Annotated in this window: 39 protein-coding genes (1 of these 39 running past the window's edge); 17 read left to right on the top strand and 22 right to left on the bottom strand. The window is 47.0% G+C overall.

What is annotated here, in order from left to right:
• From cydB to WBA89_RS03900, 8 genes are all read right to left on the bottom strand, one after another.
• Positions 1 to 726, bottom strand: partial view of a cytochrome d ubiquinol oxidase subunit II gene (gene cydB / locus WBA89_RS03935; RefSeq protein WP_424404227.1) — the 5' portion only. The gene continues 285 nt to the left of window position 1, outside the view; 726 of the gene's 1,011 nt are visible here — the first part of the coding sequence; the start codon lies at positions 724 to 726; its stop codon lies beyond the left edge, outside the window.
• 8 nt (positions 727 to 734) lie between these two features.
• Positions 735 to 2,177: a cytochrome ubiquinol oxidase subunit I gene (locus WBA89_RS03930; RefSeq protein WP_424404226.1), complete on the bottom strand. Its 1,443-nt coding sequence runs from the start codon at positions 2,175 to 2,177 to the stop codon at positions 735 to 737.
• A gap of 326 nt (positions 2,178 to 2,503) precedes the next feature.
• Positions 2,504 to 2,977: a hypothetical protein gene (locus WBA89_RS03925; protein ID WP_424404225.1), complete on the bottom strand. Its 474-nt coding sequence runs from the start codon at positions 2,975 to 2,977 to the stop codon at positions 2,504 to 2,506.
• On the bottom strand, positions 2,952 to 4,157 hold the full coding sequence (locus WBA89_RS03920; RefSeq protein ID WP_424404224.1) for a sulfite exporter TauE/SafE family protein: 1,206 nt from the start codon (positions 4,155 to 4,157) through the stop codon (positions 2,952 to 2,954). Before WBA89_RS03920 ends, WBA89_RS03925 begins: the two co-directional genes overlap by 26 nt.
• Positions 4,158 to 4,598: 441 nt before the next feature.
• Complete coding sequence (locus tag WBA89_RS03915) at positions 4,599 to 5,660, bottom strand: LOG family protein (RefSeq protein ID WP_424404223.1); 1,062 nt, start codon at positions 5,658 to 5,660, stop codon at positions 4,599 to 4,601.
• A gap of 166 nt (positions 5,661 to 5,826) precedes the next feature.
• Positions 5,827 to 6,030 (bottom strand): hypothetical protein, encoded by a 204-nt coding sequence (locus WBA89_RS03910; protein ID WP_424404222.1) that lies wholly within the window; start codon positions 6,028 to 6,030, stop codon positions 5,827 to 5,829.
• Positions 6,031 to 6,107: 77 nt separating this feature from the next.
• Entirely contained in the window at positions 6,108 to 6,431 is a 324-nt protein-coding gene (trxA, locus tag WBA89_RS03905; protein WP_193974908.1) for a thioredoxin, read from the bottom strand.
• A gap of 474 nt (positions 6,432 to 6,905) precedes the next feature.
• Positions 6,906 to 8,069 (bottom strand): GuaB3 family IMP dehydrogenase-related protein, encoded by a 1,164-nt coding sequence (locus WBA89_RS03900; protein ID WP_424404221.1) that lies wholly within the window; start codon positions 8,067 to 8,069, stop codon positions 6,906 to 6,908.
• Positions 8,070 to 8,177: 108 nt separating this feature from the next.
• Here WBA89_RS03900 and WBA89_RS03895 point away from each other — a divergent pair, with 108 nt between their 5' ends.
• The gene (locus WBA89_RS03895; protein ID WP_424404220.1) at positions 8,178 to 9,386 is read left to right on the top strand and encodes a lipid-A-disaccharide synthase-related protein; all 1,209 of its coding nucleotides are present in this window, start codon (positions 8,178 to 8,180) and stop codon (positions 9,384 to 9,386) included.
• Positions 9,387 to 9,822: 436 nt separating this feature from the next.
• Here WBA89_RS03895 and WBA89_RS03890 read toward each other — a convergent pair whose 3' ends face one another.
• Complete coding sequence (locus WBA89_RS03890; protein ID WP_424404219.1) at positions 9,823 to 10,524, bottom strand: polysaccharide deacetylase family protein; 702 nt, start codon at positions 10,522 to 10,524, stop codon at positions 9,823 to 9,825.
• Positions 10,525 to 11,106: 582 nt separating this feature from the next.
• On the opposite strand from WBA89_RS03890, the gene WBA89_RS03885 reads away from it, so the two are divergent.
• A complete protein-coding gene (locus WBA89_RS03885) occupies positions 11,107 to 17,679 on the top strand; it encodes an AAA family ATPase (protein WP_424404218.1) in 6,573 nt (2,190 codons plus the stop codon).
• A gap of 427 nt (positions 17,680 to 18,106) precedes the next feature.
• On the opposite strand, the gene WBA89_RS03880 is transcribed toward WBA89_RS03885, so the two are convergent.
• Positions 18,107 to 19,279: a response regulator gene (locus WBA89_RS03880; protein WP_424404217.1), complete on the bottom strand. Its 1,173-nt coding sequence runs from the start codon at positions 19,277 to 19,279 to the stop codon at positions 18,107 to 18,109.
• A gap of 46 nt (positions 19,280 to 19,325) precedes the next feature.
• Here WBA89_RS03880 and WBA89_RS03875 point away from each other — a divergent pair, with 46 nt between their 5' ends.
• The 8 genes from WBA89_RS03875 to rodA all read left to right on the top strand — a co-directional run bounded on the left by WBA89_RS03875 (position 19,326) and on the right by rodA (position 29,302).
• Positions 19,326 to 19,625: a hypothetical protein gene (locus WBA89_RS03875; protein WP_424404216.1), complete on the top strand. Its 300-nt coding sequence runs from the start codon at positions 19,326 to 19,328 to the stop codon at positions 19,623 to 19,625.
• Between the two features lie 280 nt (positions 19,626 to 19,905).
• Positions 19,906 to 20,817 (top strand): RNA polymerase sigma factor, encoded by a 912-nt coding sequence (locus tag WBA89_RS03870; RefSeq protein ID WP_424404215.1) that lies wholly within the window; start codon positions 19,906 to 19,908, stop codon positions 20,815 to 20,817.
• Positions 20,757 to 22,580 carry a tetratricopeptide repeat protein gene (locus tag WBA89_RS03865; protein WP_424404214.1) on the top strand — a complete coding sequence of 608 codons (1,824 nt, stop codon included), beginning with the start codon at positions 20,757 to 20,759 and terminating at the stop codon, positions 22,578 to 22,580. The genes WBA89_RS03870 and WBA89_RS03865 overlap by 61 nt, the downstream gene beginning before the upstream one ends.
• A 670-nt stretch (positions 22,581 to 23,250) precedes the next feature.
• Positions 23,251 to 24,918 carry an ABC transporter ATP-binding protein gene (locus WBA89_RS03860; RefSeq protein ID WP_424404213.1) on the top strand — a complete coding sequence of 556 codons (1,668 nt, stop codon included), beginning with the start codon at positions 23,251 to 23,253 and terminating at the stop codon, positions 24,916 to 24,918.
• Positions 24,919 to 25,107: 189 nt separating this feature from the next.
• Positions 25,108 to 25,968 (top strand): class I SAM-dependent methyltransferase, encoded by an 861-nt coding sequence (locus tag WBA89_RS03855; protein WP_424404212.1) that lies wholly within the window; start codon positions 25,108 to 25,110, stop codon positions 25,966 to 25,968.
• A gap of 711 nt (positions 25,969 to 26,679) precedes the next feature.
• On the top strand, positions 26,680 to 26,949 hold the full coding sequence (locus tag WBA89_RS03850; protein ID WP_424404211.1) for a hypothetical protein: 270 nt from the start codon (positions 26,680 to 26,682) through the stop codon (positions 26,947 to 26,949).
• A gap of 277 nt (positions 26,950 to 27,226) precedes the next feature.
• A complete protein-coding gene (locus tag WBA89_RS03845; RefSeq protein WP_424404210.1) occupies positions 27,227 to 27,580 on the top strand; it encodes a VOC family protein in 354 nt (117 codons plus the stop codon).
• Positions 27,581 to 28,042: 462 nt separating this feature from the next.
• On the top strand, positions 28,043 to 29,302 hold the full coding sequence (gene rodA / locus WBA89_RS03840) for a rod shape-determining protein RodA (RefSeq protein WP_424404209.1): 1,260 nt from the start codon (positions 28,043 to 28,045) through the stop codon (positions 29,300 to 29,302).
• 243 nt (positions 29,303 to 29,545) lie between these two features.
• Here rodA and WBA89_RS03835 read toward each other — a convergent pair whose 3' ends face one another.
• Positions 29,546 to 30,913 carry a proton extrusion protein PcxA gene (locus WBA89_RS03835; protein ID WP_424404208.1) on the bottom strand — a complete coding sequence of 456 codons (1,368 nt, stop codon included), beginning with the start codon at positions 30,911 to 30,913 and terminating at the stop codon, positions 29,546 to 29,548.
• A 53-nt stretch (positions 30,914 to 30,966) separates the two neighbouring features.
• Between WBA89_RS03835 and WBA89_RS03830 the strand changes: the two genes are divergently transcribed.
• The 3 genes from WBA89_RS03830 (at position 30,967) to WBA89_RS03820 (ending at position 39,998) form a co-directional block, all read left to right on the top strand.
• Positions 30,967 to 33,219, top strand: coding sequence for a recombinase family protein (locus WBA89_RS03830; RefSeq protein WP_424404207.1), 2,253 nt, complete (start codon positions 30,967 to 30,969; stop codon positions 33,217 to 33,219).
• Positions 33,220 to 33,693: 474 nt separating this feature from the next.
• On the top strand, positions 33,694 to 36,999 hold the full coding sequence (locus WBA89_RS03825) for an Ig-like domain-containing protein (RefSeq protein WP_424404206.1): 3,306 nt from the start codon (positions 33,694 to 33,696) through the stop codon (positions 36,997 to 36,999).
• A 38-nt stretch (positions 37,000 to 37,037) separates the two neighbouring features.
• A complete protein-coding gene (locus WBA89_RS03820; RefSeq protein WP_424404205.1) occupies positions 37,038 to 39,998 on the top strand; it encodes an Ig-like domain-containing protein in 2,961 nt (986 codons plus the stop codon).
• Positions 39,999 to 40,187: 189 nt separating this feature from the next.
• Here WBA89_RS03820 and WBA89_RS03815 read toward each other — a convergent pair whose 3' ends face one another.
• From WBA89_RS03815 to WBA89_RS03785, 7 genes are all read right to left on the bottom strand, one after another.
• The gene (locus WBA89_RS03815; protein ID WP_424404204.1) at positions 40,188 to 40,892 is read right to left on the bottom strand and encodes a rhomboid family intramembrane serine protease; all 705 of its coding nucleotides are present in this window, start codon (positions 40,890 to 40,892) and stop codon (positions 40,188 to 40,190) included.
• 137 nt (positions 40,893 to 41,029) lie between these two features.
• Positions 41,030 to 41,659, bottom strand: a complete 630-nt coding sequence (locus tag WBA89_RS03810; protein WP_424404203.1) for a hypothetical protein — start codon at positions 41,657 to 41,659, stop codon at positions 41,030 to 41,032.
• A gap of 28 nt (positions 41,660 to 41,687) precedes the next feature.
• Positions 41,688 to 43,706: a glycoside hydrolase family 10 protein gene (locus WBA89_RS03805; protein ID WP_424404202.1), complete on the bottom strand. Its 2,019-nt coding sequence runs from the start codon at positions 43,704 to 43,706 to the stop codon at positions 41,688 to 41,690.
• Positions 43,707 to 43,712: 6 nt separating this feature from the next.
• Positions 43,713 to 43,841, bottom strand: coding sequence for a hypothetical protein (locus tag WBA89_RS03800; RefSeq protein WP_424404201.1), 129 nt, complete (start codon positions 43,839 to 43,841; stop codon positions 43,713 to 43,715).
• Between the two features lie 88 nt (positions 43,842 to 43,929).
• The gene (locus WBA89_RS03795; protein WP_424404200.1) at positions 43,930 to 45,342 is read right to left on the bottom strand and encodes an N-acetylmuramoyl-L-alanine amidase; all 1,413 of its coding nucleotides are present in this window, start codon (positions 45,340 to 45,342) and stop codon (positions 43,930 to 43,932) included.
• A 169-nt stretch (positions 45,343 to 45,511) separates the two neighbouring features.
• Entirely contained in the window at positions 45,512 to 46,609 is a 1,098-nt protein-coding gene (locus WBA89_RS03790) for a DJ-1/PfpI/YhbO family deglycase/protease (RefSeq protein WP_424404199.1), read from the bottom strand.
• A 137-nt stretch (positions 46,610 to 46,746) separates the two neighbouring features.
• Complete coding sequence (locus WBA89_RS03785) at positions 46,747 to 47,505, bottom strand: SDR family NAD(P)-dependent oxidoreductase (protein ID WP_424404198.1); 759 nt, start codon at positions 47,503 to 47,505, stop codon at positions 46,747 to 46,749.
• Positions 47,506 to 47,646: 141 nt separating this feature from the next.
• On the opposite strand from WBA89_RS03785, the gene WBA89_RS03780 reads away from it, so the two are divergent.
• On the top strand, positions 47,647 to 48,606 hold the full coding sequence (locus WBA89_RS03780; RefSeq protein WP_424404197.1) for an NAD(P)-dependent alcohol dehydrogenase: 960 nt from the start codon (positions 47,647 to 47,649) through the stop codon (positions 48,604 to 48,606).
• A gap of 170 nt (positions 48,607 to 48,776) precedes the next feature.
• Positions 48,777 to 49,607 carry a twin-arginine translocase subunit TatC gene (gene tatC / locus WBA89_RS03775; protein ID WP_424404196.1) on the top strand — a complete coding sequence of 277 codons (831 nt, stop codon included), beginning with the start codon at positions 48,777 to 48,779 and terminating at the stop codon, positions 49,605 to 49,607.
• A 431-nt stretch (positions 49,608 to 50,038) separates the two neighbouring features.
• Here the strand turns inward: tatC and WBA89_RS03770 are convergent, their stop codons facing one another.
• Together WBA89_RS03770 and WBA89_RS03765 are read right to left on the bottom strand one after the other, a co-directional pair.
• Positions 50,039 to 51,370 carry a four-carbon acid sugar kinase family protein gene (locus WBA89_RS03770; RefSeq protein ID WP_424404195.1) on the bottom strand — a complete coding sequence of 444 codons (1,332 nt, stop codon included), beginning with the start codon at positions 51,368 to 51,370 and terminating at the stop codon, positions 50,039 to 50,041.
• A 647-nt stretch (positions 51,371 to 52,017) separates the two neighbouring features.
• Entirely contained in the window at positions 52,018 to 52,665 is a 648-nt protein-coding gene (locus WBA89_RS03765) for a hypothetical protein (RefSeq protein WP_424404194.1), read from the bottom strand.
• A 96-nt stretch (positions 52,666 to 52,761) separates the two neighbouring features.
• Here WBA89_RS03765 and WBA89_RS03760 point away from each other — a divergent pair, with 96 nt between their 5' ends.
• Positions 52,762 to 53,931, top strand: coding sequence for an IscS subfamily cysteine desulfurase (locus tag WBA89_RS03760; protein WP_424404193.1), 1,170 nt, complete (start codon positions 52,762 to 52,764; stop codon positions 53,929 to 53,931).
• 481 nt (positions 53,932 to 54,412) lie between these two features.
• Here the strand turns inward: WBA89_RS03760 and WBA89_RS03755 are convergent, their stop codons facing one another.
• Together WBA89_RS03755 and WBA89_RS03750 are read right to left on the bottom strand one after the other, a co-directional pair.
• Positions 54,413 to 55,417 carry a glycosyltransferase family 2 protein gene (locus WBA89_RS03755; RefSeq protein WP_424404192.1) on the bottom strand — a complete coding sequence of 335 codons (1,005 nt, stop codon included), beginning with the start codon at positions 55,415 to 55,417 and terminating at the stop codon, positions 54,413 to 54,415.
• Positions 55,418 to 55,614: 197 nt separating this feature from the next.
• Positions 55,615 to 56,511 carry an NlpC/P60 family protein gene (locus tag WBA89_RS03750; protein ID WP_424404191.1) on the bottom strand — a complete coding sequence of 299 codons (897 nt, stop codon included), beginning with the start codon at positions 56,509 to 56,511 and terminating at the stop codon, positions 55,615 to 55,617.
• A gap of 95 nt (positions 56,512 to 56,606) precedes the next feature.
• Here WBA89_RS03750 and WBA89_RS03745 point away from each other — a divergent pair, with 95 nt between their 5' ends.
• The gene (locus tag WBA89_RS03745; RefSeq protein WP_424404190.1) at positions 56,607 to 57,545 is read left to right on the top strand and encodes a serine hydrolase; all 939 of its coding nucleotides are present in this window, start codon (positions 56,607 to 56,609) and stop codon (positions 57,543 to 57,545) included.
• Positions 57,546 to 57,671 lie beyond the last annotated feature (126 nt).

Raw genomic sequence — 57,671 nt, 5'->3', positions numbered from 1 at the left:
TCCCAGCAAAGGAATCGCTACAAACACATAAACTAGCGGTTTTTCAAACAATTTCTCCCTGGTACTTTCGTAAAAAATCGGAGTGGCGATCGTAATTAAAACTGCTCCGATTAAAGTCGTCACTGCTGCAATTTTAGCAGTGCGATAGTGATTTGTTTGCAGTTCTCCGTCAGTCTTCATAATTAGATAGGTGGAACCGATCAAAACATAGCCTTGAACCAGCGTCAAAGCCACCAAGATCGATCGCCAATCCAGCCAATCCCAAGTTGTCCCCACAAAATGCCCGGCCTCATCCACCGCAATGCCTTCGAGCACCGCACCGAGGGCAAATCCTTGAGCTAAAGCAGCTAAGAAACTGCCGGCACCAAAAGCATAATTCCAGAATTTTTTCCGGTTAGAATGCTCGCGAAATTCAAAGGCGACAGCCCGAAATATCAAACCAAAAAGCATCATGCAAATCGGTATGTACAAAGCAGTCAAAATCGTGCCGTAAGCGAGGGGAAATGCCCCAAATAAAGCGCCTCCCATTAAAACCAGCCAAGTTTCGTTAGCATCCCAAACGTTGCCCAGACTGGTCATTAAAATGCCCCTGCGTTCCTCATCGTCAGCAGTCAAAGACAAAATTCCAACTCCCAAATCAAAACCGTCTAGCATGACGTAAAGGAGTAGAAATAGAGCCAAGACTATAAACCAAACTTGCGGGAGAAAATGCTCCAAAGCTTGCATAAAATCTCCTATTGTTGTGCTTCTGCTGGACGTTGATTGGGAATATGTTCTGCGGGTTGAGTTTCGATGGCGGGTTCATTCTCTAATCCCGGCACAGGTAGATTTAAATTCGGCCCTTTGCGGATAATTCTGCTGCCAAAATACAAGGCACAAACAAACAAAAAGCTGTAGATAACGGCAAAGCAGATGAGGGAAGTTAAAACATTGCTAGCGGGGATGTTCGATACACCATCAGCAGTGCGAATTTGCCCGTATAAAACCCAGGGCTGTCGGCCGACACAGCGCACTATCCAACCGGATTCTACAGCAATATATCCCAGCGGCGCAGCTAATACCCAAGCGCGCATCAGCCAAGCTTGATTGCTAATATTTTCGGGCGAAAGTTTGCCTCGCATCCACTGAATTATACTGAATAGCATCAATCCTAGAAAAAAGAATCCAATCCCGGACATGATGCGGAAAGAATAGTAGATTAAACCCACCATTCGGGGTCTATCTTCGGGCTTCCATTCTTTTAATCCGAGAACTGGTTCGGATAGTTTTTCTTTGAATTCCAGAACGTATCCTAAGCCATTGGGAATCTTAATTTCCCAGTCATTTTTTTGAGCTTTTTCGTTAGGTAAAGCCAGCAAAGTCCAATCGGCTGACTCTCCGGCTGGGGAGGTTTCCCACTTAGCTTCAATCGCAGCTAATTTGGTGGGTTGATAGCGATAAACTTGTTCGGCGCTCAAATGTCCGATGAATATCTGCAAAGGTGCAACGGCGATTGCTGTGGCTATGGCAATTTTTAATGATTTGGAAAAAAAGGCTTGGTTGCGCTTGTTAAGAATGTACCAAGCGCTAATCCCGCCAATTACAAACAGTGAAGTTTCTAACGTCGCAAAAAACATATGCAGAATGCTGTTTAATGCGAAGGGGTTGAGAATTGCTTGAAAGTAATCGCTGACAATGAACTTCCCGTTGACCATTTCTCCGCCCGCTGGAGTTTGCAGCCAAGAGTTGGCGACTAAAATCCAGACTGTGGAAAGGTTTGCGCCGAAGGCTACCATGATTGTAGCGAAATAATGGACGATCGGGTGAACGCGCTCCCAACCGAATAGCATAATTCCTAAAAAGCCTGCTTCTAGCATAAATGCCATTGAAGCTTCAAAGCCTAAAATGCTGCCAAAAAAGTCACCAACAGCTTCCGAAAATGGGGCCCAGTTTGTGCCGAATTGAAATTCCATCGGAATCCCGGAAGCTACTCCAATCCCGAAGTTGAGGACGTAGAGTTTCGACCAAAAACGAGCGTGGTGGTAGTATTCGGGATTGCGAGTTTTCAGCCACATTCCTTCAACAATTACCAGATAAATCCCCATTCCGGTAGTCAGAACTGGCCACAGCATATGGAATATTGCCGTTAGCGCAAATTGCATCCGCGACAGCGCGACGGTGTTTGATAAGATATCCATTGTTATATCCTTTAGTCAGTTCAAGAGAGGTTAGTTTGAACAATTTCCAGAATTGACACTGGTTATAATGTAATGTAAAAATTTGTGACATTTTGTAGGGTTGGCAATTTTTAAGGTTTTATACAGATTTGATCGGAATTATTTAACCGCAGAGAACGCAGAGAACGCAGAGAAAGAGAAGAGAGAGACGAATAATTCTGATGAAGATGGTATATGATATTACCGAAGGTTGGGTGGGGCGGGTTTATGAGATTTTGGGTTTTAGGCGTTTATTGGCAGGTTTACCCGCCCCTACAATATTTATGTTCGGTGATGGAAAGAGGATCTTAGCGAACTGTGACTGTATAACTCAGTTTGAAGGGTTTAAAATTAGCTGCGGTTTTTGCTGTTCCGCTCAATTGAAGTTCGTAAATGCCAGCTTTGGGAAATACGATATCGGCTCCCGGAATGCCTCTGTATTTCTCGGCAGATATGGCTTTAAGAGGCGGCTGCATCAGGGGCTTATCCCCCTGTTTGTGTTGTTTCGGATATACCGCTAATTTGCAGTTACACTGCTCTAGTGGGATTATTTGACCGCCCCTGCGAGTCAGGGCAAACCAAACTCTGGCGGTTTCTCCGGCGCGGGGGTTGTGGTTGGGTTCTAGGTGAAAGGTAGCGGCTACATCGCCGGAAACTTCGACTTCGTGGGCCAGAACAGAAGTTGAATTGAAGTGTGGTGCTGTGGGAATTGCTGCTTCAATGAGCAATCCTAAAAAAACTAATATTCCCAAAATTTTATTTTGGTTTGACAGGCGCAACATAAAAATTCTCCAGTGATAAAATTGACCAAAATAAGCGCGATCGCACGCACAAAACTAATACTGCAACTACGGCTAAAACGGCGGTCAGCAGTTGATGGTGCAACTTCGATTCAAAGCCGCCGAAATAGTGGGAACCGATGAGGGCTGCGTGTACAGCGGACAGCAAAAAAGCGGGGACGGTTAACAGGTGAAGCATTCGCCAGAGTTTGCCTAAATAATGTTGAAGGCGATCGACACTTGTTACCGCTGCAGGTACCATCAACAGCAGCGACAGCATCCCAGCTAGGATTCCCCACTGATGCTGCGGCAACATGAAAGACACGGCATCAAAATTCCACTTCAGCGTATGATCCAGCATATAAAACGTGTGGGCGACTGCTAGGATAAACGCGCCGACACCCACAGCGCGGCGGTAGCGCAGCAGTGCCGGCAAAAACTTGCTAACGGGACGCGCCAACAGTGCTAGCATCAAGCACAGCAGGGCTGCGTGGCCGGTCAAATCGACCATTTCGTCGGTTCGCAGCAGGGTAATAATCCCGATCGCCACCGTCACCCAGCCGCCCATCCGAAACAGTTGACTGCGCGTGTCAGCGCTCAACCTGCCGGCGAAAAAACCTACTCCCAGCATGGTTGGGAGTGTTCCCAATCCGAAAGCCAGCATGGTTGCCGCGCCCAAAACCGCATTTCCGGTTTCTGCTGCTTTAATTTGGGCGGCGTAGAGGAAACCGCAGGGAATTAAACCCCAAAGCAAGCCCAAAGCGACGGGCACCCACCATTTTTTTTGCGCCGAAAGCTTGTTCATTGCTTGTCCGACTCGATCGTGCGAAATTGGGTGCAACAGCGGCAATCTGGGCAGCAAATCTGGTTTAATTTGGACTGTGCCGAACCAAATCAGCATTGTACCTGTTAGAAGTGCGATCGCCCGCCGCCATCCGCTACCAGTCCCAGCCATTTGTCCGCCAGCAATTAATACCGAACCCAGTCCGCCAATTGCAGCACCAACTAAGGCGTAGGCCGCAATTCTTCCCGCATTTAATAGCAGGTGAAAGCGCAGGGAAGCAGCTTTTTGTTTGCCAGTCGCCGACAGGGAAAACGCCACTGTCAGCGGGCCGCACATTCCCGCGCAGTGTCCGAAACTGCCGAGAAATCCGACAGTGCTAATTAGCAGGAGGTCTAGCATTTTGAGTCAGTAGTTAGCTTTCACGTCATTAGTTTTTTAACTGCTGATTGATGGATGACTGCTGACAATAATAAATGCAGCCTCTCGATTTTGTCAAAAGACAGCCTGTCAAATTTATCTAAATTTTATCTCAATCAAAGGGGCGGGTTTATTTGTCGCCTGAGTTAGATTATTTTTCCAAAAATGTGCAACAGTATCAATGGCAGGTTGTTTAATATTTTGGCTGATATAGAAATCCTAAGTGATTTACTCGTTCTACTCGTTACCAGGCAGAGCCTGGTAATATCAATTCCTCTCTTCATCGTCCTGTATTCATTTCTCTCTGTGTTCTCTGTGTTCTCTGTGGTTAAATCATTCCGATGCAACCGAAAACGATATAACAAGTAGAAACTGAAGTCGCTGTAAGCCATACATTAATTACCAATGACTAATGACTACTGACTATTTTTTTTCTGGATGAGCCGCCGCTGGCGAAGTCGCCCCCATTTCATTGATAGCAGCAATTAGCTGATAAAGCCGCCCCGAATCCCGCTGGTTGAAATGCAAAACTAGGCGAGGTAAATCAAAGGTTTCATCTCCTATTTCTGGAGGCAGAGCTTGACTTTTTTCGATTTTTCCGGTGACGACAATATCGCTAAAATCAGTATTTAGCCGATCGACATTTTCCTCAGAAAGCTCAGTTTTCAAGCGAATTACCAGTTTTTCGCGCACGTAGCGGCAGGAGTGATAAACCAGATAAAAACTTGCGATCGCCTCGCAAGCCACGTTTACATCGTCAGTAATCGTATACAGGCTGCGATCGTTGGCTGAAATAAAACCCCGGTCTCGCAATTGTTTTTGCACAAAAGTATTCCAGTCAAGCCAATAATCTCCTCCCGGTCGATCGAGCAATACCAAAGGAGCAGGCCCGAACTTGCCTGTTTGAGTCAAAGTCAGACACTCAAAAGCCTCGTCCAGAGTGCCGAAACCGCCCGGAAACAAAGCCAAAGCATCGCTCTCCCGGAGAAAGAATAGCTTGCGAGTGAAAAAATATTTAAAATTGAGCAACTTGGAGTCGCCTGCAACAAAAGGATTGGAACCTTGCTCGAAAGGCAACTGAATATTTAGGCCAAAAGAACGTTCCGCAGTCGCCCCTTCGTTCCCCGCCTGCATGATCCCCCCGCCGCCGCCAGTAATCACCATAAATCCCTGCTGGGCGATCGCCCGCGCAAAATCTCTGGCCATCAAATATTCCGGCGATTCCGGGGACACCCTCGCCGAACCAAAAATCACTATTTTGCGAACGTGGCGGTAAGGATAAAACATGGAGAAAGCCTTTTCCATATCTCGCAGAGACGACGAGATAATTTTCCAGTCAAGGCGGTCGAAATCCTCTCCGGCCATTTGCACTATAGTAGAGAGCGATCGTTCGATCCACTCTGAGTGCTTCAACATTGGCAGGCGAGCGATGGATTCGATCACATCAGCTTGGAGGGATTCAAAACCTTGACCAGAAGGAACCATGAATTTTTCCGAAACGGTAACAATTTGTCACTATAAAAAATTAAGGGGCAAGCCAAATTTTAGAAGCACAGCCACCAGCAAATCGCCCTGCTGGCCGCTAATAACTTTTCCAGTAGCTTTGCCCCGTTCTGAAGCGAGCGCGGCTTTCGCTGCAAAAAAAACAGCGCTAAACGGCTCGCAGTTCGGTTAAACTTACATCCTGCACCATTGTCAAGAACAGGCAAGATGCCTGTTCCACAAAAGATGAATTTTCGTTGTGGGGTGGGCAGGAGAGCCCGCCCGTCAAAGGTTTATTGACAATGGTGCTTTTCTGTTGGGTTAAACTCATATCTTGCACCATTGTCAGCAACGGGCTAGAAGCCCGTTCCACAAAGAGTGAATTTCTTGTGGGATGGGCATCCTGCCCGTCCCTAAAAAGCTTATTGACAATGGTGCTTTTCTGTTGGGTTAAATGTACTTTTCCAGAGTGTTGGCCAGAGTAGTTTTGGGAACTGCCCCAACCACCATATCAACCCGCTGACCGCCCTTAAATATCATCAGCGTCGGAATGCTGCGGATACCGTATTGGCTGGCGACGTTAGGATTTTCGTCGGTATTAACTTTTACTACCTTCACCTGGCCTTCATATTGCTGGGCAATTTCCTCTACGACGGGTGCCACCATCCGACAGGGCCCGCACCAAGGAGCCCAAAAATCCACTAGAACTGGAACTTCGCTATCGAGCACTTCCTGCTTAAAGGAAGAGTCGGTTACTTGCGCGGCTGCTGACATCCCTAGCCATCCTTGTAAATACTATTTCTTGGTTAACAAGTTTAGCAAATAGTGTAACCACTTGCATCAAGGATTTTAATAGAACGAAGTTCGGCAACGACTGTTGTAACGGATTTAACCGATCGAAAGGATTGATGTTAAGGGCGCAAGACATTCGTGCTGGGGCGATCGGGTACGGCGCAGAATTAGAGATACTTTCACCTCAAAACTTAAAACCGCTCTCCCCAATCTCCCCGACCACCCGGAGCAAACAGCCTTAACCCCGTACCCCGCAAGCAAACAAGAGCGCCGGCACTACAAAAGGAACCGCCCGAACAGTAGTCCGGGCGGAGTGTGGTGTGAGGAGTGAACGGAAACATTTGTCTCCGCTTCCTCTATTGTGACATCTCCTTTTCGATAATTCCACAATATTCTGTAAATTTCGAGACTCTCGAACAAATTTTGTCAAGGTCTGCTGGGATTCGATCGGTAAATCTACTTACCCATGCCCAACTGCTGAGCTTTTTGATAGACTTTACCCTCAGTCAGCAGAGAAGGAGCAATCACCACTTCCACTTGCTGCATCTCCTTAATATCCTTCGCACCCAGAGTGCCCATGCTAGTTTTCAGAGCTCCGAGCAAGTTGTGCGTGCCGTCATCTAGCAGGGCCGGCCCCCGCAAAATTTGCTCCGCAGTACCCGTAGTCCCGACACGAATCCGAGTACCCCGCGGCAAAACCGGGCTCGGAGTCGCCATCCCCCAGTGGAAGCCCCGGCCTGGAGCTTCGGCGGCCCTAGCAAAGGGCGAACCAATCATCACTCCATCGGCACCGCAAGCAATGCACTTGCAGATATCGCCGCCGGTAATTAAACCGCCGTCAGCAATCACCGATACATATTTGCCAGTTTCGCGATAGTAGTCGTCCCGCGCCGCGGCGCAGTCTGCTACCGCTGTGGCTTGAGGAACGCCGACACCCAATACGCCCCTAGACGTGCAAGCAGCCCCCGGCCCGATGCCCACGAGAATGCCTGCAGCGCCGGTTTTCATTAAATTCAGGGCGACTTCGTAGGTCACGCAGTTGCCCAAAATTACTGGTATTGGCATCTCTTGACAGAACTGGGTCAAGTCTAAGGATTCGATCGACTCTGGAGAAAGAAAAGCTGTCGAGACTACAGTAGCCTGTACAAAAAATATATCTGCTCCCGATTTAGCAACCGCCAGGCCGTATTTGCTCGCGGCAGCCGGTGTACCGCTGACAGCAGCAATCCCTCCTCCAGCTTTAATTTCTTTAATTCTGAGCTCGATTAATTCGGGCTTAATGGGTTCTGCATAGAGTTGCTGCATCAGGGAAACAAATTCGTGGTTCCCGACACTCGCGATGCGCTCTAATATTGGTTGGGGGTCGGCATAGCGGGTTTGAATTCCTTCTAGGTTGAGCACGCCCATTGCTCCCAATTCCGACAGCAAAATCGCCATCCGCACATCGACAACTCCATCCATCGCGCTAGCAATAATTGGGATTTCTCGATCGATCCCGCCAATCTGCCACTTGGTATCAGCCAAACTCGGATCGAGGGTGCGCTGTCCGGGTACCAGCGCGATTTCATCTATGCCGTAAGCTCTGCGAGCGCTTTTGCCCCGCCCAATTTCAATATTCACGCTGTTTCACTTCCACAATGTATTTAAATTAGAGTAACAAAATCGTAGCCTGCCGGCAGGTCGCGAGCGCACAAATCAGTTGAAAAAACCTGATATTGATTGGACTCTATGAAATCGAAGCGGGTACTTTTCCTCAGCAACGGACACGGGGAAGACGCGATTAACTGTCAAATTATCGAAGCTTTGAGAGCATCTGCTGCCGGTGTTGATGTTTCGGCGATGCCGATTGTCGGTGACGGCGCTGCTTACGCGCGATCGGCCGCGCCCATTATTGGGCCCACCAGTCAAATGCCGTCTGGGGGAGTTTTTTACATGAATCCCCTGTTTTTCCTCAAAGATGTTGGGGCGGGGCTAATTGCCTTGACTTGGCAGCAATTGCAGGCTGTTTGGACGCATTCGCGCCGCTGCGATTTGGTGGTGGCCACTGGAGATATTGTCGCCGCGGCGATCGCCCATTCAACGTCGCGCCCCTATATAATTTTTCTGTCAGCTCATTCTAGTTATTACGAAGGGCGAGTCAACTTAGGTTTAATCTTGTGGCAGTTGCTTGCCTCAGAGAACTGTGTAGCTGTTTTTACTAGAGATGCTTTGACTGCGGCTGACTTAAACCGACAGGGTTTAAAGAAAGCTGAGTTTGTGGGGAATCCTGTGATGGACAACCTCAATTCTACAGGCCAAGATTTGCAATTAATACCTGGATTTCGGACGATCGCCCTTCTCCCCGGTTCTCGCCTCCCGGAAGCCACCCACAACCTCGTTTTGCTGCTGGAATTGGCGAAAGAAATTGCTACTAACTCTACTGTACCGGTGCAGTTTCGGGCGGCTTTGGTTCCGAGTTTGATGCTTGAATTAGATGATATCGCGGTGCGAGCTGGGTGGCAAGCGCGATCGACAAAACTCATTTTTTCAGGAATCAAACAGCAGAATAGCGAAGAAGCAGAAACCGTGGAAGTAATTTGTTATTCAGACGCTTTCGCCGACATTGTGCAGCAGTCGAATTTAGTAATCGGGATGACAGGAAGTGCGATCGAACAAGCAGTCGGCTTGGGAAAACCCGTAATTACCATCCCCGGCAACGGCCCATCATTTACCTATCGGTTTGCGGAAGCTCAAAATCGGCTGTTAGGTGATTCCCTACAGGTTATTGGCACGCAACCAGCAAATCCTGACATTCTTCACAAAGCTGCTTTGACAGTCGATCGTACATTGCAAGATCGTAAATATTTAGAAACTTCCGTAAAAAACGGTTTAGAAAGAATGGGCCCACCAGGAGGCAGCCTCAAAATTGCTAATTACATCGCAAAATATCTAAATTAGAGCAATATGGGTAGTCAGAAACCGGGTTTTTGCTCGTTACCAGGCTCTGCCTGGTAATGCAGATCCGGAGGCTCTGCCTCCTTTTTTCTTTAGTCGGAGTGCGCTACTGCTCGCTGCTCGTTACCAGGAAGAGCCTGGTAATGCAGATAGGCGAGGCTCTGCCTCCTTTGAGGAAAGCAACTTACAAGAGAAAGGAATGTAAGAAGTGTTTAAGTTATTAAGTTTTCGATCCTAAAATAAATCGCAACCACAATCCTGCACGCATAAAATCTCCACAACCGAATTTTTGTCATTTCTGCAAACTGTGACAAATGTTCTAGCCTAAGATGATTCGGCAGTTGAAACCGCGCCTGCACTTTGGTATCAGTTAGCATCAGCATCATTCAATTCTCTCTTTTCTTTCTCAGCTTCCTCTGCGGTTTAATCAAATCCTCTATTATTTCAACAGCTCAGAAACAGTCTTAAACGAGTAACCTTTCGACTGCAAAGTCTTGACAATTATCTCAGTTGCTGCTACCGTTTTCGAGCGATCGCCCCCGCCGTCGTGCATCACCACAATCGAACCCGATCGCACATTGTCAATCACCTGATTTGCGATATCATCTACCGTGTGAGTTTTCTCATAATCTTGAGAATCAACATCCCACATAATCAATTGTTTGTGCATTTGGGAAACCAAATAAGACAAACCTATAAATCTCCGTCCCCAAGGAGGCCGAAAACTAATACTGTCCTGCTTAACGCCCAATTCCAGCAAAAGTTTATCAGTTTTTTCAATTTCCGACAGCAGATACTCGCGGGGTTTAAACATCATATCCTTGTGAGAATAAGAATGATTTGCCAACTCATCTCCCCTGGCGGCGATCGCTTTCACAATTTCTGGATGTTTCTCAATATTGCGGCCGATTTCAAAAAAAGTCGCTTTAACTTGATAGCGGTCTAAAATATCTAAAAGCTGATTTGTATAAGGAGGATAGGGGCCGTCGTCGTAGGTGAGGGCAACAACTTTCTCTCCGGTATCGGCGCGGTTGATACCGAAATAATTGTGAAAATTAGTAACGTTAATTAACACAGTAGCTGCAAAAAAAAACGCTACAGTTAACAGCAGAAATTTTTGTATTTTTTTACCGATTCGCATAGCTGCACTCGATCGAGAATGAAAGTGGACTCTTCTCAGATTATCACAATTAAGGCCCTGAATCCTTAAGCTATTTTATCATTAATTATTGTGCGTTCCGAGATTTTTAAGTTCGGGCGATGCCCAGTAGCTAGAAGCTGCGCCAGCAAGCTAAGGAATGAAAATTTAATAACTTAGAATTTAATTACTCGTTACCAGGCTCTGCCTGGTAATGCAGATCCGGAGGCTCTGCCTCCTTTTATCTGGCAACTTACAGGAGAGAAGACTGTACGAGGTGTTTAAGTTATTAAGTTTTCGATCCCAATCCGCATTTAAACTATCTGGTAGAACAAACTTTCAATCTGGCGAAGCGGCCCCGCAACCCCGCCCTCAACACATAATTTAAATGCACCACAGCTTAAGATTGTACGCTACATACAGCGCAAGTAATTTCAGAGCCAAAAAGTAACAATAAAAGATCGGAAGTTGCAGTGCGCAACGCAATAATTTATATTCCGAGCCAATTTACAGCCCCCTCACCCCCTCATCCCCATGTTATATTTATTAATATACCAACCCTTTTAGACAGCAGTAATTCCCAACATGATTTCACTGCCCGACATCACAATTCTCAACCAAATCTACGAAAGCGCTAATTCCCTCGTATACCGGGGCATAATTAATCAAAATCGGCAACCAGTGATTTTGAAACTCCTCAAAGAAGATTACCCCACACCAGCCGAACTCTACCGCTACCAGCAGGAATACGAAATCACTTGCAATCTCAACCTAGAAGAAACAATTAAAGCTTACGAGTTGAGAAAACACCAAAATACTCAACTAATCTTATTAGAAGATTTTGGCGGAGAATCATTAAAAATAATTCTCAAACACCGTACATTTTCAGTATCGGAGTTTCTCCGCATCGCCATCCAAACTACCAAGGCGTTAGGTAAAATTCACAAAAAAAAAGTTATTCACCAAGATATCAATTCATCTAACCTTGTCTTGAATACTCAAACCGAACAATTAAAAATCATTGACTTTGGCTTATCTACCATCTTATCCCAAGAAAATCCAGGTCTCAAAAATCCTCATCTTATAGAAGGAACATTAGCTTATATTTCTCCCGAACAAACAGGAAGGATGAATCGCTTGCTCGACTACCGCACCGATTTCTATTCACTTGGCGTTACCTTCTACGAACTGCTAACCAATCAGTTGCCTTTTGAATCAGTCGATGCCCTGGAATTAGTCCATTGTCATATTGCCAAACAACCCATCCCGCCTCATGAAATCAATCCCAAAATACCCTTAAACCTTTCAGGAATTGTCATAAAATTAATGGCAAAAATGGCAGAAAATAGATATCAGAGTGCTTGGGGAATCGAGGCAGATTTAGCAACTTGCCTGGAACAATATCTAACTAATAAAATCAAAATTTTTCCCTTGGGATACCGAGATATTTCTCCTCAATTGCAACTCCCTCAAAAACTGTACGGCAGAGAATCGCAGATAGAGTCCTTATTGGCTGCATTTATGCGCGTAACTTCTCCTGAAAAGCAGCAAGTAGCGACAAGCAACGCAACCACAACTCAGTCACAAAATTGTCCCGTACACGGACAAACTGAACTCGTGCTTATTTCCGGATACTCTGGCATCGGTAAATCTGCTTTAGTTCAGGAATTGTATAAGATAATCACTCAAAAACGGGGTTATTTTATTGCAGGTAAATTTGACCAATTCCAGCGCGATATTCCCTATCAAGCATTAGTCGCTGCCTTCCAAGAATTGGTAGGGCAATTGCTCACCGAATCTCAACCCGAATTACAGCAGTGGCAAGATAAGATTCGACAGGCATTAGGCAGCAACGGACAAATTATTATTGATATTATTCCCGAAGTAGAACTGATTGTTGGCAAACAGCATCCCGTCCCAGAATTACCTCCAGCAGAAGCACAAAATCGGTTTAATTTAGTATTTAAACAATTTCTTCAAGTCTTTTGCAAAAAAGAGCATCCCCTCGTCCTATTTCTAGACGACTTGCAGTGGACAGACAGCGCTACGCTGCAATTACTTCAGTTGATAATCACCGATTTTACTACTCAACATCTGCTGGTAATCGGAGCTTATCGAGATAACGAAGTCAGTCCAACTCATCCTTTAATGCTGAATTTATCTGAACTCAAAAAGCAGGGAACAAGAATTAATTATATTTCCCTGGGACACTTAAATTTAAACCAGGTTAATGAATTCATTGCCGACACGCTGAAAACCGATCGCATCTCTACGCAAAAATTAGCCGAGTTGGCTTGGCAAAAAACGCAGGGAAATCCCTTTTTTATTAAAGAATTTTTCAAGTCACTTTATCAAGAAAAACTACTGAATTTTGATACTAATGCTTGGGCTTGGAATTGGAATTTAGAACAAATCATTACTAGAAATATTACTGATAATGTTGTTGAGTTTATGGCCGATAAAATTCAAACCTTATCAGAACCAGCACAAAAAATCTTACAATTAGCCGCTTGTCTTGGCAACCGATTTGATTTGCTAACCCTTTCAATTCTTAATGAAAGTTCTCCAAAAGCAGCGGCAAATGAATTGTGGGATGCCATGCAATCGGGATTGATATTACCTGTCGGCGATGATTACAAATTCCTGAAAACCGACTTAGAGACAAAGCAATTAAAAATTACTTATAAATTTGCTCACGATCGCATCCAGCAAGCAGCCTATTCCTTAATTCCCCCAGGCGAGAAGCAAGTCATTCACTGGCAAGTCGGGCAACTGTTATTGCAAAATACACCGCCACAGAATCTCAAACAAAATATTTTTGATATTGTCAATCAACTTAACTTAGGCATTGAAGCAGTTGACGTTCAGTTAGAAAAAGATAAACTTGCTCAATTAAATCTGATTGCTGCCCAAAAAGCGAAGGCATCAGCAGCTTGGAAACCTACCTGGAATTACTTACAATTTGGTATAAATTGCTTGAGTGCAGATAGTTGGCTTCGTAAGTATGACCTAACTTTGGCACTGTACGTGGAAACAGTAGAAGCTGCCATCTTGAGCAACCGCGTTGAGGAAATGGAAAAATTGGCTGACATTGTGCTTCAACAAGCTACTTCATTGCTAGACAAAGTAAAAGTCTATGAAGTCAAAATTCAAGCCTATACAGCACAAAATAAACCTCTGGCAGCGATTAATACCGCACTTTCAGTATTGAAATTGTTGGGGATTCGCTTTCCCAAACAACCAACAAAACTAAATCTTTTTACGGAACTGGTGAAAACCAAGTTAAGTTTAGCAGGCCAGCAAATTCAGGCTTTAATCGACCTACCAGTGATGACAAACCCCGATAAGCTAGCAGCGATGCGTATTCTATCAACTGTAGTTTCTGCTGCCCATTTAGCCGCACCTGAACTTTTGCCGCTAATGGTGTTCAAACAGGTAAGATTATCAATTAAATATGGGAATACTTCTGTATCTTCTTGTGCCTATGCTACTTACGGATTGATTTTGTCTGGAGAAAACGTAGGAGATATTGAGACTGGCTATCAATTTGGGCAACTTGCTCTTTTGTTGCTCGATAAGTTTAACACTAAAGAACTCAAAGCCCGAACCATATTTATTGTTAATTACTTTGTCAAACATTGGAAAGAGCATCTTAGGGAAACCTTAAACCCTTTGCAAAATGCTTACTCGATCGCCCTAGAAACAGGAGACTTAGAATATGCAGCTTATGCCGTTTGCGTATACTCTTACCATTCCTATGTATTGGGCAAGGAATTGCCAAAAGTTGAGTCGGATATGGCAATGTACAGTAATACGCTCAGCCAACTAAAGCAAGAAACATCATTTTACTACAACCAACTCAATCGACAGGTTGTATTAAATTTGATGGGACAGGCTGAAGATAAGTGCCGTTTAGTTGGTGAAAGCTATGATGAAGTAAAAATGTTACCCCTGCATCAAGAGGCAAATGCTAAAAACATTTGTCGATCTCTTTATTTTTACAAGCTATTTCTCTGCTATCTTTTTCAAGACTATCAGCAAGCTCTGGAAAATGTTACTTTAGCCGAAAAATATAGCGATAGTGCTGTAGGTACTATTCCTTTGTACCATTTCTACAATTCTTTACTTTATCTGGCTATATATTCTGAGGCATCCAAATCCGAGCAAAAACTCATCCTCCAGAAGGTGAAAGCCAACCAGAAAAAAATCAAAAAATGGGCGCATTTTGCTCCGATGACTCACCTGCATAAATTCTATCTCGTGGAGGCAGAGCGATATCAAGTGTTGGGTGAAACCACTCTCGCTATAGACTATTACGATCGCGCTATTGCCTCAGCCAAAGAACACGAATACATCAACGAAGAGGCTTTGGCCAATGAATTGGCAGCCAAGTTTTACCTCGCTTGGGGAAAAGAGCAAATTGCCGAAGTCTATATGAGCAATGCTTACTACTGCTATTTGCGCTGGGGTGCTACAGCGAAACTCACGGATTTGGAACAAAAGTACCCGCAACTTTTAAAGCGTTTTATCACAGTCAGAAACTCCGATAAATCGCGCAGCAGCTTGTCGGAAAACTCTGACAGTTCTGCGGCAGAACTTCTGGATTTAGCAGCATTAATGAAAGCGTCTCAGGCAATTTCCAGCGAAATTGAACTCGATAAACTTCTCAAAACTTTGATGAGAACGCTGCTGGAATGCAGCGGTGCCCAAATTGGCTATCTCATTTTAGAATCTCAAGGACAACTGCGAGTAGAAGCGTCAGGCGAGGCTAGCTCAGATCGGGCGATCGTGTTGCCCTCGACTCCCATAGAAAACTGCCTGCCTTTATCGGTAATTAACTATGTTGAAAGAACTCAGGAAGGATTGATTGAAACTAATGTCACCCGCGAAGGCAGGTTTACTCAAGATGCTTATATTAAAACCCAGCAACCTAAGTCAATTCTTTGCGCTCCTCTGCTGAATCAAGGGCAATTAATTGGGATTGTTTACTTAGAAAATAATTTAGCAGATGGCGTGTTTACATCCGATCGCCTGCAACTGATACAATTGCTGTCAACACAAGCGGCGATCGCCCTTACCAACGCCAGACTCTATACCGAAGTGCGATCGACCCAAAATCGCCTGAATAAATTCCTCAATGCCATACCCCTGGGCATCTCGGTGCACGACGCTAAAGGACAAATCATCTACACCAATCAACTTGCCCAGCAGTTGCTGAATATTCAAGATTTACCAAAAGCCGCAACCCAGCAACTATCAGAAACCTACGGCATTTATCGGGCAGGTACGGCGGAGATGTATCCAGTGGAACAGTTGCCCGTAGTGCGATCGCTAAGCGGAGAAAAAGCACAGGCGGATGACTTGGAACTATATCAAAACGAGCGGATTGTTTCTGTAGAATCAACCAGTACGCCAATTTTTGATGAGACGGGTAATGTAGAATATGCGATCGCAGCTTTTCAAGATATTAGCGATCGCAAACAAGCCGAAAAAACCCTCATCGAAAACGTCCGTTTAGAACAGGAAATTAGCGATCGCAAAATTGCCGAAGCAGAACTCGAACAGGCTAAAGAAGCAGCCGTTGCAGCCAACCTCGCCAAAAGCACTTTCCTTGCCAACATGAGCCACGAATTGCGAACTCCCCTGAACGCCATTCTCGGCTTTTCCCAACTGATGAATCAGGATACAAATCTGTTAAATGAACAAAAAGAAAACCTCAACATCATTCAGCGCAGTGGAGAGAATTTATTATCTCTTATTAATCAGGTACTTGACCTTTCCAAAGTTGAAGCGGGACGCATGACGCTATCAGAAAATAATTTCGATCTCCATCACTTATTAGCTGATATCGAGGATATGTTTGCATTGAAAGCAAACGCTCCCAGCTTACAACTACGATTTGAATGTGCTGCCGATGTTCCTAAAAAAATCTACGCTGATGAAGTTAAGTTGCGGCAAGTGCTGATTAACTTGATAAGTAATGCCGTTAAGTTTACCTCTTCTGGAAGCGTGTCTGTAGAAGTTAGTAGAGACGTTTCGGTGAAACGTCTGCTGCACAAGACAAAAGGTAACTGGAAGCGTGTCTGTAGAAGTAGAGACGTTTCGGTGAAACCTCTGCACAAGACAAAAGGTAACAGCGAAGATGAAACACAAATAACCAACAACCAACAACAAACAACCATTACCTTTGAAGTCAAAGATACCGGACTTGGCATCGCCGCAGACGAACTGGAGAAACTATTCCAACCCTTCGTGCAAACAGCATCCGGTCAAAAAGTGCAGCAAGGAACGGGATTGGGGCTGACGATTAGCCGTCAATTTGTCCGCTTGATGGGAGGTGAAATAACTGTGATTAGTGGCGGTAAAGCTTTCACTCCTGGAATGCCTCTCAAGGAATTGTTAGAAGAGACAACGGGTACAACATTTAAATTTGACATTCCTGTGGGCATCGCTGATGCCAGCGCAATTCAAAACCAACCCTACAATCGTCGCGTCGTTGCCCTAGCACCTAACCAACCCCAATATCGCATCCTAGTGGTGGACGATAAAGATGACAATCGGCAACTGTTAATTAAACTCCTCAAACCTGTTGGTTTTGAAGTGCAAGAAGCGAGTAACGGTATGGAAGCACTTGAAATTTGGGATTCATACTCACCGCACCTGATCTGGATGGATATGAGAATGCCCGTTATGGATGGTTACGAAGCAACAAGACAGATTAAAAGTACAACTAAAGGTCAAACTACTGCTGTTATTGCTTTGACAGCTAGCGTGTGGGAAGAAGAAAAAGCAGTTATTTTATCGGCTGGTTGTGATGATTTTGTGCGAAAACCTTTCCCCACACAAGCCATCTTTGACATCATGGCTAAACATTTGGGAGTCAGTTATATTTATGAGGAGCAACAGCTATCGTCTTCGGCTGATAATGTGACGGGAGAACCCTTAAATTTAACAGATTTATTAGCAACCATGTCACAAATATGGATTGTCAAATTGCATGAAGCAGCTCTTGACGCGGATTTAGAATTAGTGTCTCAACTGCTTGAGGAAATTCCTGATTTCCAAGTTCTAGAACTTCAGACTCTCAGAGGTTGGGTGAATCAGTTTCAGTTTGAGAAGATTCTGGATTTAACTGAACCCTTGGTTGGTGAACATTGATACAGAAGATTGCAGGTTTATGAAGTAAACTCTCGATCGATCCCCCCTAACCGCCATTGCTCGTTACCAGGCTCTGCCTGGTAATGCAGATAGGCGAGGCTCTGCCTCCTTTTATCTGGCAACTTACAGGAGAGAGGACTGTAGGAGGTGTTTAAGTTATTAAGTTTTCGATCCTAAATTATCGTTCTATCCCCCGTAACCGCCCCCTTAAGAAGGGGAGGGACAAGAGTATTCAAAGTCTCCCTTTTTAAGGGCAATTTAGGGGGATATAAACTCAGCTAATACCAATTTCATAAAGTAGCGCTAGATATTACCCCCCCAACCCCCCCTTATTTCGGGGGGGAGTGGGGGGGGTAGTAGCACATATGAAAGAAAAATGGTATAAAAATAGTAGCGATTTCAACCGCCGAACGATTGTGGGGGTGACTTAATTCACTTCAATCATTGAGTTTAGGGGCGACTGTTTTAACTTTGTAATATCGCGGATGGTAATTGAGCAACCGTCTCCCAATTTCACAGCAGTTACATAACAGCATTTGCCAATGTCATCGCTTTCTAGATGCACCTCTCCGGCAAGTGATTCTCCAGTCTCCACAACCTCTACTAATAACTCAAATAATTGTGGAATCAATCTATCGAGCAGTTTTTTCAGAACGGGTTCGCCCGCTAATTCTGTGCGTTTTTTGCCTAACAGTCTGGCAAAGACAGGGTTAACTACCAAGCAGCGAAAATCTTCAATTTCTCCAGCCATATCTGCCCTCACCGCCTCCACTGCGGCTATTCCATCTAAAGATGAGTTGAGCAAATTTGCCAAGAGGGCGCGAGATTGGTAGGCAATTTCTGCGGTTTGCTGGTGTCGCTCGATTGCTTCTTTAAGCTGCCGTTTTTGGTGCCCGATAGTGACCTGAGTTTCGAGGCGAACTAGCACTTCTTCCGGCTGAAAAGGTTTAGAGATGTAGTCAACTCCCCCTACCTTAAAAGCTTTAACTTTATCAAAAACTTGGTCAAGTGCGCTTAAGAAAATAATCGGAATTTCTGAGGTTTTTTCATCATTTTTGAGGGCTTCGCAGACTTGATAGCCGTCCATGTCTGGCATTTTAATATCCAGCAATATAGCATCGGGGAGATGATTGCGAACTGTCCTCAAAGCCATCGTACCATTGGTAACGCAGCGAACTTTATACCCATGTTTTGTGAGAATTTCTGTTAGAAAACGCAGATTTTCTGGAAGGTCATCCACAATTAAAATGTTGCCTGGGGAATTTTCTAATTCATTGATGTCACTTTCTTGAGACTGATATACAAATTGGCGATCGCTTTGAGTAAAGGCACCAGCACTTGTGCTGCTTTGCTTCTCTAGTAGAGAGCGGAAGTTATTCTTAGTAGCTTTTTCTCCCATTACGTCTGAAAGGCGCTGCCACAGGACGGCAGCTAAATCTTTGATATGTCCTGTGCTCAGGTACAAACTGTCAGCAATTACACTATAAGTTGCGTTTTGCCAAGCAGCTTCTAAGATTTTTTTTTCAAGCAAACTTAAGGGTTTACTGGTTTTGGACTCTAAGGCTGATTCGATAAATTCTAGGGCTTCTTCAAAAGTCATATACACATCCCATCGGCTAAGGTTTGTCCAGTTTTACACCCTTATTTTGAGTTATGCACTGCAAGTCGGCGGAGAACTTTCTGATAACTATTATGACAGACTTATTGACAATTACGATGGTAGCGATCGCCCCCGATTCTCATTTTACCTTGTCGAAGCAAAACTAGCGATCGCCAGCCTAATTCTTTGTGAGGGCGATCGGCTTGTATCCTTTAACTGCAAGGCTTTTAAGTTGCTTGTCGCCTTCTTTGCTTGTTTGTTTGGAGGTGGCGCACCGATCGAAGCCGAAGCGTTGTGGCGATGTCCCATCGCGACTTTTCCCAATTTCAACTTAAAGCCGTCCTAGAAAGACGGAATTGTAGCCCCTCCGCTGCGCCCATTTTTTTGATAAAGATCCGACTTTTCCGACTTTAAGATCCGACTTTTCCGACTGACAAGAGCAAGGTAGGGGAGCCATGATAGAGATACGGAAAAGATACAGCCTCAAAAAAAGAGCAACTGAATCCAATCTTTATCCGCATAAATACTGAGACCACACTGAGCTAGATATTTCCGGGATTGGGGTGCAACGAAAAAAGCAACAGAGGAATGTTCCTTCACATTTATCTTTCACCATTTTTTAAGTCATGTCCAATTCTCAATCCGTTATTGCAGCAGACTTTCGGAGTTGTCCTGAAAATATAGAGCAAGCATTTTGGCAGCTATGGCAGCAAAACCGAGATGATCTTTACCGTTGCTGTCTCAGGTGGATGGATGGGAATCCTACTGATGCCGAAGAGGTGCTCAGTCGCGCCATGCTCAAAGCTTGGGAAAAATTGCCAGACTATGCCGAAAAAATCACCAACCTCCGAGCTTGGCTCGCCCGCTTAACCCATAATCTATGTATCGATATACACCGAGAACGCCGCCGCAAAGCAATACAAATGGAGGATATTGAAGAAATAGCTGCTACAAAAAATTCAGCATTTATTTCTGGTTTGGACTCTCCTGAAGAGGCACTTCTGCATCATGAGTTGGGGAAATACATTCGCCGCGCTATTGATACTCTTCCTTCTCGACTGCGAACTCCGTTTATCCTGCGTTACTGCCACCAGATTGCCTATCAAGATATTGCCCAACAACTTGCTCTCTCGCTCGATAACGTTTACAAGCGCATCCAACAGGCGCGAGAAATTCTGCAAAAGCGTTTGAGCAGGTATTTGTCAGGGTTGGATGATGCTTTGTTAGATTCCTCGGAGTCGTCTCAAAAGGGGGACGTTGCCTCGATCGGCGATGAATTTACTGTAGGGGTAGTGCCCCCGTGCCTACCCCGTCAAGATTCTGGGGCGATCGCAAATGAATTTACTGTAGGGGTAGTGCCCCCGTGCCTACCCCGTCAAGATTCTGGGGCGGGGGGATTGCCCCGACAATCCGATGAAACGATCGCCCCCATCCCTCAAAACATTGGCGAGACAATAAATTATCAGGTAACAGCAATATGTCTAGAAACCATACACTCCGGGTGGTATCGCTCACTCAGTCCTCTGGGGTGGAACTGAATGCTTACCTAGTTTTAGACGAAAAGCCAGCCCGAATTGACCAGAAGCTGAAAACATTAAGTGAGTACGTGCAGCAGTATCCCTCTGGCTGGAAGAAACGGTTGGAATTGGCGAATTTGCTGTATGCAATGGGTCGTATTGAGCAGGCGGTTGAGCAGTATCGCCAAGTAATCGATCGGCAGCAACCACCATCGATCGCCGTCCACTTGCAATTGGCAAAACTCTTGCAGCTTATGGGACAAGAGGTTGAGGCAGTAGCAGTTTATGAAAATGCCTCGGCCAATGCACGCAATGAGGCGACTCGACAGCATATCAGCGGATCGATCGCACTCTGTAAAGGTGACACTCAGGCAGCGATACTGGCTTTTGAGTCGGCGGCTTCCCTAGAACCAGATAATGCGGCTCACTGGCTGGCGTTGGGGCAGGTGCAAAGGGGGAGAGGGGATGCGGTTGCAGCTTTGCGAGCGTTCGATGCCGTTTTGTCACTGAACCCGGATGATGTTGTAGCGCTGATAGACAGCTACGACGCGAGTCAGGCGGTGGGGAATGTGCGCCAAGCGCAGCGCAGGTTGAGCAAAGTGCTAGAGGTGGCTCCGGGTGATTTCCGATCGCTCAAACGACTGGCGGATACTCGTTGCCGGATGAGATTGGTATCGGGTGAGGAAGGCAAACAGACTAAACAGATAATTAGTTCTGTGCTGCAACTGGCTCCCGATGCGGCGGATGCCCGCGAGTTGCTGGCCTATTATCACCTATTCCGAGGGGAGTCGGCTAACGGGATTGGGGTGTTGGAACGGTTTACTGAGGAACACCCGAATCATCCTAGGGGTTGGTATTCCTATGGGCGGTGCTTGTTCCACACGGGGGAATATCAGAAAGCGGCTGAGGCGATGCTGAAAGCTTATCGTCTGTATCCCCAGGATTGTGAAATTTATCGGGCGTTGTGTGAGATTTTGCCTGCTGCCTCTCCCCCAGCCCCTCTCGATCCCCCCCAGCCCCCCTTAAAAAGGGGGGAGCTAGAGGAGGCAAAGCCTTCTAATGACAAGGGGGGAACTCCTCTCAAAGTCCCCCTTTTTAAGGGGGATTTAGGGGGATCGAACCGCCGTCTCAAAGTCAATGGGGATGTAGAGGGCTCGAACCGTCCTCTCAAAGTCCCCCTTTTTATGTGGGATTTAGGGCGATCGAACAATCAAGTAACCCTTGCATCCATAGTAGAAGAGATGCTCGATCGTTTTCCCGATCGCTGGAGTGTTTGGACAACGGCGGGGCGGGTGTTGGTGGAAAGTTTTCAGGAAATCGATCGGGGGTGTAGTGTTTCTGCGAAGGGGACGCAACTTGAACCGCAGTTACCTGATGCTTGGTTTGGTCACGGGCGGGTGTTGGCGCTGGCGGGGAAACACCGGGAAGCGGTGGAGGCTTTGGCGCAAGGATGGCAGTTGTTACCAGAAGATGGGAGTTATCTGCAATCTGTGTCTGCTGCGGTGTGGCTGGGGGAGAGTTATCGAGTGTTGGGGGATGAGGTGGCGAGTCGGAAATGGTTGGAAAAGGCTTGTCAGTTCCGGGAATTGATGGAGTTTGACCCGGCGATGGCTGGTTACTGGCAAGGGAGAGGGTTGTTGGGCTTGGGGGATGTGACGGAGGCTGTGGAGGCTTATCGAAGTGCGCTGAGTCGGCGGTTGTTCTACCCTTTTCGCGGGGAGGTTGAGGAGGCTGTGAAACGGCTGAAAGGTAAGAGGCGAAAGGGCGATCGGGCTAAAGCGTAGATCCTTGACTTCTTAGGGAAGTCGGGGATCTGAACCTCTCAGAGTGCATTGAGTTGGGAAAAAACAGCCTCTAACTCGAAAAATTCAGAAAATGACCTCTGGATTCGTCTTATAGGTGTAGAGACAAAAATACAATTTCGTCTCGACTAATCTCGAACAAGATTGAGGATAAAACCTCAATCATAAACAACAACTAAAACTAGCAAAAAGGATAAAAATAATTATGTGGCGCCCCAGAAGATTCTAACATCAAAAATCAATTCTGATAGAAAATTAATCAGTCATTGAACATCAGTAATTGAAAATAGATGTAGGGTAGGTACTGCCGTCAGCGCCCACCCTACATCTTTTGTTGCCGACCTTAATTCAATGACACAATCTTGTGCAATCGGAGGAAATTAGAGCTCTCGTGTTTGAGGTAGGTTTCATGGGGTGCATCGATTTAGGAAAAAACAGCCTCTAACTCGAAAAATTCAGAAATTGCTTAAAAGATTCGACTTTTCCGACTTTACGATCCGACTTTTCCGACTGACAAAAGCAAGGTAGGGGAGTCATGATAGAGACATAAAAAGGATGCAGCCTCAAAAAAAGAGCAACTGAATCCAATCCAAAGCTGGATAAATGCTACCTCAAAGTATAAATCGTGCCTGTATACAAACTCCCCTAACTCATGGAACTGATTTGGTTCTTTAAAACCCTCAACAAATACATTGCCTCCTACAAATGGCAATTCATTTTACTCTTTACCTGCCTGATATTCGACGCAGCCTTTGATTCAGTCTTCCGAGCCAGCTTAAAATTTATCATCGATGCCGCCATCGTTCCCCAAAACTATAGTCTTCTGGTTCTAATCCTGTCATTGCTAGTTGTCGGAGCAATTCTATATGCCTGCATCGGCTTGCTAGGAATTTTCCTCGGAGCGCGTTTGGGCATTTTAATCACCAACAATATCCGACACTCTCTATTCCAGCATCTCCAAAGCCTTTCAATGGAGTTTTTTGGACGGCGTTCAGCCGGGGATATTGTCAATTGTCTCATCGCCGATGTCCAAAAGGTGGAAAATGGTGTAATTACAATGGGGCTGACAGTCGTTGTTTTAGAACTGTCTAACTTCCTATTTTCTATGGTTTTCCTCTTCCTCCTCAACTGGCAATTAGCCCTGCTGAGTTTAATCGGTTTAACTATCTGTACCATTGCCCCAGCAAAAATTGCCAGCCTTGCCACCGAAGTCGGCTATAATTTGCTGCAAAAAGAAGGACAGATTGCCAGCGTTATCGAAGAGAATATCCTCTCGCAAACCGTTGTCAAGATATTCGGGCTGGAGAACCAAATGACTGAGGATTTTGCCAGCGATTTGAATGACTTAAAACAGGTTTATGTCCGGGCAACCTTTCTCTCCTACTTAGTGCAGAAAGTTCCCATGATTGGTTTTGTCATGACGCAGCTTATCGTTTTAAGTATCGGTGCTGTCATGACATACCAGAATATCATTTCCGTAGGCACCCTTGCATCCTTTCAAGTTTTAATGCTAGGATTGAATCTCAATATCCTCGGCTTAACTTCGTCACTGCCTGCATTTATTGATGGAGTAGCAGGGCTGCAACGCATCAGCGATATTTTATCAGAAACTCCTGCGATTCAGGATGCACCGGATGCGATCGATTTACCTCACTTTTTCAGCGATATTAACTTTGAAAATGTTACCTTTAGCTACTCCCAAGATAGAGGAGGAGTTAAAAATCTATCCCTGAAGATTCGCCAAGGAGAATTCGCGGTATTTGTCGGTCAAAGTGGAGCAGGCAAAAGTACAATTGTCAGCTTGCTGACGCGATTTTATAACCCGGATAAAGGACGCATTCTGTTTGATGGAATTGATTTGCGTCATGCAACAGTACGCTCCCTCCGTTCTCAAATTGGACTCGTTTCTCAGGATGTAATTCTCTTTAATTGCTCGGTGCGAGAAAACATCCGCATGGGCTATCTACAAGCCACTGACGAACAAGTCGAAGCCGCAGCCAAAGCCGCCGAGATTCACAAATTTATTTTGTCCTTACCTCAAGGTTATGACACGCCTGTGGGTGACAGGGGCGGACAGTTATCAGGGGGACAACGGCAAAGAATCGCCTTAGCTAGAGCTTTGGTGAGAAATCCAGCCATTCTGATTCTCGATGAAGCCACATCCGCCCTCGACCCCTCGACGGAAGCCAAAATCCTCACCACCATCGAGCGTATTAGCAAAGAACGCACCGTGATTTTCATCACCCACCGCATAGCTAATGCCTTGCGCGCGGATGTCACTTACGTGATGGAAAACGGCAGCTTGGTTGTTAGCGGTTGACACCAATTTTTTATGAGGCCCCGTAGAATCCGATCCCCCCTAGCCCCCCTTAATAAGGGGGGGACAAGATTCCGCTCAAAGTCCCCCTTCTTAAGGGGGATTTAGGGGGATCGAGATATGTGCAACTTCACATTAAATTGGTATGACACGCAGATTTGACCTGTACTGAATATTTTGGAGTTAAAATTTATGACCGGCATAAATGATTACAAATGGCTAATTCCCTCTTCTCAAAACCTAGGCTCGAAATCTCTTGAAGAAGAGAAAGATATCTGGGATAAAAGCCACGAAGATTATACCAACACCGCTTTCAGCATCACCCAAGACCCCAAAATCTGCAAAAACTTAATCCGTCCAGAGCGTTCTCCCGGCTATGATATTCCCAACTCACCTGATATCAAAGTCCTAATTCCCGGTTGCGGCTCGGAAATTTATCTTCAGAAAACTTTACTAGAATTTTGCCCCCAAATTGGACAAATCTACTGTACCGATTTTTCCAAAACAGCCATTGAAAAAGCACAAGTAGACTGGAAAACAGCAGATGGAGATTCCCGACTTAACAATCGGCAAATCGTGTTTGAGGAAGTAGACTCCACGCGAATCACCGAACAAAAACCGGAGTGGAACGAGAAATTTGATTACGTCCTACTCGCAAATTCCGTGGTTTCCAGTGAGGATAAAACCAACCGCGAGATGATTCGGGAATTTGGTAAAGTTCTTAAACCAGGTGGTAAGATATACGGATATTTCCCAACAACCTTATGCTTCTTAGAAATTGCCTATTTCAGTCGCAAACACGCTCACTGTGTTACAGAGGGATTTATCGATGTCTACGGCAATAAAGTTTGGGATGCTGAGTGGCAAACAGTCCAAATTTATTACACTCCCTTGCGGTTAAATCGCATCTTTAAAGAAGCGGGATTAAAGCAACTCAGTTTGGAGATGCAGTTTTTGGACTATGAGCCTTTTGTTTCGATGTTTAAAGAGATGATCGATCATGACGACCCGGATATCTTTCTCTGGCATCTTCTAGCCCGTTATGAAAAATAGGACTTATGCCAAATCTAGGTAACATACCCCCTTTACGGGCGGTTGAAACCAGGTTTGCACAAACAAAGTCGGCCTCGGCCGACTGGTTCGTAAAGAATCTCCAAAACCCGGATTTGGTATTACGCACTTGGGCGAAGCATCGAGCGAGATGCTTCGTTTCACTTTTGAAAACGGATGCGACCGGATTCAGGTTAATTTTATTCTGCAATAATTGCTTCTTCAAAATAGTTAAAAAACATGATTCCTGGCTCCTAAATATATGTTTGGATTAAGTTAGGGATCGGCAAAAACTGGCTTTTTCAACATAGTTGACAGACATGATGAATGGCTATTGAAGATAGGTTTTGCTGATTTTTGGGACTACTAAAGCTCGCGCTTGGGTCTAAGTGCCTGCCGATCGCTCCCCAGCTACTTGATTGTTTCCCAACTACGCTTCAACTATGTGGCTATTAGCTGTTTCGAGCAGGCCGCTAGCATCATCCTCAAAAAAATCAATATTCAGTTTGCTAAAGATTATCAGCTCTGCAGAGCGCTGTATAAATTAGGTCTTTACAGTCAATAGTTTCAGCAACTACTCGCACACTCAACAATGTGAATTCTGATTATTTGAGCGGATTATACAGTATATTAGGTGTTGCTTGCCGGATCTTATGCGAGATTAATCAAGCCGTAGAATGTCACCAAATCTCGGAAATAAAGTCAACTAAATGTTTGCAAAATCTAGCTAAAAGTAGCGAAGAAGAAAATGGCAAACAAGCTAATCTGGAATTTTGGAAAGTTAATGCTGCGATTAATATAGGTTTTTGTCAAATAGAACTGTGGGAATTAGACGCAGCTATGGAGATATTTGTCAAGCTCAAAAAATCGAGGGAGGAAATGGGGATTAACGGTTGTGCGATCGATGTCGGGTTCGCTTTCCTCAACTCCTGTGTGGGAGTCAAAAAAGAAGGGGAGAATTTGACACAGCGCTGCAGCACCTAGCTGAAGCAATCCAAATACTCGATCGCTCCAACAAATTAAACCGAGCCGAAGCTTGCTATCAACTAGCCCTGACAGAACAATAACTTGGTAACATCGATACAGCCCAAGAAAAATTCGATCGCGCAATTAAACTGTTCAGCCCAATGAATGCCAGCAAACAAGTAGAAAAGGTACAGTTAGCTCGCACCAAACAATCTCAAAAAATACCTAATTAACCGAAAAACAAATCAGAAAAAAGATACAATAAACTCAAATCACAACCATCAAATTTTTAGACATGAAACTAAAACGATTGGGACACGTAGCCGTCTGCGTGCAAGACATCGAAAAATCTGCTGAATTCTACCGAAATTTGGGTATGGAGTTAGTCTGGAAAGATCCAGACTGGGCTTACTTGAAAGCCGGAGAGGACGGCTTGGCGCTGTTGAGTCCGAGTTACGACCAAGCAGGGCCGCATTTTGGCTTTGTGTTTGACGATCGCACCGAAATGGAATCCGCCTACGAACAGCTTAAATCCGAAGGTGTTTCCGTCACCCACATTCACGAACACCGCGACGGTACAGCCTCTTTTTACGGCAGAGACCTCGACGGTAACGGTTTTGAGTATCTTTACGAACCCGCCAAAGGATGATTTTAGGGCTTGGGGGGCGATCGGCTATTAAATCCGGGTAAGGTGCGCCCCCGGCCCACCCTAGGTGAAGATTGGTTTCTGTGCAGGGTTTCTAGCGCGTGCGCTGCGCTTAGTGTTGACTTTGTTTGCCAGTGGAAATCGCCTGTCGATAGGCGTTTGGGCGTTTTGATTGTAAAACCAAGATCCCCCAAGCAATTTTTTGGGCTTTAACTAATGAAAAAATCGGAACGCGAAATAATTAAGCCCTAGATTGGTGCGGAATGCACACGCCACGGGATTGGTACGAATCAGCAAAAGCCCGTAGCTGAAGGCCCGGAACATCCGTACAACTCGCCGAATAAAGTGACGTACTGACACCAATGCTCGCGCAGTACGGTGTAAGCTCAGAATCGGAAATATATCCACAACTTCCGAACATCGGTTCGATAATCTAAAATCTAAAATCTAAAATCTAAAATCCTCATGTTGCAGAGAATACAAAGCAGAAACCGCTGGAAATCCATCTTCAAACCCTGGGAAGAATCAGATCCTTGGCTGTTTGCCGCCTGCATAACCCTCACCATCTTGGGCGGAATCATGATCCGCAGCGTCGAAATGAACCAGGCTTCGATCGACTGGTGGCGGCACTGGGTAACTGGCGCAGTCGGTTTGTTCCTAGCCATCATCATTTCCCGCTGCCGCTACGAGATACTGATTCAGTGGAAATGGCCGATTTACATCATCATCAATTTGTCACTGATCGCAGTTCGATTTATCGGTACTACAGGGCTCGGTGCCCAGCGGTGGATCAATATCGGCGGCTTTTACCTGCAACCGTCAGAATTTGCCAAGGTAGGGATGATTATCACTTTAGCAGCTCTCCTGCACGACAAAACTGTCCCCACAGTCAGGGATATGTTGAAGATGCTGGCGATTATGGCCCTACCCTGGGGATTGATCTTTGCTGAACCAAATTTAGGTACTTCTCTGGTGTTTGGCGCGATCACAATGGGGATGTTTTACTGGGGTAATGTCAATCCCGGCTGGCTGATATTGCTGTTTTCTCCTCTAATCTCCGTTCTGTTAAACAACTTGTCTACACCGATTTGGATCGCTTGGGTAGTCGTTGCGGGGATTATCGCTTGGCGAAGCCTACCTTGGCCTTGGTTGGGGACTTTCGCTGCTGTGCTGGTGAACGTGGTGTCGGGACACGTCGGACACCTTTTTTGGGGTGTGCTTCAGGATTATCAAAAAATGCGCCTGACAGGGTTTTTAAACCCGGAGAAAGACCCTTTAGGTAGCGGATATCACTTGATTCAATCTCGGATTGCGATCGGGGCTGGAGAACTCAAAGGCAGGGGTTTGTTTCAGGGAACGCAAACTCAGCTTAACTTTATTCCCGAACAGCATACGGACTTTATCTTTTCGGCGATTGGCGAAGAATTGGGCTTTATTGGCTGCATTCTCGTGCTGTTGGCGTTCTGGGTAATTTGTTTCCGGTTGGTAACGATCGCTCAAACTGCCAACGACAATTTTGGTTCATTGCTGGCGATCGGCGTACTGTCAATGTTAATTTTTCAGGTATTCGTAAATATTGGGATGAACATCGGCTTAGCCCCGGTAACGGGAATTCCCCTGCCCTTCCTGAGTTACGGGAATGCCTCGCTGCTGAGTAATTTTCTCGGACTGGGACTGGTGGAATCGGTAGCGAACCAGCGACAGCGCAAGAAGCGTTGGAATTAGATGTAGCATTTCTCAGGAAGATGAGGTGATGTCGGGCATGGGGCATGGGCCAAACAGGGCATGGGGCATCGGCCCGCGCAGGGCATCGGGCATCGGCCCGCGCAGGGCATCGGCCCGCGCAGGGCATCGGGCATACCTCGCAACGCTTGATAACCGCTATAATAGGTGGTAAGATCGAATAAACCGCGAAGACGCTGATAGCGCGTTCGCGGTTTATTCGATCCGATGCTACCGGATTTGATATTACTCGTTCATATTCTTGTAAGTAGCAACTGCAGAAGGTGAACTGCGGTTCAAATAGCGGAATATCCAATACTTAAATACCGTATCCAAGATAACTGGAAACGTCGCAATAAACAGAAATATAAACTGCCTATTTTCTGGCAGTCCCAAATGCCTTGATAAACCTTCGAGAATTATTTCCCAACCGTGAGGCGAGTGAAATCCCACAAACACATCAGTAAACAAAATAATTATGAAAGCCTTAGCACTGTCGCTGAGCCCGTAAATCAGATCGTCCATGAAAGACTTTAAAATCTCAATCTCTTTCTTGCTAGTAACAATAACCACGACAAAGGCAGCGCAGGCAATTAAATCGGCAAAAATATTTTTAATCGCTCCACCACTTTCACTGCGGTATTCCTCTGCTATCTCAACTGCTTTTTTGGCAACCTTCTCTTCCGTTTCCTCAGCAGAAAGCGGCGGAGCCATGCCAATCAACGTTTGAAATTTGAGATTCTGCTCAAATCTCTCCAGTTTGCCGAAGGCTTCTTCTTCCAGCTCAAAATTTATGAAAATAGGAGCATTTTGGTTGACTCTAAAACTGTCAACTATCGGCCCGACTACAAAATTTTTGGCAATTTGATTCGTTAACAGCGGAACTAAAATCAACAGCAAAATAAATCTCAGAGAAATGACTGTTTTTATTTTGGAGTTGCGGAAATTCTTAACTACGTCTTTTTCCGCTTCCGGGTCTAAATCTTTAGTAATTCGATTCAACGTTCCCAACAGCGATCTGGGTAATAAATTCACCTCTTCATACTGAGTGTCAACCTCACCGTCCGCAGTTTGAATTGAAGTGCCCGATCCTTTATTTGCTTTTATTAGAGAGGTACTATCTGTAGATTTTAACTGCTGGTTTGTAGGGTTGACAACCGGAACGATCGCCGTTGATTTACTGTTGTTAATATACTTGCCAATGACTCTATCAATAAATTCGAGCTTTTCAAATACAAGAGATGCTCGCTCTTTACTATTGTCGAAACCGACTCCGTGCTGGTGACGCTGTGTCTTGTTCTGCCCGGCTTGCGGTTTTGCCCCCACCCGATCGGGCAATTCCAAAAAAGAACGGCTAGCATTAAACTCCACCATCCTGGTTTGGATGACCTTGAGGTATTTTTGCAGTTCGGATTTAAAGTAAGACAGGGTGCTGTCTCCGTAATCGCCCGATCGCCCGGAGATTCCTTGGCCGCCAAAATGCTCATCTTCGATCGCCTTAATTGCTAAGGCAGCATCATAAGCCTGTTCTAAGGCCCTTTCAGGCGTTTCTCTGTACCACTGGTTAGCGCTGTAGAGATATTTTACAAACCTGTTCCACGCAGAAGTATTCATAACTAAAACCTAGTTAGTCCGGTGCAGACATTAGTGATTAAAGTATTCATGGTATGTTAACAAACTTACATAAATTGGGAACGCCAGCAGAAAATTCAATTTGGATCGCCGGAGCCGCCCGCAGCGGCAAAACCGCTCGCTTAGTCGAGCAGTTCTGCCTTTGGAGCGAAACCGTCAAGTCTTTGCCTGCAACACTTTCGAGCCGCGGGCGTTCCGGGCGGCGGCGGGCGGGACAAACAGCCCCAGCAATTTTAGTCTTAGCAGCTAACGGAGAGAATCGGCTGGAATTGGCCGATCGCATCGCTGCAGCTACCCAAGCAAAATATGCCTTTCACTCAACAACACCCTTCGGTTTTTTTGAGCAGGAAGTATTGCTATTTTGGCCGCTGCTAGTTGAGTCACTGGATTTGAAGGCTCAATTTCCCCTGCGGCTGCAACCTGAAACAGAATTGGAACTTGCCGCGAGACTCTGGCGTCGCGAATTAGACGAAGGCATTTTGCAACAAACAGGGGTAAGTCCAAACCGAATGGTGCGTCGAACTCTAGACTTATTACAACTTGCTGCTGTCAGCGGTACGCCCAGAGAAGAAATTAAGAGCATTTTGGAACAGGGATTTGCTCTCTCAGACGGCTCGAACAGCCTGTGGACGAGCATGGGAGAGTTGCTCGAAAGGTGGCGGGAATGGTGCTTGACGCGGGGGCTGCTGACTTACGGGATTGTTTGCGAGCTCTACTGGCGGTATTTGTTGCCAAATCCGGCTTACCAGCAGCAGTTGGCTTCTAGATACCAAGCTGTGATTGCAGATGATGTTGACGATTATCCGGCCATCAGCCGCCATTTGTTCGATCGAATGCTCGATCGAGGCGCAGCGGGGGCGTTCTCCTACAATCGGGATGGAGGAGTGCGTTTGGGTTTGGGGGCCGACACCGAATACCTGGCCCAACTCGAAAGCCGGTGTCAAAGGGTGGAAAATTTGGACGCAAAAGCCGGTTTAGCCCTAGAAATTGGAGATTTAGCGGTAAGTTTAGCAGTGAATACTGAGGGTTTTTATCCTTTAGGCTTGACTTTGCCAGGATCGGTTCGATCGCTCGAAACAACTTCCCGCGCTCAACTGCTGCGAGAAACCGCCGAAATTATTGTAGATGCGGTGAAATCACAAGCCGTAGAGCCGCAAGAAATCGCCGTAATTGCTCCGGGGATGGACGCGATCGCCCGTTACAGCTTAACCGAAATTCTAGCCAGATCGGGTATCGCCACCGAATCTCTCAACGATCAGCGTCCCCTATCGACTACGCCAGAGATTCGAGCTTTGCTGACTTTGTTAGCATTAGTTTATCCGGGACTTGGCCGTTTAGTCGATCGAGACGCAGTAGCCGAAATGCTGGTAATTTTAGGCAGCCAGAAACACCGGGAAGCAGTGGAAACAGAAGATTCCCAGCCCAATAATTTCCACCTAAAATCTCAAATCCCAAACGCCAAATCGATCGATCCAGTGAGAGCAGGTTTAATCGCCGATAGCTGTTTTTGTCCAAATGTCGATCGACCTCAACTGCTGGAAATTAAAGTATTTCCCCGGTGGGACAGACTGGGACACCGAGCCGCTCGGGCCTGCGAGCAGATTGTCGAATGGATCGAACAGCAGCGGTTGCAACAGCAAGAGCGGCTGTTACCGAGTCCAATAGCCCTGCTCGATCGAGCGATCCAGAAATTTCTGATCGGCGACAGATACCTAGCGGGCGATCGGCTAGCAGCCCTGCGGGAACTAATGGAAACCGCCGCCCACTACTGGGAAATACACGGGCGAATGCAGCGCCAAGAACCAACAAACAGCAGCGACTCAGAAACCATCGCCCAGTTCATCCAATTATTGCGCCAAGGAACCGTCACAGCCAACCCGTTTCCAGTTGGTCTAGAAGGCCCAGCAGCCCGAACCGTCACCCTCGCCAACATCTTCCAGTACCGCAGCAGCCGCCGCGCCCACAAATGGCACTTTTGGCTCGATGCCGGCTCCCCCCTGTGGCTGAGCGGCGGTGCGGCGACACTGTTTGGAGCTCCCTTATTTTTGCGATCGCAACTGGGGCGTCCCTGGGAAACCGAAGACGAAACCGCGGCCGACCAACAGCGGCTGCGGCGAATTCTGGTAGATTTGTTAAGTCGCTGTTCGGTGCTTTACCTTTGCCACAGCGAACTAGCCGTCAACGGACAAGAGCAAACCGGGCCACTTGTGCCCCTCATTCAGAGCGCTGTTTCTTGTCAGCAGTCAGGCATTGGGCATTCGGCATTCGGCATTCGACATTCAACTTGAGCAAAGAAAATTATGAATGCCAAAATTTTTATTTTTTTCCCCTCTGGATAGCTAGTGCAGGCTGACTGGAAGTCAGACTTTTAGGTTCGAGCCAAATCTAGCGATATTAAAGTATACCCAAAACAGGCATCAGAACTTGCAAGCATTAATATTTTGGGCTCAAAAAAAACCTGAGTTAAGAAATATCTATAGCCCTGGCAATTTTGATTTAGTATGCTAGAAAAGATCGAGATTATTAATCAATAATAATGCCAAATCCGAGTTAGCTATCCCCTCGATCACCTGACTCTTCTCTTGACTCTTCTTCTCTTCGCGCTTTAGCGCTGACGCGCCGCTTCGCGTACTGCGTCTTCGCAGTTCGATCGTAAAGGGGGTATATTACCCGGATTTGGTATCAGCCAGATTTGTGGCAACAAACTGATATTAATCAGTTCTTAAAGTTAATCGGGATAGTCGTTTAAAGGAGCCAAAATAATGCCCAGTGCAGTACCAATTGTAATAATTGAGCCGACGCCGACGCCGACACCGGAGCCAACGCCAACACCAACACCGGAGCCGACGCCAACTCCAACTCCAACTCCGGCTCCCACTCCCACTCCGGCTCCAACTCCCGCTCCAACTCCCACCCCCACTCCCTCCGACGACACATTTGGCGGCTTTGACGACACCTTGGGCGGAGGCGCGGGTACCCAACCATCAACGCTCGGAGGCGTGATCCGGGGCACAGACACCAACGACTCCTTAGTTGGCAGCATCGGCCCCGACGTGATTTCCGGGCTGCAAGGCAACGATACCGTGCAAGCATCCGAGGGCGACGATTTACTGTTTGGCAACGAGGATGACGACTTGCTGTTCGGCGGGCCCGGCAACGACGTACTCGACGGCGGTTCAGGACTCGATACCATCTACGGAGGCAAAAACAACGACTCCCTCGACGGGGGAAACAACCCCGACCTCCTGTACGGCAACGACGGCAACGACACGGTAATCGGAGGCGAAGGCAGAGACACGGCTTACGGCGGCAAAGGCGGCGACAGCTTGCGCGGGGGCTCTGGCGACGATAGCTTTTCGGGCGATCGAGGCGACGACATCGTGTGGGGCGACGAAGGTAACGACTCGCTCTTCGGCGGCGACGGCGAAGACTTGCTGTTTGGCAACGAAGGAGGCGACTGGCTCTACGGAGACGCGGGTGCGGACACAATATTTGCAGGCGACGGCGACGACATCGTGTTCGGCGGTGCAGGAGACGACATCATCGACGGCGGCGCTGGCAACGACGTGCTGTGGGGCGACGAAGGCAAAGACATCGTGGCAGGAGGCGAAGGCAGAGATGTCTTTGTCATCGGTGGCTTCAGTTCCCCCAGCGGCAGCAGCAGCGACGGCACTAACCCGGCATTTGTGACCACAGGCGGCCCGGATATCGCCGATGCCGACATTTTCACAGACTTTCGCCAAGGCGAAGATTCGATCGGACTCAGCGGCGACCTCAAATTTGAAGATTTGGTAATCTTCCAAAGCACCGACAGCAAAGCCGGCAGCGCAATTATTCGCAACGGAGTCAGCGGCGACTTTTTAGCAGTATTGCCGGGAGTTGACAGCAGAACCCTGGGACGCAGTTCCTTTGTAATTGCCCCTACAGTTCCCGGCAGCGCCACCCCGCTGCCCCTACCCACGCCGAGTCCTTCTCCGACGCCGACGCCGACGCCGACACCGACAGCAAGTCCGACACCGACGCCGACAGACAGTCCGACGCCGACACCGACAGACAGTCCGACGCCGACACCGAGTCCGACACCGATGTTCCCGACGCCGACAGCGAGTCCGACGCCGATGTTCCCGACGCCGACAGCAAGTCCGACACCGACACCGACACCGAGTCCGACACCAAATCCTCTGCCCTTCCCAAATCAGGCGCCCAGAGCAGTTAACGACAACTTCACCACGGTTTCGGGTCAAGAACTCAGTCTCAACGTTCTGTTCAACGACACCGATCCGGAGAATGACTCTTTGACTGTCACGACTTTTACCCCAACAGCCAAAGGAAACCTGACTCCCTTTGGTGGCGGCCTATTCAAATACACCCCAAATCCAGGCTTCTCAGGTACTGACAGCTTCAGTTACTCGATCGCAGACAGCAGCGGCGGCACGAGTCAGGCGGTAGTAACCATCAACGTCAGCAGCCCGCCGCAGCTAGAAGTTAACGGCGGTGTGGTGGTTGCCAAAAGTGCTCCCACCCAGACAATCACCTCCGCAGATTTGTTAGTAACAGATCCCGACAACCCGCCGTCGGAAATCGTTTACACAATTACCAAAGCCCCCGACGCCACCAGAGGTTTTGTCCAAAGGGGAACCACCTTTCTCAACGTCGGCGGCCAATTCAGCCAAGACGATATCAACAACAACATTGTCAAATACAACTTGCTGGCGGCAGGCAGCAGCGACAGTTTCACGTTTACAGCTTCCGACGGATCTGCAACGATCGGGCCTGCATCCTTCAGCATTACGGTGGTTGACAGCATTGTCGATCGCACCCAACTCCCTGCCAGCAGCTTTACAGGCAGCAACCTCAGCGACTTCATCATCGGCGGGGCCGGCAACGATACCCTCTCTGGAGGCGACGGCAACGACATTATCGACGGCAGGGGCGGCGACGACCTCGAATTCGGTGAGGGAGGCAACGACTCGCTGCTAGGTTCGATCGGCAACGACACCCTCGACGGCGGGCTCGGCAACGACACCATCGACGGCGAAGACGGCATCGACTCCCTAATCGGCGGAATCGGCAACGACCTGATGTTCGGCGGCAACGACAACGACATCATCCAGGGCGGCGACAACGGCGACACCATCGACGGCGGAACGGGCAACGACTCGATATTGGGAGAAGCCGGCGAAGACTCGATACTTGGAGGCACCGGCACCGACACCTTATTGGGCGGTTTAGGCGACGACACCATCGACGGCGGCGCAGGGGACGACATCATCGACGGCAGCCTCGGCAGAAACTTGCTAGACGGCGGCATCAATAACGATTTCATCTCCGGCGGCGACAGCGAAGACACAATTTTGGGCAACGAAGGCAGCGACACAGCACTCGGAGGTTCGGGCAACGACTACATTTTGGGCGAGGGCGGCAGCGACTCCCTGTTCGGCGAAGCGGGCGACGACACCGTAGACGGCGGCGGTGGCAGCGACTGTCTCAGCGGCGCTTTCGGCAACGACTTGGTGTTGGGCGGCGATGACAACGACTCGCTTTCCGGCGGTGCCGGCAATGACATTTTGGGTGGCGGAAACGGTTCTGACTTGCTCACTGGCGATGCCGGCAATGATTTCTTCTACTACGAAACTCCGAGTGAAGGTGTGGATATTATTGCCGACTTTAATGCCAACGGCACCGGCACAGACAGATTCTTGTTCAGGTCAGCGAATTTCGCCGGTTTAACCAACTCTGGAACTACTAACGATTTCACCAGTTTTATCGTCAGAAATATCGGCAGCAGCGGCGACAATATCAGCAAGCAATCAGTCATTTTGTTTGAATCTAAATTTGACAACGCTCAAGCAGTGAATGCAGTGTTGAAGAATCAAAACGGTTCGACCAAAGCTGGAGCTTTCTTCGTCTACCTGAACAATACTTTTAACAAGTACGTTCTCGGGTTCGACCCAAATGTGGCGGATGACAGTCTCCCAGCTTTCGATTTGGCAGTTTTGAATTCTATTCCTACAGTGCCGGGAGCTCTGAGCACCGTCATTACTGCCTCTGACTTTAAGTTTATTTAGTAGTTAGTTTTTGAGTAGCGTCGCAAGGAGTCGAAACAATGCCGAGTGCAGTACCGCTAAATATTATTATCGAACCGGAGACCTCGCCTACGCCGTCGCCGGGGACTTCTCCAACGATGACGGGGACTTCTCCAACCATGACGGGGACTTCTCCAACGATGACGGGGACTTCTCCAACCATGACGGGGACTTCTCCAACCATGACGGGGACTTCTCCAACCATGACGGGGACTTCTCCAACCATGACGGGGACTTCTCCAACCATGACGGGGACTTCTCCAACCATGACGGGGACTGGTCCGGGGATTTCGGTCACGCCGGTGCCGCGGCCAGTTCCGACTGTACCCACGCCTCCCCCAGAGCCGGTTTTCGTCGATGGCTTAGTTGTGGGAAACGAGGCGAATAACTACTTAGTCGGCAGTTTGTTCAACGACACGATTTCCGGGAATATCGGTGACGACACGATTCTGAGTCGGGACGGGGACGATATTGTCAGGGGCGATGACGGCGACGATTCTCTCAACGGGGGCGCCGGTAAAGATATCGTTGAAGGCGGGCGCGGCAATGACACGGCGCGGGGCGGCAAAGACGATGATTTGGTTTCTGGGGACTTTGGTGCTGATGCAGCTTTTGGCGACCAGGGGAACGATATTGTTTTGGGTGCTGAAGGTAACGACACGCTGTACGGCGGTAAAGGCAATGACTGTCTGCGCGGCGGTGCCGAGGATGACCTGATTTTTGGCGACAAGGGCAGTGACACTATTTTTGGCGACACTGGTAACGACTGCCTGATCGGCGCTAGGGGTAATGATATTTTGTTGGGCGGCGACGGGGGCGATGTCATCAGCGGTGGTGTTGGTAATGATACTGGTGATGGCGGTGAGGGTGATGACCTGATATTCGGGGGAGATGACAACGATTCTCTGTCTGGAGATGCTGGGGATGATATTCTTTCGGGCGATCGCGGGTCTGATACTCTGACAGGAGGCGACGGTTCGGATATCTTTGTTCTGGGTAGGGTGGGCACGTCGCCTGGTGGCAGCGGGTTTCTGACTACTGGCGGCCGCGACATCGGGGATGCCGATTTAATTAGAGATTTTAAGCCGGAGGATTCGATCGGTCTGGCTGGAGGTCTAAACTTTACACAGTTAGAAATCTTCCAGGGTCAAGGCTCGAATTCTAGCAACACGATTATTCGGGACAGGCAAACTGGCGAATTTTTGGCGGTGTTGGTGGATGTGCGATCGAACTCGCTAGATGAATCTCGGTTCACTACAGCTCAAATACCCCGCGTAGAGGACAATCCCTTCACAATTGTGGGGACAAGTCCTTCTCCAACTCCGGGAACGGGAACAAGTCCTTCTCCGACTCCGGCGGGAACAACTCCTTCTCCAACTCCATCGCCGGGAACAACTCCTTCTCCGACTCCGGCTCCAACTCCGACTCCGGCTCCAACTCCGGCTCCAACTCCATCTCCGGCTCCAACTCCAACTCCGGCTCCAACTCCGACTCCGGCTCCAACTCCGACTCCGGCTCCGGCACCGACTCCAACTCCGGCACCGGGGACAAGTCCGAGTCCGACTCCATCACCGTCACCGGGGACAACTCCGAGTCCAACTCCGTCGCCGGGGACATTGCCGACACAGGTTCCGAGTCCGACACCGACACCGACTGCGGGCGGGACAATTCCGAGTCCGAGTCCTTCCATCGTCCCGACTCCGACTGCTGCTACTCCAACTCCTCCACCTTTCGGCGGGGGGCCGACTCCGCCGAGTTTTACGTCTCCGACTCCTAATGAGCCGCCGATCGTGGAAACTGGCAAGACGCTGACTGGTTTGCAAAATTTGCCCCTGTCTCTGAGCATTTCTGCGCCCAGTGACCCGGAGGGCCAAGCGCTGTCGGTCAGCGTAGCTGGACTCCCCAATCCGACTTTCGGCCAAGTAGTTGTCGGTACGAGTCCGCTGGCGATCAACCAAAAATTGACGGTTCAGGAGTTGCTGGGCTTGCAGTTCCAACCTAAAGCTGATGCGATCGGGCAAGCGGGCTCTTTCAGCTACAGCGTGGCTGACGACCAAGGCGGCACGGCGGCAGCCTCAGTCGCAATTAACATCAATTCTTTCGATACCTCGGTAACTGTTCCAACTACTCTGTCGCCGATTGTTGGCGATGATGGCATCGTATTTACGAGTACGAATAATTTGCTGCCGACTTTCATCGATGTGCTCGCCAACGATTCGAGCCCGCAAAAAGGGCCGCTGAGCATTATCAATGTCGGTACGCCAACACAGGGCATAGCTGTCAATCTGGGCGATCGGGTGCAGTTCATCCCCGGCAACGTAGCGGGTACCACTACTTTCACCTACAGCGTCAGCGACGGATTCGGGACGCTTCCGGGCGTAGGTACTGTCACCGTTGGCATCTTGCCGGCCGATACGGGCCCCAACAAATTGATTGGAGGCTCGTTGCCGGACAATTTGAACGGTTTGCTCGGCAGCGATACTGTTGACGGGCAAGGCGGCAGCGATACGATTAATGGCGGTTTGGATAACGATGTATTGATCGGAGGCGAGGGGGCAGATACGATGAGCGGAGGCGGCGGCAGCAATCAATTCCGCTATACTAGCCCTGCTGAGGGTGGGCCGGTGTTTGATGCGGCTTCTTCGGCTGCGATCGGTGCTGCGATCGCCACGGGCGGATACGATGTGATTACCGATTTTAGCGGTCTCGGCGTGCCGATCGAGGATCAGTTTAATTTTGCCCCCGGATTCCCGAATCTGAGCGGCAACAGTCAAGTTCAACTGAACGTGCAGACAACTGTTTCTGCAAATGTTTTGGGAGGAACCGCTTTCTTGTTTGCCTACGATTCCGGTGGCAATACTTACATCATTTATGACGGCAATGGTAATAACGTCACCGGCAACGATTCTCAGATTTTGGCGAAGTTAAACGGTGTAACTGGGGTTTCTTCTCTTTCGGGATTTGACTTTACTTTTATCTAGAAAGTCATTAGTCATTAGTCATTGGTCATTAGTTGTTGGTCATTGGTCATTAGTTATATCAATTCCGGTTGCACTCCTTAACAGTTAACAGTTAACAGTTAACAGTTAACATCATTCCGATGCAACCGGAAACGATATAACAACTAAGAGGGCGGGCACGCACCATCCACCGCCCCTACCAACTAAAAACTAAATCCGATCGTCCTCAGAAAAAAGTCCCAACAAAGGGCCGAGAATAGCGCCGAAAACAAAGCCGCCGGCGTGAGCCCAGTAGGCAACTCCCCCGGATTCCATGCCGACATTTGCCGGGGCATTTAAGGATGCCAAACCGCTGAGTGCTTGCTGTGCAAACCAAAATCCGAGAAAGAAGAAAGCGGGGACTCTGACGGTGGTAATAAAGATTCCTAACGGCAGCAGTGTTAGAACTTTGGCTTGGGGATATTTGAGAATGTATGCGCCCATCACGCCTGCGATCGCGCCGCTAGCACCCAGGGACGGAATGGCTGATGCTGAGGAAAAAAACCACTGAGTTAGTGATGCTAAAACGCCGCAGGTAAGGTAAAATATTATAAATTTGATGTGTCCTAAACGCTCTTCTACGTTGTTGCCAAAAATCCACAGAAATAACATATTTCCGGCAATGTGGAGAAAGCCTGCGTGCAGGAATTGGGAGCTAATTAGGGTAGTCCATTCGGGAAATGGCGAAACTGGCAGCGCTACCCGACACATATTGCTTAGCTGGCAAGGAACTACCGCCCAAGAGTAGAAAAATTCCGTTAATTGGCGATCGTCCAAGGAGAGTTCGTACAAAAATACTAATACGTTTGCAGCAATCAGCCCGTAGGTAACGTAGGGAGTGATACTGATCGGGTTTTCGTCGCGTAAGGGAACCACAGCCGTTTTTTCCTCAAAATCAAAAATATTGGCAACAGGATAGCGTATTTATCGCCAAGCTGTCTCCTGTCTAGAGGAAGATGGTTGATTTTTTCACCTTGGTGGGTGCGGCGGTATCCCAGCACTACTACAAACGATTAACGTAATTCTCCCATTTCTAATTTTCCCAGTACAATTAAACTTTCTAAGTCTTCCACTGCATCGGGAAGGTAAGTTTTCACTGTATTTCTTACTAATTCTAAGGCAGTTTCGTCGGCCCCTCCCAACATCCGCGTCAAGTCGCCCATATCTATACCGCGACTGGCTTGCAATTTCATTATAATTAAATAAGGCAATCGGATAATTGGCAAGTTATCGGGGGCGATGTTGGGGTTGGCGATCGCTTCTGTAACCCAAGGTTGTTGTGATTCAAGAACATCCAAAATACTACCGTCTGGTAGTTGCCAACTACTGCCACCAATGCTGAGTTCTCCAACTTTTATACTGCCAGTTGCCGCTAATTCTTGATATAGATTTTCGGCATCATCAGTTAATACTAAAATATCTAGATCGTCAGTCATGCGTTCTGGCATATAAAGCCTGGTAGCAATTCCTCCTACAACAACAAATTGAGTTTGTTTGATAATAGCTTTAATGTTAGTCACGGGAGTGTTCCAAGTTCTTTTTTTGAGAAATTCTAAGCTGCTGCCGCTACCGGGACGGCATCGGCGAAGGGCGATTTCAAGGTAAATTTTTCGTCTTTGTTCGGCAAGTTGCATATATTGCATATTCATTTTTACATTTATATCTTAATCCTCATATTTCTATGAAAACTCCTACACTTTCTACAGCCATGATACTCACCGCGCACAAAGCATAAATTCCCGTTCCTACGGCTACTTGTACTGTGTCTGCATTGAGGATTTTGATGAGCTTCCAGCTATCTCCATTTTTTTGATAAAGCGTCCAGGAACGAATGTTTTTATCGGCGGGATTTTTCCACTGCAAAATATTGCTGTTGCCAACTTTTTGGACTACGGCTGATGCGGGAGGGGCTGGCCGCGTTCCATTTTGCCAAGGCATCACGGGAACGAGTGCGGGTTGCGCGTATGTAGTGGATTTGAAATTATCGTATATTTTTTGGCGGTTGTCGCTAAATGCTTTCATGCTGAAGAAAACATTGCCTAAAGCTAACTTTTGTTTGGAGTTGCGCGTAATCTCAATTTGATTGTTGATTTCGGCTACATTCCATTTCTGACCGTCAAGCTTTCCTAAGTTATTTCCCACATAAATATGTCGGTTTTGCGGGTTGTTTTCTAGCCACCATTGCAGCAAAACTGGATAGCTTTGAGCTGTTTGGTCGATGCGCCAATAAAGTTGCGGATTGAGATAATCTACCCAACCAGAGACTAACCATTTTTTGGCATCGGCGTAAAGTGTTTCGTAGGCATCTAAACCGCGACTTTGGGGCGGCTGGCCGGGGCGATATATCCCGAAGGGACTGATGCCGAATTTAACGTTGGGTTTGGCTGCTCGAATTCCTTCTCCTAGTCTTTTAACTAGCTTGTTAACATTTTCCCGACGCCAATCTCCTAAATTCATTTTTCCGCCTCGGGAAACATAACTATTGTAAATCTTGCTGTCGGGAAATTCTTTGCCGGCAATTGGATAAGGATAGAAATAATCGTCGAAGTGAACGCCGTCTATATCGTAGCGCTTTACTACGTCTAAAATTACGTTGTAAGTTTTTTCTAACACTAAATCAATTCCCGGATCCATCCACCAGTCGTCGCCCCACGGATAAACGCATTCGGGATTGGTAACAGAGATGTGCGGGCTGACGTTGGGAGGGGTTTGGGTATAAGAAACTTTGGCGCGGTAGGGATTGAACCAAGCGTGAACTTCGATGTTGCGTTTGTGGCTTTCTGCAACGGCAAATGTTAAAGGGTCATAATAAGGTTCTGGTGGTTTTCCTTGAGTTCCTGTCAGCCATGAACTCCAAGGTTCTAATTGTGAGGCGTAAAGGGCGTCGCCTGCTGCTCTAATTTGGAGGATAATTGCATTGAAATTCATTTCTTGCAGCCTGTCAAGAATTCTCAGCATTTCGTTTTTTTGCTGTTCTGTTGAGAGTTTGTTGCTGAAGGGCCAGTCAATATTCCACACTGATGTTATCCAAACTCCGCGAAATTCTCGCTGGTGGTTGACGTAAACTTGGGGTCTGGGAACTTTGCTGAGAACTATAATATATTGATTGTATATTGCTGGCGCTTTTTTGAGATACACTAATGCTTGATAAACCCAGGCTGAAATGTCGGCTCTGGTGGCGCTTCCGGCGGGATTTAATAAGTTTAAATTTGGATAGTTTACGACTATTTCGGATTGGGTGGCTATGACGATCGCATTTTTGGCATAGTTGGGAATTTCTGTGGTATCTTGGTAAATGTTTGATAGGATAAGATTGCTTGTTGGTACACTATTTGAGCCAAATATTCCGCTAACTAAGGCAACTAATGCCTCGGCTCTGGTAATCCTGTTTTCGGGTTTGAACAGGTTGTCGGGATAGCCGGAGATAAACCCTCTTTTGTATGCTGTTTGAATGGCGGCGGCGGCCCAGTGGGTGGCGGGAACGTCGATAAAGGGAATGTAGGGCCGTTTGTCGGGTATGGGAAAGGCTTTGCTGACAATGGCGGCAAATTGGGCGCGGGTGAGGTTGCTGTTGGGGCGAAAAGTGCGATCGGGAAATCCGCTGATAACTGCCCGTTCTGCTAAGCCGTCAATGAATATTTTTGCCCAACTATTTTGAATGTCTGAGAAGCGATTTGTGCTGGAAACCATAGTTATTTAATAATCGGGAATTTGGCATTGTTGACTGTTGGCTGTTGGCTGTTGACTGTTGACTGTTGGCTGTTGACTGTTGACTGTTGACTGTTGACTGTTGGCTGTTGACTGTTGGCTGTTGGCTAATAACAACTAACCAATAACAACTAACCAATAACAACTAACCAATAACAACTATCAACTGTCAACTATCAACTATCAACTGTCAACAGTCAACTGACTACAATAAACCTGCATTTTCGTACAAAAGCCGGATGATATTGATGATTTTTTGTCCGTATAAGGGGTCAGAATTCCAGCGACCTACAAGTTCGTTGACGGTGGGGGCGACGCCGCGCTTGACAAAGCGAAAACGCACGTTTTCTTTAACTAAAGGTTGCTCGATGGGTTCGGTGCTGCCGTAAGCTTTTAGGTGCTGAATTTGTGCTCTAATTCCTGTCCGGGCGTCGGGAAATGAGATGCCGGAATTTGTGGGGCTGATGAATCCCATGTCGGCAAAGTTAAATTGTTCTGGTTTGACTGCAATGCCAAACTTGAGATAGTTTGTTTCTAAACACATTTGGCAAAAAGCTACGTCGTGGTTTACGCCTTCTGCGGCTGATTCTTGCACGTAGATTTGAGGTAAATTAGGAAAGTTTGTCAGTGCTTTACTGTTGTTTTTTGTCAGAAATGCTGACATTTGTTGGGCGGTAGTTTGACCGCGGCCCATGATTTTGCCAATTCCTGCAAGGATGTCGCGGCGCGATCGCAGCAATACTGATGTTGTAGACTGATCCCATGCTACGGAGATATCCCGATCGCGCAAATCGATCGCCCGCACGAATACTACTCCATTGTACGTAATTCGGCGATCGACTGCCTCTGGTTCAACGTTGAGAAAATCTAGAACTTCGGAAGGGACAAAGGAATTTCCGTTCACCAAAATGCCTTTTTCTTCGTAGGGCACACCGTTGATTTGGATATTAATTAAGGGATAAACTAAAGGTTTTGGTGCGGGTGTGGGTGCGGGTGTGGGTGCGGGAGTCGGTGCGGGAGTCGGTGCGGGAGTCGGTGTTGGCAAGGGTTTCAAATCCGTATTTTTTAACCAAGCTTCGAGTCCGTCAGCGAGTCCGAGGGCGACATCGCGGCGGCGAGTTTGAATAATTCGCAAGTCGTCGGGATTGGTCAAAAAACCGAGTTCAATCAGTAGCGAAGGAATGTTCACGCGCCGACAAAATGCGAGGCTACCAACACCGGCTTCAGTATCTGGTTTTGCGCCGCGATTCGGTATTTCTCGGCACCTGCGTAAATAGCCGTTTAAAATTAACTCCGCATCTGCTTTTCGCTTGGGGTTGCTGCCAATATAAAACGCGGTAGCACCGCGAACTTGGGGATTAGAAAAAGCATCGCCGTGAATTTCTACTGCTACATCTCCGGCGAGGCTGCGGTTGTTGATCCAAGCGATAGTTTCTACCAAACTCAGAGTATCGGGCACGGAGAAAGTGTTGATGCCTCGCTGCCGCAATTCGGCTACTACTAAGTCGCGAGTTTGGATCATTTCCTGGGCTTCGGTTGTGCCAAGCGCGATCGCCCCCATATCCCGCAAGCTGCCTTCAAACCCGCCGTGTCCCGCTGAAACAAAAATATAACCCATTTAATAAACTCTCCACCTTGCAGTTAATTTAGCGTCTGCATTTTAGTCTTGGGTTTAATTTTACCGCAAAGGCGTATATTTTATTACTGCACAGCAAATTTGTAGTTGCGCTCTTGGTGGGGGTTTTAACCCCTCGGCACAACTACAAACTTATTTATCCGCCTGCTTGTTACATCTTCACAGCGGGGCTAGTCGAAGGTTTTGGCGCCTTAATTTCCTCCGCTCCTGCACGGGCGCGGAATAGTTTTGCAACGGCTTGCTCGCACTTGAACAAATCCGATTCTATCTGTGTAAAAATGGCAGTTGATACCGGATCGGTGAACTTCGCCCGCAAGTTGTTGATATCGACAACGCCTGTTTGCAAGTCGCCGAGAGTGCTCCGCAGCAAGAACGTTTCATCTGTTCCTTGCATCGAGGCTTTTAATTTAGCGTATTTGTCAGCAATTTGGGCGGGAATTGAGGGTTTTTCGCCAAAATCGTTGAGGCGCTTTTCAAGGGCGAGGATGTGGTGCTGTTTGTTTTTGACCATTTCTGTCAGGAGCGATCGCAAATCGCTATCTCCAGTTTTTTCCGCATAGTTTTGAAAAGCTTCGCAAGCATAGCGTTCTCCGGCAAGGGCGGTATTCACACCTTGAACGATATCGCCTTGTGTGGAGCCTCCCCAAGCATTAGCTAATTTCCACCATTCGGCATTTTCGTCAGTTTCTTCGGGCAAACCGACGGCTTTTCCACCGTAACCGAGGCGAGCCAGAATTGCGGTAGTAAATATTGCTAAATCCCCCGGTTGCCGGGAAGTAATTAAGTTGCCGTCAACTACTAAAGGTTCGTCGATATAGTTAGCTCCGGCATTAATCATGTCTGTTTTAATTGCCAAGAAACCTGTGGCATTTTTGCCTCTTAGCAAGTCGGCTTCAATCAAAACTTGCGGCCCGTGACACACAGCAGCCACGATTTTTCCTTGCTCAAATGCTTCTTTGACAAATTGCACGGTATTCGGATTAGTCCGCATTGTATCGGGAGCCATACCGCCGGGAATTATCACTGCATCGAATTCTGCTGCTACCGATTCACTGGTAGTTCCGTCCGCTTGCTGGGAAACTTTACCATTTTTACCGGCATACTTTTCGTTAGTACGGGAACCGAGAACAACTACTTCAAATCCTGCTTGTTTTAAGGCGTTGTAAGGAACTAAAAATTCCGAATCTTCTACTCCATTTTCGATAAGGATAGCAACTCGTTTGGTGTTTGTATTGTTATCTGTTGTCATAATCAACTTTCCTCAGACTATCTTTTCATCTAACAATAAGTCATGTATGATGTTTTTAGCGTCTTGCTAAAGTGATAAATTAGTGAGTGTTAAAAAATGTCAGCGTGAGCCTTGAGAGGTATTTTCCAGTAATTGTCTCAATGGACGTAAGAGGCGCCGTTAATGTCGATCGTTGTCCCGGTAGCGTGCTGGGCCAAACCAGAAGCTAAAAAGGCGATCGTATTGGCGACATCTTGAGGAGGAGCGATTTTGCCGATCGGGATATCGCGAACAATCTCAGCTTCGCCAAACTCCCGAATAAACTTATCTGCCATTTCCGTACTGACAAATCCCGGTGCAACAGTAAAAGCCAAAATACGATCGGCTGCAAATCCTCTAGCAATGCTGCGAGTTAAAGCAACAATCGCACCTTTTGACGCGGCGTAGTGCAAATAATTGGGGTCATCGCCGCGAAAAGCAGCGCGACTTGCTATATTAATAATTGTACCGCCACTGCGAGTTTTGAAATGCAGAATTGCTTCCCGGCACAAATCAGCAACAGCAACTAAATTAACTTGTAAAGTTTGCTGCCAAACCGACGACCAAATATCGAATTCGTCCTCGATACCCGCTGACTGCATAATCCCGGCATTGTTAACTATAATATCAATACGACCGCGCCATTTTAAAGCATCTCGCCACAAACTCGCAGCCGCATTTTCTAGCATCAAATCTGCTGCTAATAAATAACAGCGATCGCCCGCAACACTTGCTGCTACCGCTTCAGCTTTTTCCTGACTGCGAAAGTAATGCAAAATCACCTCGGCCCCAGCATTAACCAGAGTCCGAACCGTCGCTGCACCAATCCCTTTCGAGCCGCCCGTTACTAAAATTACCTTACCTGTTAAATCAATCATTTCTGCATCTCTATGTTTTCTCTTTCTCTGCGATCTCAGCGCCCTCTGCGGTTCAAAAAAAATGTTCGCAAACGAAATAAAATTGCTATGATAATTGTACAGGATTGAGTGTTCAATTGAAAATAGACCGGAAAATTTGCCATGAAAGCAGTTGCGTTCGATCGCTACGGTTCAGCCGAAGAATTGCAGTACCGAGAATTGGAAAAGCCGATCGCCAAATCCAACGAATTGCTAGTCCGAATTCGCGCTAGCAGCATCAATCCCGTAGACTGGAAAATCCGGCAAGGACACCTGCAACTCTTGACAGGATTTAACTTTCCTCGAATTGTCGGTTCAGACATATCGGGAGTTGTCGTGGAAGTCGGCCCGGAAGTCACCAAATTTCAACCGGGAGACGAAGTTTATACATTTTTAAATCCCGTGAATGGCGGTGCTTGTGCCGAATACGCTGCCGTGCCCGAATCGAGTGCCGGATTTAAACCTAAAAACATCACCCATGCAGAAGCAGCAGCAGTACCCATCGCAGGTTTAACTGCTTTGCAAGCACTCCGGGATTTGGGCGAAATTCAAGCCGGAAACAAAGTATTGATTAACGGTGCTTCCGGCGGAGTAGGCACTTTTGCCGTGCAAATTGCCAAAGCAATGAACGCGGAAGTAACGGGAGTTTGCAGCGCAAAGAATCTAGATTTTGTCAAGGGTTTGGGGGCAGATTTGGTTCTGGATTATGCAGAAATTGACTTTACTAAACAGTCAGAAAAGTATGATATAATTTTGGATGCTGTCGGAACCAAAACATTTGCTGAATGCGAAAAAGTGCTGCAATCTGAGGGAGTTTATATCTCGACTTTGCCGAGTTTCGACAACCTCGCACCGATGTTGACAAGCTGGTTGTTACCTGGTAAAAAAGCTAAATTCATTCTAGCCAATGCCAACCCGGCAGACTTGGGATTTTTGCGGGAGTTAATAGAATCTGAGAAAGTTGAGCCGATTGTCGATCGCACTTACAGCTTAGCAGAAGTAGCCGCAGCCCACGCTTACAGCGAAACAGGGCGCGCTGCAGGCAAAATTGCGATCGTCATTGAAGAAGTCATTAGTCATTAGTCATTAGTCATTAGTCATTAGTCATTAGTCATTAGTCATTAGTCATTAGTCATTAGTCATTAGTTAGTTGTTGGTTGTTATTTATTGGTTATAATAATCAAGACAAAGGCTTTTCGGCCAGATTCCCCATTCCCGATTCCCAATTCCCAATCCCCCATTACCAATTCCCTATGACAGCCCCCTCAGACTTGGAGACATCCGAACAAAATTTCGACAGCAATCTCGAACCCAGCATTGCACCAATCGCCGACGGTGGGGTGCGTAGCCGCAACCTCGAAAACGAATTTCTCGACGAACTCCCCGACGAAATTGAGATGTCTTTGTTCGACCATTTAGAAGAACTGCGGCTGCGAATTTTCTACTCGGTAATTGCAGTAGTAATCGCTATAATCGGCTGCTTTTTATATGTCAGACCGATCGTAAAACTGCTAGAAGTACCCGCAGGAGCAGTAAAATTTTTGCAACTAGCTCCCGGAGAGTATTTCTTTGTCTCAATCAAAGTAGCGGGATACAGCGGTTTGCTAATCGCCAGTCCGTTTATTTTTTACCAAATAGCATTATTTGTGCTTCCCGGCTTAACTCGCAAAGAACGCGGGTTGCTCGGCCCGGTTTTCTTCGGTTCTAGTTTCTTGTTTTTGGGCGGGTTAGTATTTGCTTACAGCGCTCTGATTCCGGCGGCGCTCAACTTCTTTGTCACCTATGGAGCCGATGTTGTAGAGCAGTTGTGGTCGATCGACAAATACTTTGAATTTGTTTTATTATTAATGTTCAGCACTGGCTTAGCATTTCAAATCCCGATCGTCCAAGTCTTGCTCGGTGTTTTAGGCATAGTTTCTTCCAACCAAATGCTCTCCGGCTGGCGCTATGTAGTTTTGGGAGCCGCCGTTTTGGGAGCGGTTTTAACACCTTCTACTGACCCTTTGACTCAAAGTCTTTTGGGAGGTGCGGTGCTCGGTTTGTATTTTGGCGGGATTGGTTTGGTGAAGCTTTTAGGGCGGTGAAAACTCGAAAACTTGTAGTTTTTGAACTGTAGGGCTGGTGTTACCAAAAATGTTTATCGATGCGTTCAGAAACTCTAAATGAGGCTGCCGTTTTATTCGCAATCTGAAGAGCGAGTTTTACAGGAGTTGCAGGATTGGGCTGATTTGAGGGGATTGTCAAGACACGCTATGGCATGAAAATTTCAAGATGTTAGGATCGAAAACTTAATAACTTAAACACCTCCTACAGTCTTCTCTCCTGTAAGTTGCTTTCCTCAAAGGAGGCTCTTCCTCGCCTATCTGCATTACCAGGCAGAGCCTGGTAACGAGCAAACGAAGGAGGCTCTTCCTCGCCTATCTGCATTACCAGGCAGAGCCTGGTAACGAGCAAAAGATGTTAGAGTCCCGACTTCTCTAAGAAGTCGGGGCTCTGGGTGTTGTGTTTTTTTAGATTAATCTGCCCGCTTGCTCAGCCGCTTGTAAACCGTAGCCAAAGCATGGCTGTCCCCCACATTTCCGGGAAACAAAACCACGGGTAAATTGGGAAATAGAGGATGATCTGGCTCTGTTTTTACCACCGAACAACCTGCGATAATTTGACCGATTTGCCTGACACTTTTGAGCGATAAACCGGTACTCAAAACATCGTTGGAAGTAATGCCGCCCTTGCTAATTAAAAACCCGATATCCGCAGGCATTCCCCGCACGACATCCATCAACAAAGCAGAAACAGCAGCTCCAAATTTTAACCGAATTTCTGTATTGGGAAATTGCAGTTCTTGGCGGCTGGTATAAATTACAGGTGTTTTGCCGTCGGCGTGAGCTGTGCGGACTTTTTCGAGAATTTCATCGAGGATTTGGGTGCGGTACTCGGGCGAATCTTCTAGCAAGTGAGATACATCTATTTCAATGCTAACTGTATTCGGTTCTTCTAACAATCGTTCTAATTGTTCTGTAGTTTTCTTAACGTGGGAACCAACTATTACTGCACCCGGTTTGCCGTCTCTGACGTATTTTGCCATTTCGTCGGCTGCTATTGGCTGGTTGCCGATGTCAGCTAAGGATGTTAGGATACTGGCCGCGCTGCGGAATAAAAACTTTTTACCTTGACTGGCTGCATCGAGAATGTGTTTGGCAAATGTGTTTAAATCGCCTTGACTTTCGCCGTCAACAACTGCACATTGGTTGTCTTTCATGTCCATCAGCCGATCTAAACTTCCGTAGCGTATATCTGCAAGTAAAATGCGATCGACTGCATCACCGGAAATTCGACCTTGGGTTTTTTCTTCTACGTAGTCTGGCAGGTAACTGTGACTGTAGCCGAAGACAGAATCTTTGGCAAATTCGGTTTCGTGAACAGGGGTTGCAACGCTGTTAACCATGAGGTAGTGTACGCTGTTGCGGGTAATTCTGCCTCCTTCAAAAAAGGCGGGAATTAGAAAATGTGCGTCGAAGGGGCCGAGTTCTTCGGCGATCGCGTCGGTTTCGATCGGATAGTGGCCGCGCAGGGTAGAATCGGAACGGCTAACGATTAGGAAGTCTGCGATTTCTTCGGCTGCGATCGCCTTTTTAAGATTTTGGCACACTTCGCGGGTGACGGAGGCTGCTTTTTCGGGAGTTAGCGATCGAGTATTTGTCAGTATAAAGAAAATCGGGGACTTGTCCCGCAGTCCCAAACGCAGGGTGTCTTCGTCCCAACGTGTCAGCAGCAAGCAACTGTGCACGGTTTGAGAACCTGTCGGATCGTCGTCGAGAACTATAATCTTGGGTTTGGTAGAAGACATACTGACCTTGTTGTTAACGTCACCTTTCCAAGATATCCTTACCTGTTACTTAACAGCCAAAAATTTACAATTATGATATTTCTTAACAATTCTCATTATTCATGAATTGTAAGATGTGTTGGATAATACCGGGCGGTTGAAACTAGGTTTATACTTACCTTATACCATTTTTCTTTCATATGTGCTATGGATGAAATCTTAGCCCCCCCGAAATCGCGGGGGGGTTGGGGGGGTAATATCTAGCGCTACTTTATGAAATTGGTATTACAGCCACTAAAGAGCGGGTTGAATAAGGGGCGGTTAAAATTTAATAAGGTTGGGTTAACGCTGGTGTCAGAAGAGATTTCTTAGTGTTAGTTTTCGCGATCGGCAACTATCGCACCTCCGAGATTATGATAGTTATCAATTAACTGATGTGTGCGGGGAGAAATCAGCTTTTTTACGCAACCGTATTTGGCTAAAATTACCTTATACCAATTTCATAAAGTGCTAGACATTACCCCCCCAACCCCCCCTTACCAAGGGGGGGCTAAGACTTCAGCTATACCACATATGAAAGAAAAATGGTATTATGCTCTTCATTCCGCTTGGCATGGAATTAGTTTGACAAGACGCGGTTTCAACCGCCGTCTTATCTTTCCATTGTTTCAATTAGCAGCGTTTCGATCTTGCAACTTTTTCATTTCTGCTTGAACTTCTGTAGCTAACTGCAAAGCTTCGTTGAGCAATCGCCCTTGTTGGCTGGCTCGATCGCTAATTTGTAGGGCATTCAAAGTTCTCAAATTATTGGCAAACAGTTCGGAGTTAGTTGCGACAAATTTTTTGTTTTCCCTGAGAATTCTTTCAGTTTTCAAGGCGCGAACTAAATCCTCTCTGATGAGCTGCAAGGCTTGAATGACTTTGGATCGATCGCCTATTTTGACTTCCGCATTGCCCGCATCTTCTATCCGGTCGTTAATTTCGATCGCTTTGATTATACCGTTATAGCGATCGACATCATCAAACAAATGAATTAAATCTTTGTTTTGACTCCACCAAATTTTCCACGCATCCTCAAAAATTAAACCGCAGATTGCAGCGAGGTGGAGGGCGAACAAAAACAAATAAGCCCTAGGAAATATCGCAACCAACAACCAACAACTGATTACAACCAAAACAATTAAACCGAGGGTTTTCAAAACTTCGCGGGCAAAATTAGTTGCACTCGCCGGCCGGTATACGCGATCGGGCCCCGCGCCGCACAGGTGCCTGAGCTCACCGACAGTAATTTCTAATCCCTGAATGTCAGCTCGCATAAATCTTCACAAATATTTGTTAAATATAAAGTTTTGTGGTAGAACAAAAGGCTCGTCTACAATAAACCTAACACTTTTTTCAACCAAAACTGCACTATGTCCGCACGTCCTATCTACCTAGACAACCACGCCACAACCCCTGTAGACAAACGGGTACTTGATGCGATGCTGCCCTATTTTACCGAACAATTCGGCAACGCAGCCAGCATCAACCACGTCTACGGCTGGGAAGCAGAAGCAGCCGTCAAAAAATCGCGGCAAATCATAGCAGAAGCAATCAATGCTTCTCCCGAAGAAATTGTTTTTACTAGCGGTGCGACGGAAGCAAATAATTTAGCGATTAAAGGTGTCGCCGAAAGTTATTTTAACAAAGGAAAGCACATTATCACAGTAAAAACCGAACACAATGCAATTCTTGACCCCTGTACGTATTTGCAAAAATTGGGGTTTGATATTACTGTTTTACCGGTGAAAAGTGACGGATTAATTGATATTGGCGATTTGATCAAAGCGATTCGGGCCGAGACAATTTTAGTTTCGGTGATGACGGCTAATAATGAAATTGGGGTGATTCAACCGATCGCCGAAATTGCTGCAATTTGTCGCGGAAATGACATTTTGTTTCACACGGATGCGGCACAGGCGATCGGCAAAATTCCCCTCGACGTACAGGATACGAACATCGATTTAATGTCCTTGACAGCCCACAAAATCTACGGCCCAAAAGGCATCGGCGCGCTGTACGTGCGGCGCAACAAACCGAGAGTTCAGCTAGCGCCGCAAATGCACGGAGGAGGCCACGAACGGGGAATGCGATCGGGTACTCTCTACCCACCGCAAATAGTTGGATTCGCCAAAGCAGTAGAATTAGCAGTTGCGGAAATGGAGTCAGAAACAGAACGAGTTGTTAATTTGCGCCAGCGTTTGTGGGAAAATTTGAGTGAATTGGGCGATGTTTTTCTCAACGGTCACGCTACTAAGAGATTGCCCGGTAATCTTAATATTAGTGTAGGCGGGGTTGACGGTCAAGCGTTGATATTGGGTTTGCAACCGGCGGCGGCTGTTTCTTCGGGTTCGGCTTGTACTTCGGCGAAAATTGCTCCATCTCATGTTTTAGCAGCGATCGGGCGATCGGACAAATTAGCTTATGCTTCAATTCGGTTTGGAATTGGCCGGTTCAATACCGCAGCAGAAATAGATGCAGTCGCCGAACACGCGATCGCAACTATCACATCTCTCCGCCAAGCTCAAAAAGTCATGAGTTAGAGCGATCGGCGGTTTCAACCGCCAGAAAGTCAAACGAAGCGAAGATCGTTCGGCGGTTTAAACCGCGTCTACACAAACGAAGAGCGTTCGGCGGTGTAAACCGCGTCTACACAAACGAAGTCCGCCGACGCGGACTAAGAGATAAAAGGGGTTTTAAATCCGAATTTGGTATTAAAACTTTCCTATTTCTTCAGAGCGTTCGGCGGTTTAAACCGCGTCTACACAAACGAAGTCCGCCTTCGCGGACTAAGAGATAAAGGGGGTTTTCAATCCGAATTTGGTATTAAAACTTTCCTATTTCTTCAGTCCGCGAAGGCGGACTTTGTTTATGTAGTAGCGATTTCAATCGCCGAGTATATAGCTACTTCTTCAGTCCGCGAAGGCGGACTTTGTTTGTGTAGTAGCGATTTCAATCGCCGAGTATATAGCTTTGTTTGTGTAGACGCGATTTCAATCGCCGAGTATAATTGGGATTAATCCTTTACTTAGAACCAAGAACCTCGCGCACCCGATAAATCGGTTTTCCCTGGGACTCGTGATAAGTCCGCATCATCACTTCCGCCAGCAAACCAAAACAAAATAACTGCACGCCAGTTAACAACAAAACCACAGCCAAAATCAGCAAAGGACGGTTCCCAATACTTTGACCGAGACCAAATTTCACGAAAGTCAAATAAATCCCTAAAACCGTTCCCAACGTCATAGAACTCAGTCCCAAAAGTCCAAAAACGTGCATCGGTCGAGTCAGGAACTTTTTCATAAAAGAAATAGTTAACAAATCCATCAATACCCGAAAAGTCCGCCAAATTCCGTACTTGCTTTGACCGAAACGGCGGGCGTGATGGCGCACCGGCATTTCGGCAATTCTCGCCCCTTCAATAAACGCCAAAGCAGGCAAAAATCGGTGCAATTCCCCGTAAAGATTCAAGTCGGCGACTAACTCAGATTTGTAAGCTTTCAAAGAACAGCCGTAGTCGTGCAAAGTTACGCCTGTAACCCGACCAATTAACCAGTTGGCAATTTTAGAAGGAATTAACCTGCTGATAGTATTGTCCTGCCGATTTTTGCGCCAGCCGCTAACTAAATCGTAGCCTTCATTTAACTTTGCCAACAATAGCGGAATATCGGCAGGGTCATTTTGCAAATCGCCGTCTAGGGTAACAATAGCACGACCTGTCGCGCGATCGAAACCTGCCGACATCGCAGCAGTTTGCCCGTAATTGCGGCGCAAAAGCACAGCACAAAGGTCATCGCGACTGCCGGTCAATTGTTTGAGAAGTTCAGCAGAACCATCCTTAGAACCGTCATCTACACAAATAATTTGATAGCTGAGTCCTGATGGTTGAATCGAAGATGCGATCGCCTCAATCAGATGAGGCAAACTTTCCACCTCATTGTACACCGGCACGACTACCGAAACGTCGAGAACAACCTCAGCGCCAGCCTGTTGTCGAGCCAATTTTTCCAAAAATAATGCAGCGTCCATTTTTTTTATTCAATAATATCAGTAATCATTAGTCATTGGTCATTAGTCATTAGTCATTGGTCATTGCGAATCGGGCACTTGTACGATCGCGTAGCCGAAGTATCGGGCATTAGTTAGCTGTTGGTTATCCTATATTATTTGTCGTATGTTTGTTGTTAGTTTTTGGTTCTAATGCCCTATGCCCTATTCCCTATGCCCTATGCCCTATTCCCAGATTGATAACTGGCGACCACTTTACCATATCCCCGCAATTGCTGGTAATAAACTTGACTGACTCGATCGCCATCCTCCGACAAAACATCGATACCGATACCGTTGCGACCTTGTGCTTGTCCCGAACTGTGAATGTAGCGACGATCGCCCAGATACAATCCTACATGAGTAGCCTTTTGCGGAGTTCCAAAAAAAACTAAATCTCCCGGTTCTAACTGACATCTTGCACCACTGTCAATTGGCTTTTCATGGGCGGAGTCAATTGGCTTTTCATGGGCGGGCAAGATGCCCACCCCACCAGAAACTTGATGTGTTGTGGAACGGGCATCTTGCCCGTTGCTAAGAATGGTGCAAGATGTATCTACAGCACCGATGCTAATAGGTTTAGTAAAAGCTTCCTGTTGATAAGCATCCCTAGGCAACCAAATGCCTGCAGCCACAAAAGCAGCTTGCATCAATCCCGAACAATCATAATTTGGCCCGACTGTACCGCCCCAAAGATAATAATTAGATTGGTTCATGGCTTCACGAGCAAAAGCAATTGCGATCGGCAATTTTTCGCTAATTTCATCCTGAGAAACCACCAGAGGATGATACACTGTTTCTGTGACTTCGAGCAAGTCAATATCTCGAAGATCCAACCAACCGGGATAATCGTCTTCGCACAACCGCACCATCACAGCGTTTGTATCCCCCTGAACAACCGAGTCTATGCCATTTCTCCCCCCCTGTATAAGGGGGGGTTGGGGGGGGTAAACTACACGCAAATGCCGCCCCAAGGATGCTTGAGTTGCCAAACGATCGCACTTTGGGGAATCGTAAATATTTATGTGCGATCGCACCCGGTACTCCACAACATCAGATAATTGAGAATTGACCATTGCTAATTGCTAATTATTTGCTGTTAATTGTTCGCATCCAACGATTTATGGCAATTAGCAAACCGCCGTCAACCGTTAACCGTCCGCCATAAACCATGACATTTTTCCACAAAGACGAACAATTAGAAACCCTCGGCAGTAGCATTATAGACTCTGCACACTCAGAATTTACAGGATTGACGGGCGATCGTACAGCCATTACCTGGATAGTCTACGATCCGCCGGTGCGAGTCAACACAGGCGGAGCCCTCAGCGCCCAAGAATTTTGGAAATATCAACCGCGAGGTTTTAGCAACCGAGCATCCGAACGAATTTATCCCGCCAGCATCGTCAAATTATTCTACCTCGTTGCCATCTGGGAATGGGCCCAAAAAGGCATGATTCAAACATCGCCCGAATTAGAACGCGCCGTCCGAGATATGATAGTTGATTCCAGCAACGACGCCACCGGTTTAGTAGTAGACGCGCTCACCGGCACCACCAGCGGCCCAGAATTATCATCAAGCCCCTTTGAAACTTGGAAACAGCAGCGAAACCTCATCAATCGTTACTTTCAATCATTAGATTGGCCGGAATTACAAAATATTAACGCCAATCAAAAAACCTGGTGCGATGGCCCCTACGGTCGCGAGCGAGCATTTCTGGGAGAATTAATGGAAAATAGAAATATGCTGACCACCAATGCAGCGGCGCGTTTGCTGCACAGTATAATCGGGGGCGTAGCTGTTTCTGCCAAAGCATCGCAAGAGATGATGGGCTTAATGAAACGCAGTTTAGCACCAGCAGAATTAGAGGCAGATCCCGAAAATCAAGTTACAGGTTTTTTAGGCGGCGGATTGCCAGAAGATGCAAAATTGTGGTCAAAAGCAGGGCTGACAAGTCAAGTTCGCCACGATGCTGCTTATATTGAAATACCGGGTTTGTGGCCGTATTTGTTAGTTGTATTTACCGAGGGTAAAGAGAATAGCAATAATGAAGAAATTTTGCCCTTTATATCGCGGCAATTTGTCGAAGCGATGAAGGCACTTAATTAGATTTCGTAGTTGATTATTGCGGCTAAACTAGACTTGCAAAAATAGTTTGGACGGGCTTGGCAAAAATAATTTGGACGGGCTAGAAGCCCATCCCACAAGAAAATTTTGTGGGATGGGCTTCTAGCC

Origin of the sequence: Microcoleus sp. (genome assembly GCF_049646505.1) — a bacterium.
Taxonomy (GTDB): domain Bacteria; phylum Cyanobacteriota; class Cyanobacteriia; order Cyanobacteriales; family Microcoleaceae; genus Microcoleus.
Note: the sequence above shows the minus strand (reverse complement) of the source record. Positions and strands in the feature narration are given on the sequence as shown.

Excerpts from the sequence above, each read along its gene's own strand:
- WBA89_RS03855 (WP_424404212.1), top strand. The coding sequence starts at position 25,108 with ATGACCGGCATAAATGATTACAAATGGCTAATTCCCTCTTCTCAAAAC.
- WBA89_RS03755 (WP_424404192.1), bottom strand. The coding sequence starts at position 55,417 with ATGGACGCTGCATTATTTTTGGAAAAATTGGCTCGACAACAGGCTGGC.
- WBA89_RS03880 (WP_424404217.1), bottom strand. The coding sequence starts at position 19,279 with ATGACTTTTGAAGAAGCCCTAGAATTTATCGAATCAGCCTTAGAGTCC.
- WBA89_RS03865 (WP_424404214.1), top strand. The coding sequence starts at position 20,757 with ATGTCTAGAAACCATACACTCCGGGTGGTATCGCTCACTCAGTCCTCT.
- WBA89_RS03835 (WP_424404208.1), bottom strand. The coding sequence starts at position 30,913 with ATGAATACTTCTGCGTGGAACAGGTTTGTAAAATATCTCTACAGCGCT.
- WBA89_RS03745 (WP_424404190.1), top strand. The coding sequence starts at position 56,607 with ATGACATTTTTCCACAAAGACGAACAATTAGAAACCCTCGGCAGTAGC.
- rodA (WP_424404209.1), top strand. The coding sequence starts at position 28,043 with ATGTTGCAGAGAATACAAAGCAGAAACCGCTGGAAATCCATCTTCAAA.
- trxA (WP_193974908.1), bottom strand. The coding sequence starts at position 6,431 with ATGTCAGCAGCCGCGCAAGTAACCGACTCTTCCTTTAAGCAGGAAGTG.
- WBA89_RS03820 (WP_424404205.1), top strand. The coding sequence starts at position 37,038 with ATGCCGAGTGCAGTACCGCTAAATATTATTATCGAACCGGAGACCTCG.
- WBA89_RS03790 (WP_424404199.1), bottom strand. The coding sequence starts at position 46,609 with ATGACAACAGATAACAATACAAACACCAAACGAGTTGCTATCCTTATC.
- WBA89_RS03770 (WP_424404195.1), bottom strand. The coding sequence starts at position 51,370 with ATGTCTTCTACCAAACCCAAGATTATAGTTCTCGACGACGATCCGACA.
- WBA89_RS03885 (WP_424404218.1), top strand. The coding sequence starts at position 11,107 with ATGATTTCACTGCCCGACATCACAATTCTCAACCAAATCTACGAAAGC.
- WBA89_RS03870 (WP_424404215.1), top strand. The coding sequence starts at position 19,906 with ATGTCCAATTCTCAATCCGTTATTGCAGCAGACTTTCGGAGTTGTCCT.
- WBA89_RS03925 (WP_424404225.1), bottom strand. The coding sequence starts at position 2,977 with ATGTTGCGCCTGTCAAACCAAAATAAAATTTTGGGAATATTAGTTTTT.
- WBA89_RS03895 (WP_424404220.1), top strand. The coding sequence starts at position 8,178 with ATGAAATCGAAGCGGGTACTTTTCCTCAGCAACGGACACGGGGAAGAC.
- WBA89_RS03785 (WP_424404198.1), bottom strand. The coding sequence starts at position 47,505 with ATGATTGATTTAACAGGTAAGGTAATTTTAGTAACGGGCGGCTCGAAA.
- WBA89_RS03890 (WP_424404219.1), bottom strand. The coding sequence starts at position 10,524 with ATGCGAATCGGTAAAAAAATACAAAAATTTCTGCTGTTAACTGTAGCG.
- WBA89_RS03805 (WP_424404202.1), bottom strand. The coding sequence starts at position 43,706 with ATGGTTTCCAGCACAAATCGCTTCTCAGACATTCAAAATAGTTGGGCA.
- WBA89_RS03750 (WP_424404191.1), bottom strand. The coding sequence starts at position 56,511 with ATGGTCAATTCTCAATTATCTGATGTTGTGGAGTACCGGGTGCGATCG.
- tatC (WP_424404196.1), top strand. The coding sequence starts at position 48,777 with ATGACAGCCCCCTCAGACTTGGAGACATCCGAACAAAATTTCGACAGC.
- WBA89_RS03760 (WP_424404193.1), top strand. The coding sequence starts at position 52,762 with ATGTCCGCACGTCCTATCTACCTAGACAACCACGCCACAACCCCTGTA.
- WBA89_RS03810 (WP_424404203.1), bottom strand. The coding sequence starts at position 41,659 with ATGCAATATATGCAACTTGCCGAACAAAGACGAAAAATTTACCTTGAA.
- WBA89_RS03915 (WP_424404223.1), bottom strand. The coding sequence starts at position 5,660 with ATGGTTCCTTCTGGTCAAGGTTTTGAATCCCTCCAAGCTGATGTGATC.
- WBA89_RS03780 (WP_424404197.1), top strand. The coding sequence starts at position 47,647 with ATGAAAGCAGTTGCGTTCGATCGCTACGGTTCAGCCGAAGAATTGCAG.
- WBA89_RS03795 (WP_424404200.1), bottom strand. The coding sequence starts at position 45,342 with ATGGGTTATATTTTTGTTTCAGCGGGACACGGCGGGTTTGAAGGCAGC.
- WBA89_RS03845 (WP_424404210.1), top strand. The coding sequence starts at position 27,227 with ATGAAACTAAAACGATTGGGACACGTAGCCGTCTGCGTGCAAGACATC.
- WBA89_RS03930 (WP_424404226.1), bottom strand. The coding sequence starts at position 2,177 with ATGGATATCTTATCAAACACCGTCGCGCTGTCGCGGATGCAATTTGCG.
- WBA89_RS03920 (WP_424404224.1), bottom strand. The coding sequence starts at position 4,157 with ATGCTAGACCTCCTGCTAATTAGCACTGTCGGATTTCTCGGCAGTTTC.
- WBA89_RS03860 (WP_424404213.1), top strand. The coding sequence starts at position 23,251 with ATGGAACTGATTTGGTTCTTTAAAACCCTCAACAAATACATTGCCTCC.
- WBA89_RS03825 (WP_424404206.1), top strand. The coding sequence starts at position 33,694 with ATGCCCAGTGCAGTACCAATTGTAATAATTGAGCCGACGCCGACGCCG.
- WBA89_RS03830 (WP_424404207.1), top strand. The coding sequence starts at position 30,967 with ATGTTAACAAACTTACATAAATTGGGAACGCCAGCAGAAAATTCAATT.
- WBA89_RS03765 (WP_424404194.1), bottom strand. The coding sequence starts at position 52,665 with ATGCGAGCTGACATTCAGGGATTAGAAATTACTGTCGGTGAGCTCAGG.